Origin of the sequence: Roseicyclus salinarum, assembly GCF_029624655.1 — a bacterium.
Lineage (GTDB): Bacteria > Pseudomonadota > Alphaproteobacteria > Rhodobacterales > Rhodobacteraceae > Roseibacterium > Roseibacterium salinarum.
Genome location: NZ_JARRSA010000005.1, coordinates 113,103 through 167,886 on the forward strand (window position 1 = coordinate 113,103; position 54,784 = coordinate 167,886).

The window sequence follows — 54,784 nt, forward strand, 5'->3', positions numbered from 1 at the left end:
CCGAAATGATCTCGCGGCCGCGCGGATGTCTCATGTCGATGGCGATCGACCGCTTGCCCTTGTTCAGGCCCGCCCAGAAAAGGCTCCGACCGTCCTTCGTGACCGGCCAGCGCCCGGCGTCGAGACCGCCCTCGAGCCGGTCGAAGCGGATCACGTCGGCCCCCATCTGCGCCAGCGTCATGCCCGCCAGCGGGACCGCCACGAAGGCCGAACCCTCCACGACCCTCATGCCCGAGAGAATGCCCATCAGGCCCACTCCGCCGTTGCCGTCATCCCCAGGTAGCCCTCCGGCGCGGCGGTGCCGAGGTCCATCGAAAGCCCGTCCGCCGCGCGGCGTCCCTGCAGGCGCAGGCCATGGTCGTGGAACATCGGATGCACGCCGCGGAAGCGGAAGCGCCGGGGCGGCGCGCCCGCGTGGCGCGTCGCGGCCTCCATCAGCATGATCGCCTGCATCGGCCCGTGCGTGACGAGGGCGGGGTATTTCTCGACACCCTGCGTGTAGGGCAGGTCGTAGTGGATGCGGTGCGCGTTGTAGGTCGCGGCCGAGAACCGGAAAAGCCGCGCCTCGTTGATCGCAACCGCCTCTTCGAAATCGGGTGCTGGCAGGTCGGGCATGCGTGCGGGGGCCGTGTAGCGGTCGGGGATGTGCAGGTAGACGATGTCCTGTTCCTCCTCGACGAAGGCGCCGGTCTCGCCCTCGATCCGATGCGCGACGGTCACGAAGACCATCTCGCCCGCGCCCCCAGTCTTCGGCGTCACCGCCCGGATCTCGGAGGTCCGCCGCAAGCCCTCGCCGATGCGCAGCCGGCCCTCGAACGACACCCGGCCCGCCGCCCACATCCGCCGCCCGAACCCGAGCGGCGGCAGGAAGCGGCCAAGCCTCGGGTGCCCGTCCTCGCCAAGCTCCGACAGGGGCACGAATTCGGGGAACGCGGCCCAGTGCCAGAGCTGCGGAAGACACGCGCCCGCGCCCGTATCGCGCTCGGCCGCGAGAGGGTGCGAGACGGCGGCGCCCAGCATTCCCGCAAGCTGCGGGGTCAGGCAGCCCGTGGCCACCTCGGTGCGGCCGATCCAGTCGGCGGCACGCGTCGTGTCGATCATTCTGAAATGCTCCGCCCGGCTCATGCCGCTTGCCTCGTGGCGAGGATCCGCGCCACCGTATCGCCCATCGATGACGGGTTCGGCGTAACCGCGATTCCCGCCTCCTGCAGGATCGCGACCTTTTCCTGCGCGCTTTCTCCGAAGGCCGAGATGATGGCCCCCGCGTGCCCCATCCTGCGCCCCTTCGGTGCGGACAGGCCGGCGACGTAGGCGGCCACGGGCTTGGTCATGCGGTCGCGCACATGGGCCGCGGCCTCGGCCTCCTGCGGGCCGCCGATCTCGCCGATCATGATGACGGCGTCGGTGTCGGGGTCGTTTTCGAACAGCTCGAGGATGTCGCGGAAGGACGAGCCGTTGATCGGGTCGCCGCCGATGCCCACCGACGAGGAAACGCCGATCCCCAGCGCCTGCATCTGCGACGCCGCCTCGTAGCCCAGCGTGCCCGAACGGCTTACGATTCCGACGCGGCCCGGCGTGTAGATGTGCGGCGGCATGATCCCCATGAAACCCCTTCCGGGGCTGATGATGCCCGCGCAGTTCGGTCCGATCAGGCGCATCTTCCGTTGTTTCGGGTAGCGGCGCAGGAAGCGTTTGACCTTCATCATGTCCTGCGCGGGCAGGCCGTCGGTCACGCACACGGCCAGCCTGATGCCCGCCTCGGCGGCTTCCATCATCGCGTCGGCGGCCATCGGCGGCGGCACGAACAGAAGCGAGGCGTCCGCGCCCGTGGCCTCCACCGCTTCGCGCACCGTGTCGAAGACCGGGCGCCCAAGGACGAAGCTTCCGCCGCGCCCCGGCGTGACGCCGCCCACGACGCGGGTGCCCGCCTCGATCATCTCCTGCGCGTGGAAGCGTCCGATGCGGCCGGTCATGCCCTGGACGATGACGCGGGTCTCTTCGGTGATCAGGATGGCCATGGAACGGGCTCCTTATTCGGCGGCGACGGGCCGCGAACGGGCGCGCACGGCGGCCTCCGCGGCTTCGGCAAGCGTGTCGGCGGAGATGAGCGGGAGGCCCGAGGCGCGGATGATCTCGCGACCCTCCTCCACGTTGGTGCCCGACAGGCGGACGACAACGGGCACGCCGGGGCCGACCTCGCGGAAGGCCTGCACGACGCCCCTCGCGATCCAGTCGCACCTGTTGATGCCCGCGAAGATGTTCACGAGGATCACTGACACCTCGGGGTCGCCAAGCACGGTGCGGAAGGCGGTCACCACGCGCTCGGGGCTTGCACCGCCGCCGATGTCGAGGAAGTTTGCGGGCTCTCCGCCGGCAAGGTGGATCATGTCCATCGTCGCCATGGCGAGGCCCGCGCCGTTGATGATGCAGCCGATGTCGCCGTCGAGGCCGACATAGGCGAGGCCGTTGTCGGCGGCCATCGCCTCGCGCGGGTCCTCCTGCCCGGGGTCGCGGCAGGCCGCGACCTGCGGGCGGCGGAACAGTGCGTTGGTGTCGAAGGACATCTTCGCGTCGAGCGCGACGAGGTCGCCCGCCCCCGTCACGGCGAGCGGGTTGATTTCCACCATCATCGCGTCGAGGTCGCGATAGGCGCGGTAGCAGGCCCTGAGCGTCGTCGTCATCCGGCCGATCTGTGCGCCCGTCAGCCCGAGCCGCAAGGCAAGGTCGCGCACCTCGAAGTCCAGGAGGCCCGCGGCAGGGTCAATCACCATGCGCAGCAGGCTGTCGGGATCCTCGCGTGCGAGATCCTCGATCTCCATGCCGCCTCTGGGCGAGGCCACGATCATGATGCGCTCGGATTTCCGGTCGAGGACGAAGCCGAGGTAAGTCTCCCGCGCGATGTCCGTGGCCTCCTCGACCCAGAGGCGCTCGACGAGCTTGCCCGCGGCCCCGGTCTGCCCGGTGACGAGGGTCCGGCCAAGAAGCCGCGCCGCGGTCTCGCGGACCTCGGCTTCGGTGCGGCAGAGCTTCACGCCGCCCGCCTCGCCGCGGCCGCCGGAATGGATCTGCGCCTTGACCACGCAGGGCAGGCCCAGCTCGCGCGCGCGGCTGGCCGCCTGTTCGGGCGAGAAGGCCAGGCCGCCCTTCGGAACCGGCACGCCGAAGCCCGCGAGGATTTCCTTGGCCTGATGTTCGTGGATGTCCATGTCGGGCTCCTCCTTCCCGGTGGCCGGCGTCGCGCCGGTCGCAGTCTTCGCCCGGGCCCTCCCCGGCCGGGACGCCGGTGCTTCAGGCCCGCGCCGCTATGGCGCCGGCCATGTCGATCACGTTGCGCGCCATCTTCTCCGAGGCCGCGTCGATCATCCTGCCGTCGAGACTGGCCGCGCCCCGTCCGTCGGCCTCGGCCTTCCTCAACTCCTCGATGATGCGCTCGGCGCGCGACACCTCGGCCTCGGGAGGGCTGAACACCGCGTTGGCCAGCGCGATCTGGCTGGGATGGATCGCCCATTTGCCCTCGCATCCGAGGGCGGCGGCGCGGCGCGCGGCGGCCTTGTAGCCTTCGGGGTCCGAAAAGTCGCCGAAGGGCCCGTCCACGGCGCGCAGGCCGTAGGCGCGGCAGGCGATGACCAAGCGCGTGATCGCGGCGTGCCACTGATCGCCCGGATAGTCCGGGTTGAGGCCGCCGATGTTGACCGTGCGCGCCCGCATCGAGGCCGCGTAGTCCGCCACGCCGAAATGCAGGCACTCCAGCCTGCCGCCGAACCGCGCGATCGCCTCGACGTTGGCCATGCCCAGCGCCGTCTCGATCAGCGCCTCGATGCCCACGCGGGTCCGCACGCCGGTGCCGTGTTCGATCTGGTTGACGAGGGCCTCGACCATGTAGAGATCTGCGGGCACGCCGACCTTCGGCACGAGCAGCGTATGCACCCGGTCGCCCGCCTGCTCCATGATGTCGACCACGTCGCGGTACATGTAATGCGTGTCGAGCCCGTTGATCCGGACGGACACGGTCTTGCCCTTCGCGGCCCAGTCGATGTCGTTCAAGGCCTGCACCGCGTTCCTGCGGGCCTGCTCCTTCTCGGGCGGGGCGACGGCGTCCTCGAGGTCGAGGAACACGACGTCTGCGGCGCTGTCGGCGGCCTTGTCGATCATGGCGGGGTTCAAGGCGGGAACGGCCAGTTCGGAACGATGGAGCCGCTGCCGCCGAAGCGGGTGAAGCGTGTGGGACATTGCGCGGGATCTCCTCGTGATGTGCGGGAGGTTATTCGGCGGCGACCCGCAGCGCGGGGTTCGCCACGGCGGAGCCGGTGAAATGCCGTTGGGCGGCCGCGACGCCCGCGCCGAACTGGATCCGGGCGCCCGCCCGCACCAGAGCCATCTCGGCGACGGAGAGCGCGGTCAGCGCCATCCCCTCGTTGAAGTCGCCGATGTGCCCGATGCGGAACACGCGGCCCTGAAGCCGCGCCAGCCCCGAACCGAAGCTCGTGTTCATCTCCTCGTAGGCGATGCGCAGGACGTCGCGGGCATCGACCTGCGCCGGCGTGCGGATCGCCGACACGGTGTCGGACCAGAGCGAGGGATGCTCGGCCACAAGGTCCAGCCCCCAGGCATGGACGCCGCGGCGGATGCCTTCGGCCAGCCGCGCGTGACGGGCCACGACCTCGTCCAGCCCCTCGCGGAAGATCCTGTCGAGCGCGGCCCGCAGTCCGCGCAGAAGCGGCGTGGGCGGCGTGTAGGGGAAGTAGCCGTCGGCGTTCATCTTCGCCATGTCCGCGAACTCGAAATAGGCGCGGCGCATGGTCGAGGCCTTCGCGGCCTCCAGCGCCTTCGGGCTTACGCCGAGAATGCCAAGGCCCGCGGGGCACATCAGGCCCTTCTGGCTGCCGGTGACCGCCAGATCGACGCCCCACTCGTCCATGCGGAAGTCGATCGAGGCGATGGAACTGACGCCGTCCACGAACAGGAGCGCGTCGTGGAAACATGCGTCGAGCGCGCGGCGCACGGCGGCGATGTCCGAGGTCACGCCGGTCGCGGTCTCGTTGTGGGTGACGAAGACGGCCTTGATCTCGTCGGCCTTGTCCGCGCCGAGGCGACGCTCGAACTCGGCCACGGGCACGCCCGCGCCCCAGGCCACGTCGATCACCTCGACGTCGAGGCCGAGACGCTCGGCCATCTCGACCCAGAGCGTCGAGAACTGGCCGAAACGGGCCATCAGGACCTTGTCGCCGGGGTTGAGCGTGTTGGTGATCGCGGCCTCCCACGCGGCGGTGCCCGAGCCGGGAAAGATGAAGACCTCGCCCGCGCGGGTGCGCATCACGCGCTTGAGGTCAGCAAAGAGGCCCAGCGCCAGCTCGCCGAAATCGGGCGCGCGCATATCCTCCAGGGGCACGTTCATGGCGCGCCGCACTTCGTCGGGGACGTTCGTCGGGCCTGGAATGAACAGGTGCGTATGGCCGGTCTTCATGGTCGCGTCTCCCTTCCTCGTCTCGGGGTCGCCCCAACCATGCGCAGGCGCGCCGGATTCGAGAAACGCTTCCGGGTCCTGCTGTGAATGCGAGAATTTACATGCTATAGAATCCGTGAATTTGTAAATTTTTCTGGATACAACCGTATGCTGAAAACGTTCATCGGACCCCGGCTGCGCCGCCTCAGGCTGGAACAGGGACAGACGCAGGCGCAGATGGGTCGCGCGCTCGGCATCTCCACCTCCTACGTCAACCTGCTCGAGAAGAACGAGCGCAGCGTCTCGGTGCCGGTGCTCCTGAAGCTGTTCGAGGTCTACGGCGTCGACTGGCGCGACATCGCCGAGGACGACGACACCGCGGTGCTCGCCGACCTGCGCGCGGCGCTTCAGGACGACCTTTTCGACGGCCATCGCCCCGACCTGCCACAGCTCCGCGCGGCCCAGATCCACAGCCCCGACCTCGTGGCCGCTTTCCTCAAGCTGCAGCGGGCGTGGCTGGCGGCGACGGACCAGCTGATGACGCTGGCTTCCAGCGGCGAGGGCGACGGCACCTTCCTGACCACCTCGCCCGAGGCGGCGGTGCACAACTTCTTCCGCCGCCACCACAACCATTTCGACGTGCTGGAGGCGGCGGCCGAGGCCTTCTGGGAGGGCCGCAGCGTCGCCCCCGACGACGTCTACGCCGAGGCCAAGGGGGTGCTTCGCGACCGGCTCGGCCTGCGCGTCAGGCTGGCTCAGGTGGACGAGATGGCCGGCACGCTGCGCGAGTACGACGAAGCGCGGCGCGAAGTGCTGCTTTCAGAGGCGCTCGATCATCCCAACCGCGTGTTCCAGCTGGTCCACGTCGCGGGCCTCGTGGAGCTGAGCGGCCTTCTCGACGAGCTTCTGGCGCAGTCGGGGATCACCGACGCACACGGCCTCGCCCGCTGCCGGGTGGAGCTTGCCAACTACTTCGCGGCTGCCGTGCTGATGCCCTACGGCCCCTACCTCGCCGAGGCGCTGGCCTCGAGATACGATTTCGACCACCTCGCCACCCGCTTCGGGGTCAGCTTCGAACAGGCCTGCCACCGCGCGACGACGCTGCAGCGCTCGGGCGCGCAGGGGGTGCCGTTCTTCTTCCTGCGCATCGACAAGGCCGGAAACGTCACCAAGCGTTTCAATGCGACCGACTTCCACCTCGCCGAATATGGCGGCGCCTGCCCGCGGCTGGACGTGCACACCTCGTTCCGGATGCCGGGGCGCATCGTGCCGCAATTCGTGGAAATGCCCGATGCCAGCCAGTTCTTCGTCTTTGCGCGCACGGTGGACCGCCCCAGCGTCACGCGCCACGCGCAGGACGTGCGGCTGGCGGTCGCCATGGGCTGTTCGGTCGAGCAGATCGGCCGCATCGCCTACGCGGGCGATCTCGGCGCGAGCCCCGCCCACCCCACGCCCATCGGCATCAACTGCCGCATCTGCCCGCGCGCCAACTGCGAGCAGCGCGCGCACAACGCGCTGGTGCTGTCGGAACCTCTGGACGAACGCCGCAGGGGCGCAACACGCTACGCGAGTTGACGCCCGCGGACGTCACGTCGCGGGGAAACGGCTTTTCTCGCCGGTCCTTTCGGCATACACCCCCGCCAAACCGAGACACCAGGGCCGGCGACGCCGGCCGTGCAGGCGATGGCGGCGATGACCAGCGGACAGACCGAACAGCGAGATGACGCGGCCCCGTCCGAGGCCGCCCCGCGTTTCGCGATCGTGATCCCCATGCTGAACGAGGGCGAGACGGCCGCCGAGCTTCTCGAGGCCTGCCGCAGCGCCGCCGCGCCGCTGGGGCCGTTCGAGATCTGCGTGACCGACGACGGTTCGACCGACAACACCGCCGCGGCGTTGCGCGGCTTCGCGGCCGCCCACCCCGACCTGCCGATGACGATCGTCACCCATGCCCGCCCCGCGGGACAGTCCGCCGCGGTTCACGACGCCGTCCGCGCGGCGCGCGCGCCGCTCGTCTGCACGCTGGACGGCGACGGCCAGAACCCTCCCGAGGACGTGCCGAACGTGCTTGCGCCGCTTCTGGCGCCCGGCAGCTCGGGGCGGCTGGGCCTCGTGGCGGGCCAGCGCAAGCGGCGCAACGACCCCGCCGCCAAGCGCATCGCCTCGCGCGCGGCCAACAAGCTTCGCGGCTGGATGCTGAACGACGGCACCCGCGACACCGGATGCGGGCTCAAGGCGTTCCGGCGCGACGCCTATCTCGCGCTTCCCTACTTCAACCACATGCACCGGTTCCTGCCCGCGCTGTTCCAGCGCGACGGCTGGGAGGTGGCCCATGTGGACGTCTCGCACCGCCCGCGCACGGCGGGCCAATCGAAATACACCAATCTCGGCCGGGCCATCGTGGGCTTCAGCGACCTTCTGGGGGTCGCCTGGCTGATCCGCCGGCGGCGCGCGCTCGGCCCCGGCGACATCACGATCGACGCCAGCGGCGGCGCGGAAAGGCAGCCATGACCGAAGCAATCTTCGCCTTCCTCCGGATCGAGAGCTGGGTCGAGTTCTGGTGGGTCGTCCTCGGGCTGACCGCGCAAGTGGCCTTCTCGATGCGCTTCATCATCCAGTGGATCGCCTCGGAACGCGCGGGCCGCTCCTATGTGCCGGTGGCGTTCTGGTATCTCTCCATCCTGGGCGGCGGAATGCTTCTGTCCTATGCGATCTACCGCGAGGACGTGGTCTTCATCCTCGGACAGTCGATGGGCCTGATCGTCTACACGCGCAATCTCGTGCTGATCCGCAAGTCCAGACATGCCGACCGCCTCGCCGCCGAGGCGGAGGCCGCGGAAGCCGACGCCGTGCACCGTCCGGGCCCCGCCGCGGAATAGCCGCCCCATGACCGAGGCCCCCTCCGCGTCCGGCCCCAAGCGGCGGAGCCTGGCCTCGCGCCTCGCGCCGCTCTGGGTCCTCGTGCTGGCGCTGGTCAGCTTCTCCGTCGGCCTGTCCGAGCTTCCTGTGCAGGACCGCGACGAGGCGCGTTACGCGCAGGCAAGCCGCCAGATGGCCGAGACGGGCGACTGGGTCGACATCCGCTTTCAGGATGCCGCCCGCCATGTGAAGCCAGTGGGCGTCTACTGGATGCAGGCGGCGGTGCTGGAGCTGACCGGCACGACGGGCACCGACCGGATCTGGGTGCACCGCCTGCCCTCCTACCTCATGGGCGCGCTGACAGCGCTTGCCCTGGTCTGGGCCGGAACGCCGCTCGTGGGGCGGCGCGCGGCCGTTCTGGCGGGCGTGATGCTGGCCACGGTCTACATGCTGTCGGCCGAGGCGCGCACGGCCAAGACGGACGCGACCCTGCTGCTGGCGATCGTGCTGGCGATGGGCGTGATGGCGCGCGCGTGGCTCGGACAGGTGAAGGGGCCGGGCGTTCCGGCGATCTTCTGGTCCGCACTCGCCGCGGGGCTTCTGGTGAAGGGGCCGGTCATCCTGCTGCCCGTCCTCACCGCCGCGGCGTGGGTTTCGATCAAGGCGCGGGGCGTGGGCTGGGCGGCGCGTCTGCGGCCCCTGCCCGGCCTCGCGTGGATGCTCTTGCTGACGCTGCCTTGGTTCGTTGCCATCATGCTGCGAACGGACGGCGCGTTCCTTACCGCCTCGATCGGCGGCGACATGGCCGAGAAGCTCGCCGCCACGGGCGAGCACAGCGGGATGCCCCCCGGCCTCTACCTCGCCTTCGTCTGGGTGACGTTCTGGCCCTGGACGCTCCTGCTTCCGCTTGCCGTCGTGACGGGCTGGCGCCTGCGCCGCAGCGACGAGGGGGCGTTCCTTCTGGGCTGGATCGTGCCCACGTGGATCGTGTTCGAGGCGGTGTGGACCAAGCTCATCCACTACACCCTTCCGGTCTATCCCGCGCTTCTGCTGCTGGCCGCCATCCCGCTGGCCGCGATGCTCGACGGAACGGCGCGGTTCCGCGGCTGGGCGGCGCATGTCGGCGCGGCGGGCTTCGCGCTGGGGACGGTCGCCTTCGCCGTCGTCGCCATCGGCGCGCCGATCGCCTTCGGCGACGGCCTTGCCGTCTGGCCGACGCTCGGCGGCGTCGCGCTGGCGGCGCTGGCGCTATACGGAACGGTGGCCTTCTACCGCGACGAGGCAGCGCGCGGCACTGCGGCGCTGGCCCTGGCGGGGATCGTCATGGCGTGGACCCTGACCGCCGCGAGCCTTCCCGCCGCGCGGGAATTCTGGGTGACGCCGCGCCTCGCGCAGGCGATGGAGCGGCTCTCGTGCCTGAGCCCGCCGCCCGCCATCGCAGGGTTCAGCGAACCGAGCCTCGTGTTCCGCTTCGGCACCGACACCCTGCTCACGACCGGCGCGGGCGCGCTGGCTTGGCTTGCCGAAGCGCCCGGCCGCGCGGCCTGGATCGCGCCCGGCGAGCTGCCCGAGGGCATGAGCGCGCCGGAGGGCGTGCCGGACCTGACCGAGATCAGCGGCACCAACTACACCAATGGCCGGTCCCTGACCCTGCGCCTTTTCGTGTCGCCGGGCGTCCCGGCCGCGGACACGCCCTGCGGCTGACGCCTCCCCCAATGAGGAACGGCCCGAGGTCACCCCCGCGCCGTCCGTCTTGCGGGTCCGGCCACCGCCGTGGAGCGGTCGGCCGGACGTCGTTTTGCATGACGCTCAGAACAGGTCGTTCTCCATGACCTTCGTCCAGGCCGACACGAAGTCCTTCACGAACTTCTCCGGCGCGTCGTCCTGGGCGTAGACCTCGGCGTAGGCACGCAGGATGGAGTTCGAGCCGAACACCAGGTCCACGCGGGTCGCCGTCCACTTGGTCTCGCCGGTCTTGCGGTCGACGATCTCGTAGAGGTTCGACGCCTTCGGCAGCCACTTGTAGGACATGTCCGTGAGGTTCACGAAGAAGTCCGTCGTCAGCGCGCCCTCGCGGTCGGTGAAGACGCCGTGCCGCGCCTCGCCGTAGTTGGCGCCCATCGCCCGCATCCCGCCAAGGAGCACGGTCATCTCGGGCGCCGTCAGGCCCAGAAGCTGCGCCCGGTCGAGCATCAGTTCCTCCGCGGCGACGGCGTAGTCCTTCTTCATCCAGTTGCGGAACCCGTCCGAGATCGGCTCGAGCGGCTCGAAGCTTTCGGCGTCCGTCTGCTCCTGCGTGGCGTCGCCACGGCCCGGCGTGAAGGGCACCTCGACCGCGAAGCCCGCAGCCTTCGCCGCCTGTTCGACACCGACATTGCCGGCCAGCACGATCACGTCGGCGACCGACGCGCCGTGTTTCGCGGCGATGGGTTCCAGCGCCGCCAGCACCCTGGCGAGGCGTTCGGGCTCGTTGCCCTCCCACTCGCGCTGCGGCAGGAGGCGGATGCGCGCCCCGTTGGCGCCGCCGCGCAGGTCGGACTGGCGGTAGGTCCGCGCCGCGTCCCACGCCGTCGAGACCATGTCCGAGACCGAAAGCCCGGCCCCCGCGATGTCCGCCTTGACCGCCGCCACGTCGTAGTCGGTCGAGCCTTCGGGGATCGGGTCCTGCCAGATCAGGTCCTCGGCAGGTGCGTCCGGACCGATGTAACGGGTCCGGGGCCCGAGGTCGCGGTGCGTGAGCTTGAACCATGCGCGGCCGAACGTGTCCGCGAAGTAGTCGGGATCGGCCATGAACTTCTCGCAGATTTTGCGGTAGCTCGGGTCCATCTTCATCGCCATGTCGGCGTCGGTCATCATCGGCATCACGCGCTTGGAGGGATCGACCGGATCGACCGGCATGTCCTCTTCCCGGATGTCGATCGGCCGCCACTGGTTGGCGCCCGCGGGTGATTTCGTCAGCTCCCACTCGTAGCCGAACAGAAGGTCGAAATAGCCCATGTCCCACTGGGTCGGGTTGGTCGTCCACGCGCCCTCGAGGCCCGAGGTCACGGCCTTCGAGGCGTCGCCCTGCATGTGCGGGTTCATCCAGCCGAAGCCCTGGTTCTCGATTTCCGAGGCCTCGGGCTCGGCGCCGAGCGCGGCCGCGTCGCCGTTGCCGTGCGCCTTGCCGACGGTGTGGCCGCCAGCCGTGAGCGCCGCGGTCTCCTCGTCGTTCATCGCCATCCGCGCGAAGGTCTCGCGCACCTGCGCGGCCGTCTTGATCGGATCGGGCTGGCCGTTCACGCCCTCGGGGTTGACGTAGATCAGGCCCATGTGGACCGCCGCCAGCGGGTTCTCCAGCGTGGAGGGGTCGGCCAGATCCTCGTAGCGGTTCTCGGACGGGGCGAGCCATTCCGTCTCGGCGCCCCAGTAGGTGTCCTTTTCGGGGGCCCAGATATCCTCGCGGCCGAAGGAGAAGCCGTAGGTCTTCAGGCCCATCGATTCATACGCCATGTTGCCCGCAAGCAGGATGAGGTCGGCCCAGGACAGCTTGTTGCCGTACTTCTTCTTGACCGGCCACAGCAGGCGGCGGGCCTTGTCGAGGTTGCCGTTGTCGGGCCAGGAGTTCAGGGGCGCGAAGCGGATGTTGCCATGCCCGCCGCCGCCACGGCCATCGGCCAGACGGTAGGAGCCGGCCGAGTGCCATGCTAGGCGGATCATCAGGCCGCCATAGTGGCCGTAATCCGCGGGCCACCAGTCCTGGCTTTCGGTCATCAGCGCCTTCACGTCGGCCTTCACCGCCTCGAAGTCGAGCTTCTTGACCTCCTCGCGGTAGTCGAACGCTTCGCCCAGCGGGTTAACCTTGGTGTCGTGCTGGTGCAGGATGTCGAGGTTCAGCGTCTTCGGCCACCACTCCGTCACGCTGTGTCCGGTCTCGGTGATCGCGCCGTGCAGCACCGGGCATTTGCCGCCGCTCGGCCTGTCGTCTCCGTCCATCATCTCGTCTCTCCGATTTTCGCTGGCTGTGAACTTGCGTTCGCCGGGGCTAGACGCGGGCCGGATGGCCGCCGACACGTCGATTCCCCGCTTCCTGCTTGATGGTTACCATTCCCAACCAATCAGTAAAAGTTGATTTATCTAATTGTCATGATAAGTATTCCTTATGCTGAACGTCACCCTCAAACAGATGCGCTATTTCGATGCGCTCGCCCGCCAGGGGCACTTCGGGCGCGCGGCGGATGCCTGCGCCATAACGCAGCCCGCGCTGTCCATGCAGATCCGCGACATGGAACGCGAGCTGGGAACGCCCCTGTTCGAGCGCGGCTCGCGCACCGTGACGCTGACGGGTTTCGGCGAGGAGGTTCTTCACCGCGTGCGCGACGTGCTGCGGACGGTGAACGAGGTCGAGGACATGGCGCGGGCCGCCCGCGACAGGCTTGCCGGGCGCATCCGCATCGGCGTGATCCCGACCGTCGCCCCCTACCTGCTGCCGCGCATCGTGGGTGAGCTGACCGCGCGGCATCCCGGCCTCGACCTGCAGCTGCGCGAGACGGTGACGCCGCGCCTTCTGTCCGAACTGGCCGACGGCAACCTCGACACCGCGATCGTCGCCCTGCCTGTCTCGGAGACCGCGTTCGAGGAGGTTGCGCTGTTCACCGAGGCGTTCGTGCTGGTCCGCCCCGGCGCGGACGCCGACCGGCCCGTGCCCGGGCCTGCGCGCCTGCGCGAGATGCGGCTTCTCCTGCTGGAAGAGGGGCATTGCTTCCGCGACCAGGCGCTGTCGTTCTGCAACATGACGGCCTCGGCCCCGCGCGAGATGATGGACGGCTCGTCGCTGTCCACGCTGGTGCAGATGGTGGGCGCGGGCCTTGGCGTGACGCTGATCCCCGAGATGGCGGTCGGCGTCGAGACCCGATCGGCCGACGTGTCCATCGCGCGCTTCGACGCGCCGGGGCCGCAGCGGACGATTGGGATGATCTGGCGGCGCTCCACGCCGCTGGGCGAGCAGCTTCGCGATATCAGCGGGATCGTGAAGGACGCGGCGGCGAGGACGGCGGGCCCCTTGCCGGTCAGCTGAGCGGCGCGCGCCTGAGGTCAGCTTGCGGCGAGGAAGCCGTCCACCTCGGCCTCGGCGACCCTGCGCCACGCCGACAGCGTAGCGGCCGTGTCCGGCCCCGACACGAGCGCGAGAAGGAATTGCCCCCTCAGACCCGCAAGCAGGATGTGGCAGCCGTTCTGCTGCGGCGCGAACGTCACGGCGCCCTTCGTCTCCAGCTCGGGGGCAAGGGGGAAGCCATCCGCGAGGAAGACGTCGAGCATTTCAACGGCCCAGTCCGCCAGCGCCTCGGCCTCGTCCTTGGAGCCGGCGACGACATGCGCCTCGTCCACGTCGATCAGGACGGCGGACCGCACGTCGACCTTCGCGTGATCGACCATCGCCTCGAGCCAGGGCGTCACGCCCGGTTGCGGGCGCGGCGTGGCGGGAACGCCGGCCGCGCGCCTGAGCGAGGACAGCGACACGCCGCCCCCCGCGAGGTCGGCGTCGTCGGCCGCCTTGCAGGCGATGCGCACCGACCCGGCCCGGCGGCACATGGCGGTGAGAAGACCGGCGAGCGCCTCGGCATCGCCGGTCTTCAGCGGGCCCGGGGAGAGAGACGGGCCGCCATCGCGCGCAACGGCAGGCAGCTCCACGTCGCAGAGCGTCAGGATCTGGCGTTCCGCCACTTCGAGCACGACGCGCGCGCCGCCGTCGAAGAGAAGTTCGAAGCGCCTTGGAAGGACGCAATCCTCCAGCTGGCGCAGGATCACGGACATGCCCTGCGTCGCCGAGGCGAAGGCCCGCGTCGCGGTCAGCGACGCGCCTTCCGCGCCGGCGCGGTAGAGGATGTCGCGCACAACGTTGCGGTCGGTGTTCCGGTTGCTCATTTCGACACCACTTCGCGGAAGTCGATGACGTTGGTGGACAGGTCCGGCGCCGCCTCGGCCAGCGCGCCGCGCATCTCGTGCATGACGTGGGCGAGGTCGGTCTTGGGGCCGCAGACGGCCGCGAGCGCCTCGTTGTCGTCGCTGTGGGCGCGCATGAAGACCCGCGTCGCCGTCGGTGTCTGGAAAACGGCCTCGTTCGTCAGGTCGTGCGAGGCGAGCCGTGGCGCCGACAGGAAGGCCTTGGCGCAGGTGCAGATCGTGTCGAGGTTTTCCTGCGGGTAGATCAGCCGCGAATCGGACGCCAGAACCGTGCCGGACGTTATGTCCGCGTAGAGAATCAGCTCACAATCGGCGAGCCGTTTACGCAGATGTCGTAGGGTTTCCGGAGTCATCTTGGCAGCTGATCCATCAAGTCACCCGTCGAACGGTAAGAACGAACTGTGGCGTTCATAAGGCAGAGCCGCCGCTTCCGGTCGTGCGGCGCGGGCGCCGTCCGGCGGTGATCCTGCGCGGGATGATCGACGACTTCGGGCGCAGGCCCGTGGGCGCGTGATCCTCCAGCCGCAGGACGGTCGCCGCCTCGCCCGCATTCTCGGACGGGGCCGCGTCGCCGGCCGCGTCGCCCTGCGCCGCCGCGCTCGCCTCCAGCAGGGCTGCGCGCACCGCCCGCATCCCCGAAGCCTCCGCGGTGTAGTCCTCGTCCTTGGCCGAGAGCAGGTCGACCGCAAGGACGTCTCGGAACAAGCCGCCCGTTTCGCGGCGCACGCGCTTCATCAGGCGCTCGCGGTCGCGCTCGGACAGGACCTTGTCGATGCGCGTCACCAGAAGGATGCTCCGCGCGCGCACGTCGGGATCGACGCCGTCCCAGATCGCGGCCTCCGTCTGGCGCCAGGCCTGTGTCGCGGGCGTGCACCAGATCACGGCGTCGGCCTGCGGCAGGAGCGTGTTCCAGATGTCGGCCGACATGTTGGGATCGGAACTGCCGGGCATGTCCAGCAGGTCGAAGCGCCGCAGGATCTCGGCCGGAAGCGGAACGCGGATGTATTCGGTGCCCGCGACCGGGACGGACGCGATCTCGTCGGGGTCGATCTCGGTCCGGCTGCCGTCAACGCCGACCACGATCGGGTCGGCGTCGCCTTCGCAATACCAGATCGGGGGCATCTGCGTCGCGGTCACGCGCACCGGCGAGGTGACGTGTCCCAGCAGGACGTTGACGAGGGTGCTTTTTCCCGAAGAGAACTCGCCGAGGACGGCGATCCTGGGTCTGCGGCGGGCGTCGTCGTCGGAGCGCATCGTGTCAGGCGTCATGGCGCTGGCGGTCCTTCTGCTCGTGTTGGCCCATCCCCGACAGGAGGTGCTGGGCGTGTGTCAGGCTCTTTTCCCGGGTCGCGGCATCCTTCGACATCCGGCCCCGCAGCTCTTCAAGCCGTTCCTCGGTCTGTCCCGCCATCGCCAGAAGCGACGTCCTCTGCGCCGCGAGGAAGCTGCGGAGTTCCTTGGCGGCGGCGGCCTTGAACACGTCTGCATGGTCGGTGCGCAGGGCCTCGATCATCGGCGCGATCTCGGCGTCGATCATCCCCGAGAACTCGTCGGCGAAGGCCTCGTAGCTGCGGCGGCGGCGCCACCAGCGGGTCCACCAGTTGCCCTTGATGTCGAGCGCGATGGTCTGGCCGAGCGTCACCGGCGGCGGCGCGTCGGGAACCGGAGGCGGCTCGAGCGCGAAGGCGTGGGCCGGCAGGTCGAATGTGCCCCGGAACAGTCCTTCGAGGGCGGTGGCCGCGTTCTGGTAGACCGAGCCGCTGACCTTGCCCGCCTTCGCGGTGAACACCTGGTAGCCCGAGCGCAGCAGCACCCGCAGGCCGGTGGGGTCGTAGGTCCAGACCTGCTGCTCGCCGCGCGCCTCGAGGTGGTTGATGAGCGAGCCGGTGGCGCGCTGCAGGAAGGTGCGGCGCGCGCCGTCGAGGCGGGCGTCCAGCGCCGCCAGAAGGTTGTCGAGCTCGCGGTCCAGCTCGGCCTCGGCATCGCGGGCGATGGCGTCGATCTCTTCGGCGAGGGCCTCCTTCGCGACGGTGCGGGTCTCGGCCCCGGTCACGCGTTCGGCCGCGAGGCTGCGCGAGGCCGCAAGGCCGCCCGCGATGTTGCGCGCGGCCCGTGCGAGGTGCTCGACCATGTCGCGCCCCTCGCCCTCGATGATCCGCTCGGAGATGGCGCGTCCCAGTGCGGGAAGGCCCGAGAGGGTCCAGATCGTCTCCTCGGCGCTTGCCTCCTTCAGGCCGCGCCGGACCTCGTGTTCGGCGAGGTTCAAAAGTGCCTCGGCGCTTCCCTTGCCCAGCTCGTGCAGCTCGCCCGCCAGCGCGTTGGTCGCCCAGAACGCGCTGCCGAACAGGATCTTGGCGTCGACCGGTCCGTTCTGCGCCTTCAGGGTGGCACGGATGCTTTCGCGGATCTCGGGGATCTCGCGGGCGGGGTCCGCCAGCTCGTCCACGCGGTTCACGAAGATAATGACGTCGCGCGACCGGATGTTGGCGATCATGCGGATCAGGGCCATGTCCACAGTCGACAGCGCCTGATGCGCCGACAGGACCACGACGCAGACCCGGCTCGAGCGGATGGCGTTCACGGTGATCTGCTCGCGAACGAGGAAGGTGTCGTTGACGCCGGGCGTGTCGCGCACGCAGAGCGGCCAGACCAGCCCGCGCTGGCTGAGATAGAGCTCGGCCGCCTTGGTGATGTCGGCGAAACGGCCCTGCCCGTGGTCGGGCTCGGTGCCGGGATCGACCTCGTCGCCGAGGCAGACGTAGCGCTCGACCAGTTCGGGATCGACGTAGCCGTAGTCGTGTTCCTGCCCCAGCAGCAGCTCGAAGCTGCGGCCCAGACGCTGGCGCGACTTCTCGCGCATCGCCTCGAGCTGGGCGCGCACCGTCTCCAGTTCGCTTTCGGCGCCCGCGCGCCGGGCGAGTTCCCCGATCCGGCCGCCGCGGCTGAGGAGGTTCTGCCATTCCTCGTCGCTGAAGAAGCGGAACTTGGCGTGTTGCGCGCTTTCGCGGATGCGCGGCGAGACGTGCAGCGAGGTGATCACCGAGGTCCACGGGTTGATGTCGGCCGGAAGCAGGTTCGGCCGCCCTACCATCGCGTTCACGAGAGAGGTCTTGCCCGCCTTGACCTGTCCGATCATCGTCACGCTGGGTTCGAAGGCCCGCAGCTGGCGGCGCAGGTCGCGGATCGCGGGCTCGGCCTCGGCGTCGCCCACCTTCAGAAGGTTCTCCAGGGCCTCGTCCACGATGCGAAGGTCGTGCACCAGGGGCGAAAGCCCGCGGTAGGCCGTGGCCATGAGCCGCTCGTTCGACGGCGGCGCGACGACCGCGGCGGCAAGGGTCCTGTCCTGTTTCATGTTCTTGTCCTCGATCTGGCTGGTCGCGATGTTCATGCAGCCATCGCCTGCTCGAAATCCGTTCTCAGTTGATACAGCACGCGCGCGGCGTCCTCGGCCTGGTCGGGGCCGGATTCCACCTGCAGAAGCACGACGGTGTCGCACGCGCGGTCGATCGCGTCGCGCAGGTGCGCGGCCAGCGGATCGTCGTCGGGCCATGCCGCGACGAGGTCGCGCAGCGCCTCGGCCGTCTCGCAGCAATGCGCGAGCACCTCGGCCGACCATTCCTCACCCTCCTCGCGCCATTCGAGGATCTCGGCCAGCGCGCGGGTCCGCCGCTTGAGATGGAGGATCGGGCCCGACACCAGCGCGCGCGCAGTGTCGAGGCTCGAGGGCGACCGCAGGGGCGTCTGGGCCTCGGCGGCGGCGGCCGGCGCCTCGGCGCGGGTCTCGGGCAGGGGATCGCGGCGCGGGGGCGGCGCGGGCTCGACGTCCCAGGCGGCGGGTTCCATGACGGGCCGCGACAGGGGCCGCGACAGGGGGCGTGATTGGGGGCTCGACAGGGGCCGCGACAGGGGCCGCGACACCGGGGGCATGGTGACGGGATCGCGCGCCTCGGGACCGGCTGCGTCCTCGGCGGGCGCGGCCTCGCCGGTCTTGCGGCGGAAGCGGTGCAGGAACAGCTCGGCCGCATCCACGTCCTCGCGCCGCGCGGCCGAGATGTCGGCGGCGAGGCGATGCGACAGCGCACCCAGCGGCGACGTCGCCTCGGAGGGTGCCGGGACATGGATGATCGCATCGAAGAGACCGCGCGCCCGCGCGGAGGCCGTGCCATGATCCTCGCGGCGGCCGGTGACGACGAGATAGCAATGGTTCTTCAGCCGGTCGGGCGCCGAGGACCAGATCGCGGCCTCGGCGTCCGAGAAGTCGTGGGCGCAGAAGATCGCGATCTCCGTCCGCTTGGCGGCCCATGACAGCGCGGGCGCCCAGGTGCCGGCGTCGGCGCCCAGTTCCACGGCGAGGAACGACATCGTCTCGAGCGCGGGGATCGGGGCCTCGATCTGCAGGAACAGGGGGCCGTAGCGCACGAGGTCGGGCGCGGGATAACCGTCCTGGCTGAGCGAGGATCCGTCCTCGAACGTCGCGCTGTGGCTGGGCTGGTCGCCGAGGTGGATCTCGATGGCCGGCCCGCCGGGGACGACCTGCGCGACGTCCTCGCCAAGAAGCGAGCGCAGGATGCCGGTCACGTCCGGCGCCGACTGCCCGAGGATGGCGACGCGCGCGGGACGGCGCAGCGCCTCGGCGAGGCCGGCGCAATTCGCCGCCTCCGCCTGCGTGAGGACGCCAGAGGCCCGCAGCGCATCGAGCCGCCGGAGGGTCGCGTTGGTGTCGAAGGGTGCATCGCGCATCGCCATCAACCTCTTGATTTCGCCGATGCTTCGGCGGGCATCGGGGGACGTCGAAAGGCCATGGCAAGGGCCGACCACGCCGATTGTTTCGCATCCTCGACGGGCTGCGCCCCTGGCGCGGGCGCGGCGTCGGGCGCTTCGACCTTGAGCACGACGACCGAGGTGTTGTCCTGCTCGGGCTGGCCGCAGGCGGTGACCGCGTCGATCAGCGCCACGGCGATCGCGCGGCTCTCGTCGCGGGCCCTTTCGCCGACGATCTCGGCGATGCGCGCGTCACTCAGGGTCTGCAGACCGTCGCTCGCGATCAGGAGGATGTCGCCGTCGCGCAGGTCGAACCGGCCGACCGGGCAATCCACCTCGGGGATGTCCTGCCCGGTCAGCGCCGAGGTCAGGAAGTTCCGCTGCGGATGGGTGCGGGCGGCCTCGGCGTCGATCATGCCGCGCGCGGCCATCAGGTCGATCTCGGGGGCCATCGAGTGGTCGTCGTTCAGCCGCTCGATCCGGCCCTCGCGCAGGAGGTAAAGCACCGAGTCGCCCACCGACACCCATTGCAACCCGCCATCGACCAGCGCGGTGGCGACAACGGTGCCGCCCATCCCGGCCTGCTCGGGGCAGGCGTCGATCTGCGCGCGGAGGCTGGCGTTGGCGGTGTGGACCGCGTCGTTCAGAAGCGCGGACAGTTCGGCCGCCTCGCCAAGGGGGCCGCGTCCGCGGAGGATCAGCTCCGCGAAGATCTCGGCCACGATGATGCGGCTCGCGAGGTCCCCGGCCGCGTGTCCGCCCATCCCGTCCGAGACCACGGCGAACCCGAAATCGGCGCCGTCGGGGCATGATACGGCCAGCGCGTCCTCCTGCCGCTCGCGGTCGCCCCGGCACTGCGCGGAGGCGACGTCGTAGCGGAGCGCGGCGGACGCCTGGACCGGAGGTGTGCGCAGCAGTTCAGTCATGCGCGTCCCCGTCCTCGCCCATGAGCGCGTCCATGTCCTCGCCCCAGGTGAAGTCGTCGCCGCACAGCGCCACGAAGCGCAGGCTGGTCTTGCCGATGCGGATCACGTCGCCGTGGTCGAGCTCTTCGGTGGCGAGCACCGGCTGGCCGTTGCGCCGCACGATGTTCGACTTGTTGCCGTGACCGAGGAAGAAGCGGTTCTGCTCGGCGTCGTAGGCGATGGCGGCATGGTTGTGCCGCGAAATGCTCGCGTCGCCGAAGTTCAGACTGATGGACTGGTCGGCGCCGCGGCCGATGGACGACACGCTCATCGTCACGGCGAAGTAGGCGCCGCGGCCCGGACCGTCCACGACGACGAGCCAGCCGGTCGGAAACCGGACCTGACCGGCGCTCTTGTGGGCCACGGCCGAGATCGGGTCCATCTCGACGTCGGGGGCATGGAAGCCGAGGACGCGGGTCTTGCCGCCGTCCTGCGCCTCCGCCGGCTCGTGGCGGCGCGAGATGCCGCGTTCGGCCATCCGGCGCTCGCCCGCCGCAAGCGCGCGGCGCGCGCGGCTGGCCATGTCCTCGGCCTCGGGGGCGGTGGAGCGGGGCGGGGCGTCATCGTGCGGGGCGTCGTGCGTGGCGCGCGCCGGGGCGTCGCGCATCGGCCGCGCGGGGACAGATCCGTCGTCGCCGTCCTCGAGGTCCCAGATCTGGCGCCGCGGCGTGGAGACGGGGGCCGACGGGCGTTCACCGGCGACAGGGCGCCTTGCGTGGGGGCGGTCCGCGTCGTGCCCGGCCCGGTCCTGCCCGAGATCCCGCGACGCGGGCGCGAAGGGCGCGCGCGCGGGCATCGAGCCTTCGCCGTGCGGATCGTCGGGACCACCGGCGCCGCCACCGGCGGACGAACCGGACGACATGGGGCGCATCCGGACGGCGACATCGCGAAGACGTTTCATGGCTTGGATCCTTTTACATCTGCGGCAAGCGCCCGCCGTCCTCCGAAGAGGGCGCGGCGCACGAAGCTGTAGCGTTCGGTCGGCGTCTGGCCGCCATTCGCGGCTTGCGGCGGGGTTTTGGCCGGGGCCTTGGATTTGGCCTTTGTCTGGGATGCGGCGCGCGGCGCAGACGCCGTATCGGCGGGCTGCGCACCGCCCGGCGTCGCATCGGGCGCGGCAGCCTGCACGCGGCGCGGAAGGACGGTCGGCATCGGCCCGCCCCCTGCCCCTGCCCCGGTCTCGGGGGCGGCATCGTCGGCGCCGGCGGTTTCGGCGGTGGATTTCGCGGCACGTTTCGCGATCACCTCCTGGAAACGGCGCGCTTCGGCTGCGTCCTCGGCGGCGCGGCGGGCGGCGCGCGCGGCGCGCTCGGCGGCGATGGCGGCCTGCACTTCTTCGGCCTCGCGCTGCGCGGCGGCGGCGGCCTCGGCGCGGGCGCGTTCCTCGGCCTCGGCCTGGGCGCGGGCCTCGGCCTCCGCGCGGGCGCGCTCTTCGTCCGTCATCTCCTGGACGGCCTCGCGCGCCTCGCGGGCCTTGCGCTCGCGCTCTTCCCACTCGCGCTCGAATTCGCGGACCAGTTCGGACACGCGCCGCTCGAGATCCTCGTCGCCCTCGGCCTCTTCCATCAGGCGCTTCTGGCGCCGCGCGTCGTCGATCAGGTCGCGCCACGCGGTCGCGCTTTGCAGGCGGTCCTTCGGGAACACGCTGAGGCAGCGGTTGATCGCCTCGATGAAATACTCGTCGTAGCCCTCGACCTCGCCCAGCGGCTCCAGCGGATCGCGGCGCTCGCGGGCGGTCGCGGCCAGGCGGGAATGGCTGGAGGGCGGCGCGGTGCGGCTCACGACATGGTAGAAGGTGGCCGCCAGCGCGTAGAGGTCGCTGGAATAGGCCTGGTCGGAGCCTGCGAGATAGAATTCCTGCGGCGAGTAGCCGTCCTTGACGGTCAGCACCTTCGACAGGACGCGGCTGACGCGCGTGGCGCTTTCGCGGGCCGCGCCGAAGTCGATCAGCACCGGAAGGTTGTCGGCATCGATCAGGATGTTGTCGGGCGAGATGTCGCGATGCAGGATGTCGTGGCCGTGCGTGTAGATCAGCGCCTCGAGGATGCGCATCAGCAGCGTCTTGACCTCGGCGGGCGACAGGCGATCCGGGTCGTTCTCGATGATGTCGAGAAGCGTCCGGCCGTCCACGAAATCCATCGCCATGTAGGCGGTGCCGTTGTCGCGGAAGAACTGGTGGACGCCCACGATGTAGGGATGCTGGAGCGCGGCGAGCGCGCGCGCCTCCTTCTCGAAGAGCTCGAGGATGGCGGCGAATTCCTCATCGTTGCTGCGCGAGCGCGGCTGAACGTTGTTGTCGATGCGGCAGCACATCGCCGAGGGGAAGCATTCCTTGATCACCACGCTCCGCCCGAGGCTGTCGCGCGCCATGTAGGTGACGCCGAACCCGCCCGAGTTCAGGTAGCTTTCGACCGTATACTGCCCGCTGCACAGCCGTGAGCCGGGGGGCAGTTCGTCGCCGTATGAACCTGTACTTTGCATGACCAAGGCGTGACTCGGATCCCACAGGAGACACGCGCCTCAAGCGCGCCAAAGCGATTTCTAAGCCATTGAATGGTCCATTTTCGCGCTCAGAACGTGACCAAAGCGTGGCGTCATCAAAGGGTCCGAAACGTGCCCCGGAAGGACCCTCGAACCGCCCGCCGGCGCAAGCGGACGGCAAACATGGGGTCTTTCGACGGCGCGAGCGCGACGGGGCGCGTCCAATTGCGCCACAATCCTTGGAAACAGTCCCCACGGCTGCCGTCTTGGCGCAACATTTGCGTCGCAATTGCACCTCTCGGCAGGCAAGCTGCGGCGCCGGGGATGGACAGGCGAGACCCGCCGCGCGAGACCGGAACACCACCGGCGGCGCGGCGGCTCGCCTCCGCCCGCCCTGCGAAAGGAGACGGTCCATGAACCCGAGCATGTCCGGCGGTCTGGCGGCGTTCGTCTGCGCGGGAACCTATCTCGTGGGCTTCGCGCTTCTGGTGACGATACTGGCGCCCACGGGCTACGGCACCGCCGACGTCGATGCGGCGGCGGTCGTGGCGCTCGCCGCCGGGCGTCCCGGCGTCCTGATCGCGTGGAACACGACGATCTACATCGTCAACGCGCTCGCGCTCGTGGTGCTCGTGGTCGCGCTTCACGCGCGGCTGGCCCGCTCTGCGCCGGGCTGGGCGGAGGCAGGGCGCGCCTTCGGGCTGGTCTGGGCGGCGCTGGTCCTCGGCGCGGGCATGGTTGCGAACGTCGCGGTGGAGCGCGCGACCCATCTGGCCGCGACCGACGCCGCCGCAGCCGCCGAGGCATGGTCGCTCCTGCACGCGGTCGAGCTGGGGCTGGGCGGCGGCAACGAAATCGCGGGCGGCGTCTGGATCCTGTGCGTCAGCGCGGGCGGCCTCGCGGGGGGTGCGCTCGGCCGGGGCCTCTGCGCCCTCGGCGCGGTGACGGGGCTTGCGGGGCTTGCGACGCTGATCCCCGCCCTCGGCGAGGGCGCGGGCGCCGTTTTCGGGCTGGGCGCGATCGCGTGGTTCCTCGGCGTCGGGGCGACGCTCGTGGCCGCGTCGCGGCGCGCGGCGCGGGCCTAGCAGTCCAGCGTCGTCTGCCGCTCCCACTCGGTCAGGTGGCGGGTGTAGTCGGTCCACTCGGCCTGCTTGTATTTCGCGAAGGCCGCCGTCGCGCTCGCCCCCACCGCCTCGCACAGCGCGGTGTCCGCCCGCAGCGCGCGCACCGCGTCGAGCAGGTTCAGCGGCAGCTTGGGCGCGTCGACGGTATGGCCGTCGACATACATGTCGATGTCGAGCCTCTTGCCCGGATCGGCCTTCGTGGCGATGCCGTCGAGACCGGCCGCGAGGATCGCCGCCGGCATCAGGTAGGGATTGGCCGCGCCGTCCGCCAGCCGCACCTCCAGCCGCCCGGCATCCGGGATGCGCACCATGTGCGTGCGGTTGTTGCCGCCGTAGCTGATGGTGTTGGGCGACCAGGTCGCGCCCGAGGTCGTCACGGGCGCGTTCAGCCGCTTGTAGGAATTCACGGTCGGGTTCAGGATCGCGGCCAGCGCGGGCGCGTGGCCGATCAGGCCGCCGAGGAAGGCATAGGCCGTATCCGACAGGCCAAGCTCGCCGTCGCCCTCGAACAGGTTGTCGCCCGCGCCATTCCACATCGAGACATGCGCATGGCAGCCGTTGCCGGTGAGGTGCGCGAAGGGCTTGGGCATGAAGGTGGCGCGCAGGCCGTGCTTCTCGGCGACGGCGCGGGCCATGAACTTGAAGAAGGCGTGGCGATCGGCGGTGACGAGGGCGTCGTCGAAGCCCCAGTTCATCTCGAACTGGCCGTTCGCGTCCTCGTGGTCGTTCTGGTAGGCGCCCCAGCCGAGGTCGACCATGTAGCCGCAGATTTCGGCGATCACGTCGAAGCGGCGCATCAGCGCGTCCTGATCGTAGCAGGGCTTGGTCTGGATGTCGGCGGCGTCCGAGATCGCCGTGCCGTCGGGCGTCGTGAGGAAGAACTCGCATTCGACCCCGTGCTTCAGGTGCATGTCCTGCGCCGCGGCGCGTTCGGCCACCTGCTTCAGCACGACGCGCGGCGCGTTGGCGAAGGGCTTGCCCTTGAAGTGGACGTCGGCGGCGAGCCAGCCGACCTCGGGGCGCCACGGCAGCTGGATCAGGCTGTCGGGGTCGGGGATGGCGAGGATGTCGGCGTCGGCGGGCGACATGTCGAGCCACGCGGCGAAGCCTGCGAAGCCCGCGCCGTTCCGGGCCATGTCGGCAATGGCCTGCGCGGGCGCGAGCTTGGCCCGCTGGACGCCCAGAAGGTCGGTAAAGGAGATCAGGAAGAACTTGATGCCCTTCTCTTTCGCGATGGCGGCCAGGTCGGTCATTTCGGTGTCCCCCGTTCTGTCGGTTCTCTGGCCCCGCCGCTCCGGCCGGGGCCGTTCTGTCAGCGCCCCGGTATCCAGTCCGTGCCGGCAAGCGGCACCCCCGCCATCGCCGCCGCCTCGACGCTCAGCGCCACGAGGTCCTCCGGCTCGAGGTTGAGGACGTGGCTCTTGCCGCAGGCGCGCGCGATGGTCTGCGCCTCCAGCGTCATCACGTTGAGGTAGTTGGCCAGACGCCGGCCCGCCGCGACCGGGTCGAGCCGGGCTGCAAGCGCGGGATCCTGCGTGGTGATGCCGGCGGGGTCGTTGCCCTCGTGCCAGTCGTCGTAGGCGCCCGCGGTGGTTCCGAGGCGCTGATACTCCTCCTCGAGGGCGGGGTCGTTGTCGCCCAGCGCCACCAGGGCCGCCGTCCCGATCGAGACCGCATCCGCGCCCAGCGCCAGCGCCTTGGCCACGTCCGCGCCGTTGCGGATGCCGCCCGACACGATCAGCTGCACCTCGCGGTGCATGTCGAGGTCCTTCAACGCCTGCACAGCCGGACGGATGGCTGCGAGGATCGGGATGCCCACATGCTCGATGAAGACCGCCTGCGTCGCCGCCGTGCCGCCCTGCATCCCGTCGAGGACAACCGCGTCCGCCCCTGCCTTCACGGCAAGCGCAACGTCGTAATAGGGCCGCGAGGCGCCGACCTTGATGTAGATCGGCACGCGCCAGCCGGTGATCTCGCGCAGTTCCTGGATCTTGATCTCGAGGTCGTCGGGCCCGGTCCAGTCGGGGTGGCGGCAGGCCGAGCGCTGGTCGATCCCCTCGGGCAGGGTGCGCATCCGCGCCACGCGCTCGCTGATCTTCTGGCCGAGCAGCATCCCGCCGCCGCCGGGCTTCGCGCCCTGCCCCACGACCACCTCGATGGCGTCCGCCTTTCGCAGGTCGTCGGGGTTCATGCCATAGCGCGACGGCAGAAGCTGGTAGACGAGGAGGTTGGAATGCTCGCGCTCCTCGGGCGTCATGCCGCCGTCGCCCGTCGTCGTTGAGGTGCCGGCCGCGTTCGCACCGCGCCCCAGCGCCTCCTTCGCCTGCGCCGAGAGCGAGCCGAAGGACATCCCCGCGATGGTGATGGGCGTCCTGAGGCGGATCGGGTTCTTCGCGTGGCGCGCGCCGATCACGACGTCGGTGCCGCAGGCCTCGCGGTAGCCCTCGAGCGGGTAGCGCGACATCGACGCGCCGAGGAACAGGAGATCGTCGAAATGCGGCACGGCGCGTTTCGCACCGCCGCCACGGATGTCGTAGAGGCCGGTGGCCGCCGCGCGCCGTATCTCCGACAACGTGTAGTCGTCGAAGGTCGCGGATTTCTGCGGCGTCGTGCGCGGGATGCGCGGGGCGTCGGACTGGTCGTTCATGGGATTTCCCTTGGCGGGCCGCGCTCTCAGTAGGAGGCGGCGTTGTCGACCTTGAAGTTGTAGAGCTTTCGGGCGGAGCCGTAGCGGCGGAACTCGGCGGGGTCGGCCTCCATCCCGGCGCGGCCGAGGATCCCTGCGAGCAAGGCGCGGTGCTCGTCCCGCATCTCCTTCTCGATGCAGTCCGTGCCGAGCCGCGCGACGCGCCCGCGCACGAACAGCCGCGCCTCGTAGATCGAATCGCCGAGATCGGCGCCCGCGTCGCCCAGCACCACGAGGTTTCCCGCCTGCGCCATGAAGGCCGACATGTGGCCGACGTTGCCGCCCACCACGATGTCCACACCCTTCATCGAGATGCCGCAGCGCGCCGAGGCGTTGCCCTCGATCACGACCAGCCCTCCATGGCCCGTGGCCCCCGCGGACTGGCTCGCGTCGCCGGTCACGCGCACGGTGCCGGACATGATGTTCTCGGCCAGTCCCGTCCCCGCGTTGCCGAGGATCGTGACATCGGCCGCCTTGTTCATCCCGGCGCAGTAGTAGCCCGCGTGCCCCTCGATCGTGACCGCGACGGGGTGCTGCAATCCGCACGCAAGCGCATGGCGCCCGCCGGGGTTGCGCAGGGTGAACGCCCCTTCGGTGGCGGACTGAAGCGTCTCGTTCGCCTCGCGCACGGACATGTCCGCAAGGTCAAGGACGCCCGCGTTCGTCATGGTCCCCGCCATCGTCATGCCGCAGCCCTCAGCCCTTCGCCGCCCCAGCTGTAGACGACGCCCGGCTCAGGCTCCCAGATCCGGGCGGCCTCGACGCCGGGAAGCTGCGCGATCGCGCGGAACTCGCTGGCCATGGCGACCCAGCGATCGGTCTCGGCCAGCACGGCAGGCTTGCAGGCGATCGGGTCGCGCAGCACGGCGAAGCCGTCGCGGGTGCCGATCGTCAGGGTGTAGAACCCGTCGAGCCGGGCAAGGGCCGCCTCCAGCGCCTGCTTCAGGCTGTCGCCCTCGCGCATCCGCCAAGCAAGATATGCCGCCGCCACCTCGCTGTCGTTCTCGGTCTGAAGCGTCTCGCCCCGCGCCTCGAGGAAACCGCGCAGCAGATGGTGGTTGGACAGCGATCCGTTGTGCACGAGGCAGGTGTCGGGTCCGGTGGAGAACGGATGCGAGCCCGAGATGGTGACGGCGCTTTCCGTGGCCATCCGGGTATGGGCGATGCCGTGGGTGCCCGACCGCCCCGCCAGCCCGAAGGTGCGCGCGACGGCCATCGGGTCGCCCACGCCCTTGAAGATCTCGATCGCCTCGCCCGAGGCCAGCACGTTGATCGCGGGGAAGGTGTCGATCAGGTGCCGCCGCGCGGCGCGAAGGTCGCCCGATACCCGCAGTAGCGCATGGTCGGCGATGCGCTCGACCTCGACCGAGGCGCCGGTCGCGGCGAGCGAGGCCGACGCCGCGTCCCAGTCGAAGCCTTCGGGCGCGAGACAGCTCAGCGTCGGACGCGCCGGGCCGTCGCGGTAGATGGCGAAGCCGGCGCTGTCGGGGCCGCGCTCGGTCATCTCGGCGAGCATCCGAGCCATCAGCGCGCCAAGCTCGGGCTGCAACGCCTCGTCCTTCAGGAACAGGCCGACGATTCCGCACATGGGCATCCCTCCGCGTGATGCCGGCAACATGCGGCGGCGGCGCGGGACTGTCAACAGGAGTGAAAAGTTTTTCCTAAGAGGAAACTACTCGCGCGGAGGCGTCACGATGATGGACAGGTATCGCGCCGGAAGTTCGGGCATTTCCTCGGGTCCGTGAGGGGCCAGCGCGTCGAAGAACAGCGCGTCGCCGGGACCGAGCGGATAGCGTCGGTCGCCGTGGCGATAGACGACCCTTCCAGACAGCATGTAGATGAACTCATGGCCCGGATGGCGGAACGTCGCATGGGGCTCGCCCCCCTCGTCGATGGTGATGAGGAAGGGCTCGATCCGCGTCGCCGAGCGCAGCGAATGACCCAGAAGCTCGTAGACATGCCCGGCCCTGGTGCCGCGGCGGTCGATGCGAACGCCCTGCCCCGCCGGCACGAAGCTGCAATCGCTGCGCTCCTCGAACTCCTGGAAGAACATCGAGATCGGCACGTTCAGCGCCTGCGCCAGAGCCTTGAGCGTGGTGAGCGAGGGCGAGGTCTGGCCGTTCTCGATCTTCGACAGCATCCCCACCGAAATCTCCGACGACCGTGCAAGATCCGACAAGGTCACGTCGAGGCCCTGCCGAAGCGCGCGCACCTTCCGCCCGATGGCCTGCTCGAGACTTTCCGCCGGCGCGGCGTCGGTCGGGTTCGACGGCTCGGTCGCACCTTGCATCACGGCCTCCTTCCATGCGGCGCCACGGCGCCGGGGTCCGGCCCAGTCTAAGGGCCGAACCGCACCCGATGAAAGAGGCTCCGCGGGCGGGCGCCGCTCAGGCGGCGGGGGCGACCTCGGGACGGGTGATGGTCATCGTGCCGGGCGCCCAGGACCGCACGTCGGTCTCGTGGACCGCCGCCCGCAGGCCCTTCATGCGGCCGCGCCGCTCTTCCTCGGGCATGGCCAGCGCGGCGAGGATCGCGCCGTCCATCGAACGGTTCGAGAACGGATTCGTCGTGACCGCGTCCCCCAGTTCGACCGCCGCGCCGGCGAATTCCGACAGCACGAGCACGCCGTCCCCATCCACGCGCGACGCCGCGAATTCCTTGCACACGAGGTTCATCCCGTCGGCGAGCGGAGTGATCCACGCCACGTCGGCGGCCATGTAGTAGGACACCAGCTCCACGAAGGGGATCGCCCGCGAGATCAGCGAGATCGGCTGCCATGCGAAGGTGCCGAACCGGCCGTTGATGCGGCCTGCGATCTGCTCGATCTCGTTCTGGACCGACTCGTAGGCCGCCATGTTGCGGTTGGCCGACACCGAGACGTGCATCAGGCGCACCTTGCCGAGAAGGTCGGGATTGGCCTCGAGCACGCGCTCGAAGCTTGTCAGCTGCTCGATCCCGCCCTTGGTATAGTCGGTTCGACCGACCGACAGGACGAGCTGCGTGTCGCCGAGATCCTCGCGAATTTCCTTGGCCTTCGCGATGGCGGTCTCCGAGCGCGCCTGCTCCTCGATGTAGGAGACGTCGACGCCCACGGGCGTCACGCTGATCGCCACCTCGCGGCCGTCGTAGCTCAGCCGCGAGGGGACCACCCGCTCGGTCAGGGCCGTGCCCTCGCCCAACCACTTGTCGGGAACCTGCAGCCGATCCACCGTGCCGACGTCGAACAGGCTGCGCGCGACCGAGACGAAGTTCGACGCGTAGCGCGGGATGTGGAAGCCGACATCGTCGCAGGCCAGCAGGCTCTCGACGATCTCCTTTCGCCACGGCAGGACGTTGAACATGTCCGCCGCCGGGAAGGGCGTGTGGTGGAAGAAGGCGATGCGCACGTCGGGGCGCAGCTTGCGCAGGTAGCCGGGCACGAGCCAGAGGTTGTAGTCATGCACCCAGACCAGCGCGCCCTTCGCAGCCTCGGCCGCCGCGGCCTCGGCGAAGGCCCAGTTCACCTCGCGGAAATTCGGCCAGTCCACCGGGTCGTAATTGTAGCGCTCCTTGAAGGAGTGCAGGATCGGCCAGAATGCCTCCTTGGAGGTGATGTGGTAGAATTCGCTCACCTGGCTCGCCGAAAGCGGCAGCCGCGAGACCGAATACTTGCCGTAGGCGTCCTCGATCTCGATCACGCGCTCGAAATCGGGATTCGAGGGATCCTCGGCCAGCTTCCAGGCGACCCATGCGCCGTGATCGACCGAGCCGAAGAAGCTCTTCAGCGTCGGCACGATCCCGTTGGGGCTCTTGTTCTCCTTGAGGACGACCTTCCCATCCTCCACGACTTCCTCGTAGGGCTGGCGGTGATAGACGATGACCAGATCGGACGGCATGGATCCTCCTTTCGGTTCAGGCTGCGCTGCGGCTGAAGACGTCGAGCGCGAGGATCGCCTCGGCGATGCCCGCCGCCCCCTCTCCGGAGGCGAAGTGCACGTGATCGTGCCCCTGAAGCGCCTCGACCAGCGCCGGCTCGGAGTTTCCGACCGCCACGGCGGGCAGGCCGAGCGACAGCATCGAGAGGTCGTTGAGCGTGTCGCCCGCAACCAGCGTGCGCTCGTTCTCGACGCCCAGATGCGCCAGCAGACGCAAGAGCGAGGGACCCTTCGACACGTCCTTGGGCAGTACGTCGAAAAAGCGGTTCGCGGACATCAGCGCGTCGAGGCCCAGCTCGGCCACGATATCGAGCGCGCGGTCGTCGAAGGTCTCGGGGTCCATGTCGTAGCTCACACGATACCGGAAGCCGCTCGACTGCAGCTTGAGCCCCGACACCGAATGCAGCGCCGCCTGCACGCGCCCGTTGGCCTCGTTCCAGGCGTCGGCGATCTCGGCCTCGAGTTCGGCGATGGGCGACAGCATGTGATCGACCCCCACCGAGGCGATGGTCGTGCCGACGTCGCCCACGACGTAGTCGGGACGCGGTACGCCCTCCTTGCGGGTCAGGTTGCGGATGAACCCCGGATCGCGCCCGGTGACGAAGATCAGGCCGACCTGCTCGCGGTTGTTCTCGATCCAGGAATAGAGCCGCTGCCGAGAGGCCTCGGACCCCCCAAGGAACGTTCCGTCAAGATCGGTGGCAAGGACCATCGCCTTGCCGGACATGTCGTTGCTGGTTTGAGCCTGATCGATCGTGGTCATGCGAACCTTTCTGCAAATTGTTGAACCGCGGCGTCGGACGCCGGGTGGTTGAAGGAAATGTCCATCGCCCGCGGCTCGGCCTCGATCGGCCGGGCCCAGAGCTGGGCGAAGGTGGCGCCAAGTTCGGCGCCGTCGTGAAGGATGGCGCGGACCGTCTCGCAGATCGGCATCGAGACGCCGAGACGGCGCGCGAGGTCGGTCACCGATTTCGCGTTCACCTCGCCTTCGACGACGACGGGCTGCCCGTCGAAGCACTCGGCGCGCGGAACGCGGCTGCCGAGCTGCATCCCCAGCGACATGTTGCGCGAGGTCGGGCTGGAACAGGTGAGCGTGAGGTCGCCGATGCCGGACAGGCCGGTGACGGTCTCGCGCCGCCCGCCAAGCGCCTCGGCCAGCGCCTTCATCTCGTCGAGGCCGCGGGTGATGATCGCGGCCCGCGTATTCTCGGCGAAGCCCGCGCCCGTCATCATTCCGCAGGCGATGGCGATCACGTTCTTGACCGCGCCGCCGATCTCCACGCCCACAAGGTCGTCCGAGACATAGGCCCGGAAGCTTTCGGTGGACAACGAGACGGCCATGCGCACGGCCGGGCTGTCGTGAGGCTTGAGCCGGTCGGCGTAGCTGAAGGGAAACGCGACCGTCGCGGCGGAGGGATGGCCAAGTGCCGTTTCCTTCGCGAAGGTCGGCCCCGAGATGCAGCCGATGGGACGCCCCGCCAGCTCCTCCTCGGCGACCTGCGTCATCAGAAGGCCGGTCTCGGCCTCGATGCCCTTCGCGCAGACCGCGACGGGCACGCCATCGGCGACATGCTCGGCCACCTGCCGCGACACCGAGCGCACGCTGCGCGAGGGCACGACGATCAGCACGGCGTCCGCGCCGTCGAGCGCCGCGCGCATTTCGTGGACGGCGAAAAGATTTTCCGGCAGCGGAACCCCCGGCAGATGGCGCGGGTTTTCCGAACGAGAATTGATCGCCTTGCACACATGCGGATCCCGACCCCACAGACGAGTGGACACGCCGGACCGGGCGAGCGTCGCGGCGAGCGCCGTGCCCCATGAGCCCGCACCGATGACGGCGACACGGGAAAACGGGCGGGCATGAAACGGACGTTGACCGTCCTTGGGGACGTCGTGGTGCATGATCGCTCTCTGCTGTTTGTCTCGCGCAGTGTGGCGGCGCTTGGGCCAACACTGCGCCGCGGCGGGCTGGGTGGTGAACGAGTATGGTCGCTTACAGGCCAGTCATGTCGCAAATGATGCATCTTGGGGTCGAAACGTCAATGCTGCACACGCAAGAAATTCCCCCGACTGCTGAAAAATCGGGTGATTTCGACCCAAACCGGCACACAACATGCCAGCTTTCTGGCCAATACAGCCGCATAATCTGGCACTTTGAAAACAAAAGCGACATTCAAGTGTCGTTTTTTGACTATTCCGCCCCAAGTCTGTAACCACGCTGCACGGCAGCAATCCTTAAGGAGGACATTTCGCATGACCGCATCGGTTCGCACCGCCATCTTTCCCGTGGCAGGCCTTGGCACCCGGTTCCTGCCGGCGACGAAGGCCACCCCGAAGGAGCTGCTGCCGGTCATCGACACGCCGTTGATCCAGTATGCCGTGGACGAGGCGCGCCACGCCGGGATCGAACGCATGGTCTTCGTCAGCCACCCCACCAAGTCCGCCATCGAGCGTCACGTCATGGACGACGAGGACCTCCGCGCCGAGCTACGCGCCCGCGGCAAGGCGGCGCTCGCCGACGAACTCGCCGAGACATCGCTCTGCCCGGTGGAGGACGACGTGATCTTCACCATGCAGGACCAGCCGCTCGGCCTCGGCCACGCCGTGCTTTGCGCGCGCGACCACGTCCTGCCGGGCCCGGTGGCCGTGGTGCTTCCCGACGACCTGATCCTCGGCGAGCCGGGCGCGCTGTCCGAGATGATCGCCGCCTACGCCGCAGGCCATGTCGGGCACCTCGTGGCGACCATGACGGTGCCGCGGAGCGAGACCGGCAAATACGGCATCCTGTCCGTGACGGGACGCGACGGGCAGCTTTTGCTGGCGGACGGCATGGTCGAGAAACCGGCGCCGGCCGATGCGCCCTCGACCGAGGCCGTGGTCGGACGCTACATCCTCGACGCCTCCATCTTCGATGCGCTCGAGACACAGGAACCCGGAGCCGGCGGCGAGATCCAGCTGACCGACGCCATCGCGCGCAGCGCGCGCGGCATCGGCATGGCGGGCTTCCGCTTCTCGGGCCAGCGCTTCGACTGCGGCTCGAAGCCGGGCATGCTGGCCGCGACCCTCCATCTCGCCGCCAAGGACCCCGAATACGCCGAGGTGCTGGCCCAGCACGGCGTGCAGGTGCCGCAGGTCCGCGCCGCCTGAACTTGCGGCCCCGGCCAGCGCAAGGGCGGCCGCGGGCCGCCCCGACATCATCAGCCGCAATGGCGTCGAACGTCACGCCCCCGATCGCGGCCGCGCGGGCCCCGGTCCACTGCGCCTCCCTCGCCTCCGCGACGTCGCCTCGGGGCCGGGGGGGATTGCCGGCGCCCCCCTCGCGTTTACCTTTTCGGCCAGGGCCGCTTTCCGCCGGCGCGGAGCATAGATCGAGGGCATGACAGAGTTTTCCTGTGTCAGCTGGAACATCCACCGCGGGCGCGGGAACGATGGTGTCGTCGATCCCGACCGCACACGAAAGGTGCTGGTCTCGGAGGTCCTCGGACCTGGCACCGACGCCCTGATCCTGCAGGAGGCCGACGAGGAGACGCCGCCGCACGGCGGCATCCTCGACATCTCCCGGATCGAGCGCGAGACGGGCCTGTGTTGCGTCCACACCGAGCCCACGCATCGCTGGGGCGAGGCGAGCCACGGCTTTCTCGGGGTCATCGTCTTCCTGCATCCCGCCCTCGAGGTCGAGGACGTGGCGCTGCTCGACCTGCCGGGCCAGTGCCACCGTGGCGCGGTCGTGGTCGACGCCGCGAAGGGCGGTCGGAAGCTGCGCCTGATCGCCACGCACCTGTCGCTGTCGCAGGCGCTGCGCGTGGCGCAGATGCGCACCATCGGCCAGCACGTCTTCCGGCGCGGCGCGCGTCCGGCGATCCTCTGCGGCGATCTCAACGAGTGGCGGCCATGGGGCGGCCTCGCCCTGTCGCCGCGCGTTCTGGGCGCTCACTTTCGGGGGCCCGCGCCCGCGACCTTCCCCATCCGCCGTCCGTTCCTGCCCCTCGACCGGGTGCTGGCGACGCCGCCCTTTCGCGTGACGGAGGCGCGGGTGCTGGACGGGCGCGGCATCCGCATGGCGTCCGACCATCGCCCCCTCGCGGCGCGCATCGCCATCACGGGAGGCTAGACGCCCCCCTCAGACGCCCCACTCAGACGCCCTTGTCAGACACCTCCGTCGCGGGCGCGGGTCCAGCGGTGAAGCCAGACCGAGGACGCCCCTCCGTCCCGGCGCAGCGAAAGGCGCAGGTCCGCGGCCGCGACGTCGCCTGGCGTCAGCAGGAACGTCACCCGCGCGCCGCGCGCGCCGGGCAGGTCGAAGACGCTCAACCCCGAGGTCGCGGCCCCGCCGCCCGACGAAACCACGGCCGCAAGCCCCGCCGCAGGGCCCGAGACATCGATGACGTAGCGCCGCGTGCCCGGCCGGTCGTGCTCGCGTCCGCTGCGGGTCTGCAGGACGCGCGGCGCGCGGCCCGCCTCGGGCGGCGACAGCGTCCATGTCAGCCGGTAGTCGAAGCGATGCTCGCTGCCCGCGCCAAGCGGCGTCTCGGGGCGCCAGAAGGCCACGATGTTGTCCATGAACTCGTCGCCCGTCGGGATCTCGACCAGAACAACCGCCCCGCGCCCCCAGCCGCCCTCCGGGCGCACCACGGCGTTCGGGCGCTCGTGGTAGCGCGCCTCGGTGTCCTCGTAGTCCTCGAAGCTCCGGGCGGTCTGGTGCAGGCCGAACGCGACGGGGCTCTCGTCCACGAAGGCGGAGGTCTGGAGCCGGGCGGGGTTCGAGATCGGCCGCCAAAGCCGCTCGCCCGCCCCGTTCTCGATGAACAGAAGATCGCTGTCGTGGACGCGAGGACGGAAGTCGTCGGAGACGGACGCGCGCAGCGGCCCCTTGAGATACATCGACGTCAGCGGCGCGATGCCGATGTCCGCGATCTCGCGTCTCGGCAGGATCGTGGCGGCGATCCGCATGACGGTCTCGGCGCCCGGCGCAAGCTCCATCTCGATGTGGCCGGCAAGCGAGGGGCCGTCGATCACCCCCTCGAGGCGGACGCGCCCGTCGCGGGGCTGGTGCAGGCGCAGCTGCGTGAAACGGGGAAACTCCTCGGGGGACGGGCCGCCGGTTCCAAGCGCCACGGCCCGCGCGGACAGACCGTAGACCATCGACCGGCCGATGGCGCGGAAGTAGCTCGCCCCCTGCGCCACCAGGACCTCGTCCATGGCGTCGGGCGCGTTGAGGGGATGGCGCAGGCGCAGCCCCGAGAACCCCGCGCCGGGGGCTTGGGGCGGCACCTCGCCGAAATAGCGGGGGTCGAAGCTGAAGAGGCCGGGCGAGAACGGAACCTCGCGCAGGCCCTCCGCGCCGGACAGCTCGATCCGCACCGGATCGGGAAAGAACAGGCCCGGCGGCAGGAGATCGACCGCGTAGTCCGGCCCGTGCGGAAGCAGCGCGGCGCGCCCGGGAAGCGGCCTGATGCCGCGATAGGCATCGTAGTCGAGACCCGCGAAAGGCGGCGGAAGCGGCGTCGAGGGAGCGCGGTAGGGTTGCGCGGCCAGCGCGCGCGCGGCCTCCAGCAGGGACAAGGGTCCCGTCTGCGCAGCCGCGCGGAAGGCGGGCGCGGCCAGAAGCGCCCCCGCCGAGCCGAGGAAGTGCCGGCGCCTCATGCGGCGCCGTGGTCGAGCGCCCGGACGATCGCCGGGGCCGCGACGAGCGGCAGGAGCACGGGGGCAAGCCAGAGCGGCGCGCCACCGCCCGCCGTCAGCGCGAGAGCGGCAAGGCCCAGCCCTGCCGCCATCTCGCCCGCCCCGCGCGGCAGCGACAGGCGCGACGGGCGGCCCGACTTCCAGCCGCAATCGCGACCCATGCAGACCGACAGGACCGATGCCGTCTGCCGCACCATGACGAGCGGTGCGATGATGGCCGAAACGCCAAGCTCGCCCAGCCACGCCCTGAGGGTCACGCCCCGCCTGCCGCGCGTCCGCGCCCGGCGCCACAGGACGGCCAGCGCGCAGAGCTTCGGCAAGGCGAGGACAAGCGCGACCGTGGCGAAGGGAAGCACCCCCGACACGGACACGGCGCCCGACGCCACGAGGCCCAGAAGCGCCAGCCAGATCGGGGCGGCGAGGTAGCTTATAACCCCCGCGACGAGGTGAAAGCGGCTGATCGGGTCCAGCCCCGGTTCCGCCAGAAGCCGCAGGTGCTGCAGGTTGCCCTGGCACCAGCGCCGGTCGCGGCGGTGGAAGTCCTCGACCGTCTGCGGCGCGCCCTCGGCACTGCCGGCCATCGCGGGGTCGAGTTGCACGGCCCATCCGGCGCGGCGGATCCACGCCGCCTCGATGAAGTCGTGGCTCAGAAGCGGGCCGCCGAAGGGCGCGGGGCCCGAGAGGCGCGGCAGGTCGGCCGCCGCGCGGAACGCCGCGACGCGCATGACCGCGTTGTGGCCCCAGTAGTTTCCGCTGTCTCCCGTCCATGCCGCGAAGCCGCGCCCGAAGTTGGGCGAAAGAAGCCGCGCCGACACGCGCTGATGGCGTCCGAAGCGGCTGTCGCCCGGCACCAGCGCGATGCCCGACTGCAGAAGGCCGAGGCGCGGGCGCGTCTCGATGCGGTGGATCATCGACCGGACGCGGCCGGGGCTGAGGCGGCTGTCGGCGTCGAGGACCATCATGTAGGCAAATGCCTCACCATGTTGGGCGAGCCAGTCGGCGACGTTGCCGGGCTTCTTGCCGGTGTTCTCGCGGCGGCGGCGGTAGGTCACGCGGCCCGAGGCCACGAGGTCGCGCAATGCGCTCTCCTCGGCCGCGATCGAGGCCGCGCCCGAGGTGTCGGACAGCACGAAAATGCGTGTCGATGCGCAAAGCCCGACCCGCCGCAGGCCGCGGTCAAGCTCGGCCAGGTGGCGCGCCAGCGGGGCCGCATCCTCGCCGCAGAGCATCACGAGGATCGCCGTCTGCCCCTCGGGCATCCATGCCGCCGGCACTTCCGCGACGCGTCCCGCGGGCGTGGCGAGACCCACGATAGCGGTCGCCGCGCCCCCCGCGATCCAGAGCCCGGAGATCGCCACCAGTGCCAGCGCGAGGAACGCGAGCCCGTCCCATGCCTCGACGGACAGGGCGAAGGCGGCGACCGTGCAGGCCGCCAGTGCCGTGCAGAGGCAGAAGAAGGCCGCGCGAGCGCCCGGACGCGCGGCCAGGAGGCGCTGCGACGGGCGAGCGGAGCGGACGACGCTTTCGACGAGTGACATTACGGATCCGGCCCCTTGCGGGCTCCTTCAGGCGCCCGGCGCGGGCAAACGATGCCGCAGACCTATCGCCGCCGCGTCGTTGGGCAAGTCCCTCAGCGCCGGTGCGGCGCAACTGGCGGCCACATGCGCGAAAAGACGCCGTCCCGGCGAAGAATGGCGTGTTGCAGGGCCGCGCCCACATGCAGCGCCACCACCGCGGCGAGGGCGAGCGCCCCGTAGAAATGCACGGCCTTGGCCGCCGCCGCCAGCGCGTCCGAACGCGGCACGAGCGAAGGCAGGCCGATGGCGTCCAGCGTCTCGATCGGGAAGCCGCCGGCCTTGACGCGGACATATCCCGCGACCGGCATCACGAAGAGCAGGCCGTAAAGCGCGCCATGCGTCGCGCCCGCCACGCGGACCTGCCAGCCCGGCATCCCGGCCGGAAGGGGCGGCGCGGGGCGCCTCAGGCGATGGACCCCGCGCGCCACGATCAGAATGAGCAGCAGGACGCCGACGTTCTTGTGGAAAATGAAGAGCGCGTTCTGAAGCGAGCGGTCGAGCCCCTCCTGCACCATCAAGAAGCCCGCGGGTATGGTCGCGAGCACCAGAACCGCCATCGACCAGTGGAAAAGCCGTGCCGTGGTCCCGTAGCCGACGGGTGTCGTGGTCATGCGCGCCTCCCGGATCTGACCTTGCTTGAGCTAAATTGCGCTCAGGGGCCTTCAAGTGCTGCCCGTGGACCTTGACTGAAGCATTGCCGTGCTAATGTCACGCAAATGACATTGACCAATTTCGACCGGACCCGCGCGGCGCATCGCCGCTTGCCGCTGCTGCCCGCGCAGGGACCGGCGGGCGACTTCGCGCGCGCCGCGCTTGCGGGCGCGGTCGCTACGCTCGTCCTGGCGGCGGCGCTGACCGGCTGGGACGGCGCGTTCGGGGCGGGCCTTGCGGCGGGCATGGCGGTCTACGCGGCGGCGGCCTTCGCGGCCGCGCTGGAAATGCATCGCCGCTATCCGCACCCGGTCGTGGGCCTGTGCAACCTCGTGACGCTGCTGCGCCTCGTGCTGGCGGCCTCGCTCGTGCCCGCGCTGGTAGCCGGGACCGGGCCGGGCTGGGGCCTCTTCGCGGTGGCCGTTGTCGCGCTGTCGCTCGACGGGGCGGACGGCTGGCTCGCGCGGCGGCAGGGGCTCGTCTCGCACTTCGGCGCGCGGTTCGACATGGAGGTGGATTCGCTTCTCGGGCTGATCCTCGCGACGATGGCATGGACCAGCGGAAACGCCCCCGCCGCCGTGATCCTGCTGGGCCTTCCGCGCTATGTCTTCGGGGCGGCCGGCCTTGTGCTGCCGTGGCTTCGGCGCGACCTGCCGGAACGCTTCAGCCGCAAGGCGGTTTGCGTCGTGCAGCTTGCGACGCTGATCGTGCTGCAGCTTCCGATCGTGCCGCAGGGCCTGTCCGCAGGCCTCGTGACCCTTGCGGCAGGCGCGCTGGCGTGGTCCTTCGCGCGCGACGTCATCTGGCTTCGGCAGGCGCGGGCGTGACGGCGGCAAAGGCCGGCGGGACGCCGCCGAACCGGGCGGGACAGATCCTGCGCCTGATCCTCGCCGCCGCCGTGCTTCACCTGGTGCTGGTGCAGCCGAACCACCCCGCCGCGATGACCTGGGGCGCACTTTTCGTGTTTCCGCTCGAGCTTCCGGTGATCCTTGCGGCGCTGGTCGCCTTCGGGCCGGGGTGGCCCGCTCGCGCGCTGCGCGTGGCGCTTGTCGCGGCGCTCGTGCTCATCGCGGTCCTGAAGGTCGCGGACTTCGCGATGTTCACCGCGCTGGGGCGCGGCTTCAACCCGGTGGCCGACCTGCCCCTCGTCGAGGCGGGCCTGCGCCTGCTTCACGGATCGGCGGGCGCGGCGCTGACGGTCTCGGCCGTCGCCGGGGCGCTCGCCGCCACGGGGGCCGCCGCGTGGCTTCTGTGGTGGGCGACGGGGGTCTGGGCGGGCATCGGCCGCGGGCGCGGCGTGGCCCGCTCCTCGGCCGTCGCGGCGTTCGTCTTCGCCGGGGTCGCCACCGCCGAGGTCGGAGAGGCGATGGGCCGCTGGTCGCTTCCCGTCACGCCGCCGGGCGCGGCCTTCACCGCGCGCGTCGGCGTCGAACGGATCGGGATGGCGCAGGCCACGCTCGACCGGCTCCGCGCGTTTTCGGTGGCGGCCGCGCGCGACCCCTTCGCCGGGGCCGAGGGTCTTCTGGACGTCATCGACCGCGATGTGCTGATCGTCTTCGTCGAAAGCTACGGGCGCACCAGCATCGACACGCCGCTGTTCGCCGCGACCCACCGCGAGACGCTGACGCGGGCCGAGGCGCGGCTCGGGGAACTGGGCGTTTCGATGCGCTCGGGCTTCCTGCGGGCGCCGACGCGCGGCGGGCAGAGCTGGCTGTCGCACGGCACCTTCGCCAACGGCCTCTGGATCGACAACCAGACGAGCTATGGCGCGGCCCTCGCCTCGGGGCGCGAGACGCTGTTCCACGTCGCGGCGCGGTCGGGCTTTCACACCGCAGCAGTGATGCCGCAGATCACGCTCGACTGGCCCGAGGCCGCCTTCATGGGCTTCGACACCGTGCTCGCCGCCGCGGATCTCGGATACGAGGGCCTGCCGTTCAACTGGGTGACGATGCCCGACCAGTTCACGCTCTCGGCGCTGGACCGGCTGCTGCGCGACCGGCCGCGCGACGAACCGCTCTTCGTGCAGATCGCGCTGGGATCGTCGCACGCGCCGTGGGTGCCGGTGCCCGACCTCATCGACTGGGACGAGGTCGGAGACGGCACGGCGTTCAATGAAATGGCCCTGTCGGGCGACCCGCCGGACGTGGTATGGCGCGACCGTGACAGAGTGCGCGACCAGTATCGTCAGGCGGTGGATTATGCGCTCAGGACCGTATTCGACTATGCCGCGCGTCACGCGGACGACCCGCCGCTGATGATCGTGGTCGGCGATCACCAGGCCGCGGGCTTCGTCGCGCTCGACGAGCGGCCGGACGTGCCGGTGCATGTCATCGGGCCCGAACGCCTCGTGGCGCCAGCCGCGGAGTTCGGGTGGCGGCGCGGCCTCGTCCCCGCGGCGGACGGAGAGGTGCGCGGCATGGACCGGATGCGCGACATGATCCTCGAGGCATGGACCAGCGGCGCGCCACGAAGGAGCGGCAGTTGACGCTGTTCGGTATGCAGATCCCCCGATGGGCGCTGCGCGTGGCGCAGCTTGCCATGGCCGCGGCGCTGCTGGCCTTCCTGTGGCGTGCGGCGGACGGGCCCGCGGCGGCGCGCAGCCTCGCCTCGGCCGAATGGCCGTGGCTTGCGGCCGCATTCCTCGCCCTGACGCTGCAGACCCTGCTTTCCGCGCTCCGCTGGCGCCTGACTGCGGCGCAGCTGGGCATCTCGCTGGGGCGGGGCCACGCGGTGCGGGAATACTACCTCGCGCAGGTCGTGAACCAGTCGCTTCCGGGCGGCATGATCGGCGACGCGGGGCGGGCCTTGCGCGCGCGCGGTCAGGCGGGCCTTCTCGCCTCGGGCCTCGCCGTCGCGTTCGAGAGGCTGGCGGGCCAGGTCGCCATGTTCCTCGCCATGACCGCGGCCTTCATCGCCACGATCGCCATGCCCGGCGGGCTCGAATGGCCGCGCTGGCTGGCGGTGCCGGTCGCGCTTCTGATCTTGGGCGGCGCGGCCTCCCCGATCGTGCTTCTCGGCGCCGCGCGCCTGCCCGGCGCCGTCGGCCGAAGCGCCGCGAGCTTCTGGCGCAAGCTTCACCTCGCGCTTGCCGCGCGCGGGGTCCTGTCGCGGCAGGTCGCCCTCAGCGTCGGGACGACCGTCTGCATTTTGGGGGCCTTCGCCTTCTGCGCCGAGGCGGTGGGCGTCCGTCTGGAGCTGTCGGAGGTGCTGGGGCTGGTGCCGATCATCCTGTTCACCATGCTGATCCCGCTGACCGTCAGCGGCTGGGGCCTGCGCGAGGGGGCGGCGGCGGCGCTGTTCCCGCTGGCGGGCGCAAGCGCGAGCGCAGGCCTCGCGGCCAGTGTCGCCTTCGGCCTCGTCTTCATCGTGACCGTTCTTCCCGGCCTGCTCTTCCTATCGCGAAAACCGGTGGCCGACGTGGTGAAACCGTGGTGAAACCGCAGGCATGACGCCACGCCGACCCCGGCAGGCCGGTTTGCCGCGCTTCAGGACTTGCCTTGGCGGCAGGGATCGGCGTCGCCCTCGCTGCCGCATCGTCATGCCGCGACGGGCGCTCCGCCCCGCTTAGGTCCGGAATCCGACACGGAATTCCCATGATCCGGTGTTTTTCATCGGAGCATCGGCAAATCGGTTGAGCGTATGGCAGACGACGAACGATTGCGCGAAGCCCTTCTCGAACTGCAGGTCCTGCGAGACAGGGAAGCGCGCATTCACGACGATACCCGGACGCTTCTGGAGTGTCTGGAAGCCTATTCGACGGCAGCGAGCCCGGGTGCGGCGCTCGCCACGCTGTTCGCCTGCCTGCGGGCCAGAACCGGCGCCGACCTCTGCCTGGTGGCCGCACCCGGCGCGGACGGCGCCTGCGAGGTCGCGGCCTCCAACCGCCCCGACAGGATCGGCAGGTCCTTCCACCCGCCCGGCGACCTTCTGGCGAAGGCGCGCAACGTGGCCGAGCCCGCGCTGACCGGACCATGGACAGAGGCGCTCGGCGTCGCGGACCCGGGCGGCCTGATCGTGGCGCCGGCGAAGGACGGTCACGTCCTTATGATCCTCCGCGAGGCCCCCGGCCGTTTCGCGGAGACCGCCTTCGACCTCGCGCTTCGCCTCGCCGACATCGCCGCGCAGGCCCTCCGGAACAGCCGGATGGCCGCCGAGATGGATCTTCTGGCCGCCACCGTCTCGGGGTCGTCCTCGGCGGTGGCGATCGCGGACGCCACGCGGGACGACGCCCCGCTGATCTACGTGAACCGCGCCTTCGAGGCCCTGTCGGGCTACCGCTCGGCCGAGATCCTCGGGCGCAACTGCCGGTTCCTCAACGCCGAGGAGCACGACGCGCCCGAGCGCGCTCGGCTGCGCGCTGCGGTCGCCTCGCGCAGCGGGGGCACCTTCCTTCTGCGCAACCGGCGCAAGACGGGCGAGGTGTTCTGGAACGAGCTGACGCTATTCCCGGTGCACGACGCCGCGGGGCGTTTGCGCAACCTCGTGTCCACATGCGTCGACGTGACCGAGCGCGTCGAGGCCGCCAACGACCGCGACCGGTTGCGCGCCCGGATGGAACACGCGCTCGCCGTGACCGAGGATGCCTTTCTCATCGTGGAGGCGGACGGGCGCGTGGCCTTCGCCAATGCCGCGGTTCCGCGCATCTTCCCGGCCCCGGCCACCGGCTGGACCCCGGGCACGACCTTCGCCGAGAACTGGGAGGGCTACTTGTCGCGCGCGACGGACATGCCTGGGCGCGTGACGCGCCTTCTGCGCGAGGCGGACCTCGCCGAGCTGGCGGCCCTGCCCGGTGGCGGGCGCGAGGTCGATCTGCCGGACGCGCGCACGGTCCTGCTGCGCGCCGGCCGGCTCGGGGACGGGGGCCTCGTCGTCTCGGCCACGGACGTGACGGCGATGAAGACGGCGGAGCGGCTTCTGTCGCAGCGGCTGGCGGCGATCGAGGCGGCCAGCGACGGCATCGCCGTGACCGACGACGAAGGGCGGCTGACCTACCGCAATGCCGCCGCAGCAAGCCTTCTGGGCTTCGGGGGGTCGGACGGCGGCTTCGGCAGAACCTGGCACGAGGCCTACCCGGACGCGGGGCGCACACGCGCAGACGACCCCTTCCATGCCATTCTGGAGCGCCACGAGGACGGCAGACGCCTCACGCACGAGGTCACGCGCTCCCCGCTGGAGTCGGGCGGGTCCGTCATCGTGATCCGGGACCTGACCGAGGCGCTCGCCCGAAAGGAGCGCGAACAGGAGATGGTGCGCGAACTGATCCGCCTGCAGCGGCAGGAAGCGGTCGCGCAGCTGACGGCGGGCGTGGCGCATGATTTCAACAACCTTCTGTCCGCGATCAACGGCTCGGCCACGCTCATCTCCATGGCGGGCGGACTGCCCGAGGTCGCGCGGCCGCATCTCGATCGCATCGCGGCGGCCGGCGCGCAGGCCGCGCGGCTGACCAACCGCCTGCTCGACATCGGAACCGCCTCCGAGACGGAGGGCGCCTTCGACCTCGGCTCGACGCTGTCGGACCTGCCCGCGCTCGTGCGGCCCAGCCTGCCGCGCCGGATCGACCTCGATCTCAGGACGCCCGCGCGGCCGATGACGCTGCGCGGACATCCAGGGATGCTGAGCCAGATCGTCGTGAACCTCGTGCTGAACGCGCGCGACGCCATCGGCGCGCAGGAGGGGCGGATCGCGATCCGCTTCGCCCGCCGGCGCGGCGCGCAGGTGTCGGGCGTCGTGTCCGGACCCCTCGACCCCGAGGCGATCTATGCCTGCATCGAGGTCAGCGATACCGGCGCGGGCATGGACGCCGAAACCAGCGCCCGCGCCTTCGAGCCCTACTTCACCACGCGGGGCCGGGCGGGCAGCGGCCTGGGGCTTGCCACGGTCGCGGTTCAGCTGGGCAGCCTCGGCGGAGCCGTCGCGCTTCGCTCCGCGCCCGGAGACGGCTCCACCGTGTCGGTCTTCTGGCCGATGGCGCCGCTGGCCCCCGCCCCGGCCGCGCCCGAGGCCGAACCGCCCGCCGATCTTGCCGGCACGACGCTGATCATCGTCGACGACGACGAGGACGTGAGCGCGGTGATGGCCAGCTACCTCGAAGCCTGCGGCGCCGAGGTCGCGATCTGCGGCACCCCCGAGGATGCCATCGAAGCAGTCACCGAGGACCCGGACGCCTGGTCCGCGGTGATCACGGATTACGACATGCCGGTGATGAACGGCGGCGCGCTTGCGGAACGGCTGCATCGGGCCTCGCCCGATCTTCCGGTCCTTGTCGTCACGGCGCTGGCGCGGCGGCTGACCGACCCGCGCCTCGTGCACGGGCAGGTCGCGGCGATCCTTTCCAAACCCGTGGATCTGGAGCAGTTTGGCCGGGCCGTCGCCAAGGCGGCCCTCAAGGGACGGAGAGCGATCGATGCGACTGCTGCTGGCTGACGACCATGCGCTCGTGCGGGAGACACTCGGCGCCTTCCTGACGGCGCAGGGCGATTTCGAGGTGGATACCTGCGCCTCGCTGGACGACGCGTGCAGCCTGATCGAGACCGGCGGCGGCTACGACCTCGTCTTGCTCGACTACTCGATGCCGGGAATGAACGGCCTCGACGGTCTGGGCCGGGCGATCGCGCTGTCGGGCGGCGGCCCGGTCGCCATCATGTCGGGCACGGCGCCGCGCAACGTGGCGCAGGCCGCCATCGACGCGGGCGCGGTCGGTTTCCTGCCCAAGACCATGCCCGCCCGTTCGCTGGCCAACGCCGTGAAGTTCATGGCGATGGGCGAGACCTACGTTCCGCACGACTTCCTCAACGCCGACGAGACCGAGGCCGCGACGCCGCTGGCCCGGGTCCTGTCGCAGCGCGAGATGCAGGTCCTCGAAGGTCTGTGCCGGGGCCTCTCCAACAAGGAGATCGCCCGCGAGCTTGACCTGCAGGAGGTCACGATCAAGCTTCACGCGAAGACGCTGTGCCGCAAGCTCGACGCCAAGAACCGCACCCATGCCGCCATCATCGGCAAGGAGGCCGGGATCTGCTGACGCCGGCGCCGGTCAAGGCGCCCGTTCCAGCACCCGTTCTATCGGTCGTCGCGAAGTTCCCACAGAAGGCGCAGGTGCGTCACCGTCTCGCGCGGAAAGCCGAGGTATTCCGCGATCTCGGCATCGTTCAGCCCGTATGCCACCAGCGCGGCGAGCGAGTCGCGCGGGCTTGGGCCGAGGCTGTCCGAAACCTGGGCTGACAGCGAAAAATAGAGATTCTTCGCGCCGGTCGCGCGCTCCACACGGATGTGTCCCATGGCATTCCCCCCCCTTGGTGACGAGTCGGCAGCGTGACTGCGCCAAGCGTCTCACCGTCCCGGAACAGCGGCCTTAACCGGTGTTAAATATTGCATGTGAAAGGAACGGTGCGCGCAAGTTCGCGCAACAGTGCGAACGGAGAGCCGGGCACGACCGCCCACCGCAAGAACGGGCGTTCGCCCAGAGCCGCCGAAACCGCGAAGGCGCGCGCCCGTCAGGCGAGGAGTGTCAGGCGATGATCTCGGCGCGGAGGGCCTCGATGTCCACCTCGGCGATCGCCGCGAATTCGTCGACGTCGTGGATGATGATGTCCATGTGGTCGCTGATCGTCACGAGATCGTGCTGCTTGAAGCGGCAGAAGGTGCGGCTGACATGGACCGACGACAGGCCGACGTAGTCGCCCAGCGCCTGTTGCGTCAGCGGAAGGTGGAACTTCTGCCCGTTGAGCGGCCCCGTGTCGTGCGCGCGCAGGCACAGCTCGCAGATCGCGTAGGCGATGCGGGTCTCGGCATTGGCCTTGCCGAGGCGCAACATCCGCTCGGCCATGCCCGAGCAGCGCGCCGCGACGTGGCGGTTCACGAGGGTCTGGAACTCGGGGCTCCGCTCCAGAAGCCGGGACCAGTCGCGACGACGCATGATCGCAAGCTCGGCCCGCGTATGCGCGCAGATGTCCGTCGCGGTCTGCGTGATCCGCGCCGAGCCGGGATCGCAGAACTGGCCGGGCAGGATGAAGTCCACGATGTGCCGCTGCCCGTCCGACGTCGACTTGGAACTGACGAGCCAGCCCGAAATGACGAAGTAGACATAGGCCGTAGGTTCGCCGGCGACCTCCAGAACCTTGCCCGCGGAAACGTTCTGGATCGACGCGTCGGTCAACCTGACCAGCGCCTCGGCCGCGCTTGCGCCCCTGAGGTTCCAGAAGGGCAACGGCAGAGTGCTACGTTCGGTTGAAACTGTCCGATCCACGACGACCTCCAATCCCGCTGGCGAAAACCATTGCAGCCGCAAAGGCCTCGGGGTTCTCGTGAAGCAACCGATCAGTTCACGAGATGGTTCCACGAGAACTTCGCGCATGGATTGAAAACGATCCGCGGACCTTCAGCCTTGACGAAGATCAATGTGCCGCCCGAAGCGCGCTTTTGCAGTGGCGAAGGCCGCGTATCCGGCCGGAACGTCCTCGGCCGCGCCCCGCGGTCCGGGGCGTCGTCCCGCCTTGCGCGCCATGTCGCGGACCACCGGGCCGGCGCTTCCGGCGCGGGCGCGGCGGGGTGGCCGTGACGCGCCGGGCGACGACGCGGAACTCCGTGCTGTCGCGCCTGACGGTGAAGGCCACCATCGTCGGCGCCGCTGCCATCCGCGCCTCGAATTCCTCGGGCGAGGAGATCGACTGCTTGTTGATGTGCGTGATGACGTCGCCAAGCTGGAGATCGCCCAGCGCCAGCTCGCAATCCGGCAGCAGCGACATGATGACGACGCCCTCGAGATCGCCGTGACCCTCGCCCAGCGGCCCGACCGCGATCTGCGCGCCGCCCGCACGGGCGAGAAGCCCAAGCGCCAGCACGGCGAACGCAAGACACTTGAAGACCCTCATCGTCGCCGCCTCCTGCTCAGGCGCCAGAGGCCGTCCCGCGTTGCGGTCCAGGCCCCTGCGCGCGTCCCTGGCCGCCCTTCGGTCCCGCGCCCTTTGCGGCCCTGCCCGGCCCGACCGGATTCGGGGACGCCAGACACCTGCTTCGGGGCGCGAAAGGCCCCGCGCATTAGCGCAGGTTAAGACGGAAAGGCCCTCGCAGGCCCCTGCGCGGCTTGCCGCCGAACGCCGGCAAGGACCGCCCGACCCCGGCGCGGCATGATCACGGTCAAGGCCGGGCGTCGCCCTGCGCGTCATAAGGGGCTGGCGAACGTGTGCCGGAACCCGGCCCGTGCGCCCGGGGTTGACCCTTCGGGCGCGGGCGCCGTCCGGCAGCTTTCAAGGGCGCAGGGGGCGCCGAAAGGGAGGGGGCACATGCTTACGAAACGGTTCGAGCTCTTCACGTTGCTTGGCTTCCGGGTCAGCCTCGACCTGTCGTGGTTCATCATCGCCGTGCTCGTGACGTGGTCGCTTGCAACGGGATATTTCCCCGAAATCGTCGCGGGGCTCGAGCCCGCGACGGCATGGTGGCTTGGCACGGCCGGCGCGCTGGGGCTTTTCGCCTCGATCATCCTGCACGAATTCGCCCACGCCATCGTCGCGCGCCGCTTCGACATCCCGATGCGGGGCATCACGCTGTTCATCTTCGGCGGCGTGGCCGAAATGGAGAACGAACCGCCGAGCGCGAGATCCGAGTTCTTCATGGCCATCGCGGGCCCGATCATGAGCTTCGCGCTCTCGGGCGTGTTCTACGCGGTGTCGCTGCTTTCGCCCGGACAGCTGTCCGAGGCGCTTTTCGGGTATCTCGCGCTGATCAACCTGATCCTCGCGGTGTTCAACCTCGTGCCGGCCTTTCCCCTGGACGGCGGGCGCGTCTTTCGGGCGGCGGTCTGGGGCTGGACCGGGGACTACGCGAAGGCCACGCGGATCGGGGCGGGCCTCGGCCGGTTCTTCGGGGTCCTGCTGATCATGCTCGGCGTGGCGAACCTGATCGGCGGAAGTTCGGTCGCCGGGATCTGGCAGGCGCTGATCGGCTTGTTCATCATCAGCGCGGCAGGATCGTCCGAGGCGCAAATGACGCTTCGCACCGGGCTCGAGAACCGCACCGTGGGCCAGCTCATGGTGCGCGATCCGATCAGCATCGACGCCGGCACGCCGCTCACCTCGGTGATCGAGGATTACTTCTACCGCCACCACCACACGATGTTCCCCGTCACGCGCAACGGCAGGCTGGCGGGCTGCCTGCGGATCGAGGACGTCGGCGGAATTCCGGCGGCGGACCGCGCGGAACTGAGGGCGGGCGACATCCTGCCCGAGGGCGGCGGGCGCGTGCCCGTGGTCGCGCCCGGCATGGCGGCGGAGGATGCGCTGGGTGTCATGCAGTCCAACCGCACAAGCCGCCTTCTGGTCGCCGAGAACGGCGTGCTGGCAGGCATCCTGACGCTGCGCGACGTCATGGCATTTCTCACGATCCGCCAGGAGCTTGCCCGGCGGGAGGCCGCGCCCCGCGCCCGCAGCGAACGCGCGGCCTGAGAGCGGCGGACATTCGCCTCACGTCCCGAAGGGATACGCCTCACGTCCCGAAGGGATAGGTGTCGGGCATCCCCGCAAGGCGCCCCGTCTCGATCGGACGGACCGCCTCCGTCTGGTCGATCCAGATGTATTCGTTGAACTGGCGGGGCAGCTCGGCCTCGAAATAGTGGCTCTGAAGCTCCGTATCGGGGCGGTAGATCACGCCGATGGCGCGCTCCAGCCGGGGGTGGGACAGCGCAGTCGCCACGTCCAGTTCGCTGCCCGCACGCATCGGCAGGATCAGGCCCGGCAGCCCCGCGAGGTGGAACTGCCGCTCGTAGCTGTTCTCGTGCGCCGGGCGGACATGCATGACCTCCATCGGAGTGTCCCAGTCGGTCGCCGCGGCCACGGTGCCGCGGTCGGTGCCGAAGCCTATGCGATAGCTGTCCCGCCCGAAGCCGCGCGCGCAAAGCTCGCCGATGTTGCGTTCGCCGCGGCGGCCCATCTCGGTCGCGCGCGCGTCTCCGACATGCGAATTGTGCGCCCAGACCACCGCCCGCGCAGCCGGACCGTGGTGTGCGAGGATCGTCTCCAGCGTCTCGAACATGTGGTCGTCGCGCAGGTTCCACGACGCCCGCGAGCCGTAATACATGACCTTGTAGTAGCGCTCGGCGTTGGCCACGAGCGCGGCGTTCCGCGCGGCGTCGAAGAAGCGCGCGCCGTCCCGCGCGACGTAGTCCGAGCGCCGCCGCATCAGGTCTGCCAGCATCGCCACCACCTCGTTCCGGCAGTCCCTGTAGCTGCCCGTCAGCGCCGCGCGCCCGTAGGCCGCCGGGTCGGTCGCCCATGGCGTCAGGCAGCCGTAGCGGTCCCGCGCCACGCGGGCGAGGTCGGGATCGACGTCGGCAAGGTAGTCGATGGTCGCCTGCGCGGAGGTGAACAGGCTGTAGAGGTCGAGACCGTAGAACCCCGTCCGCGCCTCCTCGGGCCGTTTGGCGTTCCAGTCGTGCAGCCAGTCCGCGAAGGCGCGCACCTCCTCGTTGCGCCACATCCATGTGGGGAAGCGCGCAAAAGCCTCCCAGTCCGAGGGGGGCGCCTCGCGATGGCGAACGTAATGGTCGATGCGCGCGGCGTCGGGCCAGTCGGCTTCGGCGGCGACGATGTCAAAGCCCTTCTGCTCGATCAGGCGGCGGGTGATGCGTGCGCGAAGCGCGTAGAACTCGCGCGTGCCGTGGCTCGCCTCCCCGATGAGGACGACGCGCGCATCGCGGATGCGCTCGATCAGTCCGTCGAGGGGAGCATCCTCGATCGTGTCGAACGGTTCGCCATGGGCGCGGATCAGCGCGGGCAGATCGCGCTCCGCGCGGGGCCGGTGCGCCGGCGCCTCGCGCGGGGGCGGCTCGCCTTCGATGTGCTGGTCCCCCAGCGGCGGGACGAAGCGCACGTCGGCGATGTCCTCCTGCACGAAGCGGCCGTTGGAGTGGCGCGTCACGCGCACCAGTTCCTGCGAGCGCGCGTCGGGCCCCACGGCGGCGACCATACGGCCGCCGGGCGCAAGCCTCGACTTCAGCGTTTCGGGAACCTCGGGCACGGCCCCCGAGACAAGGATCGCGTCGAACGGCGCCTCTTCGTCCCAGCCATGCGTTCCCTCGTCGTGGAGGACGCGCACGTTTGAGCAGCCCGCATCCTGCAGCGCGGCGGCCGCCTTGGCGGCAAGCTCGCCATGGCGTTCGATGAGGAAGACCTCGGCCGCCAGGTGCGACAGGAGCGCCGCCGGATATCCGGTGCCCGCGCCGATCTCCAGCACCTTCTCCCCGCCGCGAAGATCCAGCGCCTCGATCATCTCGGCCACGACGCCCGGCGGCGGCGCGACATGGCCCATCGCGATCTCGAGGGGGGCGTCGGACGAGGCGGCGTGGGCGAGGTGGGCGGGCAGGAATGTCTCGCGCGGGACCGCCTCCACGGCGGCGATCAGGGCCTCGCCGCGCACGCCTCGCGCCTCGAGGTGTCGGCGCAGCATCCCGCCGTTGCGCGTGCCGAGGTCGGTCATGCCGCGTCCCCCCCCCCGCCGGTGCGCCACCCGCTTCCGCCCGGAAGACCTTGCGGCATCCCTCCCGCGTGGGGACCAGTCCTGTCGCTCATCGCCTGACATCCTTCCGTCCGGGACCGGGCGTCCCCGCGTTCTGCACGCGGCCAGCGGGGGGGCGCGGCCGCCGGGACCCCGGGTAGCAAGACCACGCCGCATCCGCATTGACGCGGGTTATCGATGCATGGGACGCCGGCCACAGTCCCGGCGGACGGGCAAAAAAAGGGCGGGGTATCCGAAGATGCCCCGCCCCTGTCGTTTCCATGTGGCTCCGCCGTCACGCGGCGAGGTCCAGCCTGAACACGTCATGCGTCCCCACGCCGGGGTCGGCATCGCCCTCGGTCATGGCGCTGCGCATCAGTTTCAGCCCCACGATGACCGGGTTGTTGCGCGACGCCCAGACCGACGCCTCGCGCGGGGTGAAGCGGACCAGCCGCACCGAAGGGTCCTCGCGGCCCTTCTCGAACCACGCGGCGGCCGCGAAACTCCAAAGCTCGTCGAGCTTTTTTTCGTCCTGCGACGGGTCGAGGCGCCCCGACAGGCTTGCGATATAGCCGTTGCCGTCGGCCTGCAGCGTCAGCTCCGCCTCCGCGCCCGGCCCGATGGCCCGGAACAGGTCGGTGTCGGCGGAGGTGATGAACCAGACGGTCCCGCCATCGGCATCCGCGAAGACCGTCATCGGCTGCGGATGCTGGTCGCTTCCCTTGACGCGCAGCATGGCCACCCGCTCATCGGAAAGGTGCTTCCACAGCGCCTCGCGGGCGGCCTTGCCGTCTTGCGGTGAATGATCCTTCATCGTTCACACCTTCGACAGGATGTCGTCCACGGCGCTGCGCGCCTCGTCCTTCGTCTTGCCCAGCTTCTGCTGCATCAGGCCTTCGAGCTGCTCGCGGTCACCCTTGGCGGCCTCGACCTCGTCGTCCGTCAGCTCGCCATAGCTCTCCCGCAGGCGACCCTTGATTTCGGTCCATTTGCCTTCGATCAAGTCGCGGTCCATGTGTCTTCTCCTTGTTGGTCATGATGCGCCCGGCCACGCCGGACGCCTTGTGCAGATCCATTCAATCGCCCGCTGTCGGCCCGCCCGTGGCGGCCCGCGAAACGGGCATCGATGAAGGAACGGTCAGGACGCCCTAGGGCGAGCGTCCGCGCACCGCGCGCGCGACCAGTGCGATCACGAACAGTGCGATGAAGATGAAGAACAGGATCTGGGCGATCCCGGCCGATGCCGTCGCGATGCCGCCAAATCCGAACAGCGCCGCGATCAGCGCGATGATGAGGAATGCGATTGCCCATCCAAGCATGGTGTTTGCTCCTTTCAGTCGGTTCCGGGGTGACAACGGGAGCCGGGCGATCGGGGTTCCTGCCAATCGAAGACGCGTGCGGTTTTAACGTTCCTCAGGACGCCCTGGGCCCGAACAGAAGCCAGACAAGAAAACCGATCAGCGGCAGGACGACCACCAGCAGGCACCACAGCACCTTTGCCCCGGTGCCCGCCTTCGAGCCGAGGATCGACACGATCGCCCAGAGGTCGAGCACCAGCAGGATGAGGCCGCCAAGCCCGCCGATTTCCAGCATTTTCCACCACTCCAGTTCCGTTGGGTCACGCGCATGGCCGCATGGGACGGCGCAAGGCACGCCGCGGCGCGATCATTGCGTGGTGGTGTCCGTCCCGGTGGCTCCGTCCTGCGCCGCCCCGGTTCCGGGCTCGATCGTCTCGGTTGGCGCGCCGTCGGGCGCGGCCTGCTCCTCCAGGGGGAAACCGCCCCAAAGGATGGCCGCTATCGCGATCAGCGCCACAAGCACGAGCCCCACGGTGATCCCCATGATGGGGCCGCGGTGCCACTTGGCCTGCGTCTCGATATTGGTCTTCGGTGACGACATGAATGCTCTCCTCGGTTCGGGTGATGGAAACGCGCGCGGCGGGGGGCGGGTTCCGGCGTCAGGCGCCGTCCTCCACCTCGGCGCGCACCTGTCCCCACGCCAGAAGCGCGAAGACGGCCGTGCCCCCGGCGACGTTGCCGGCCAGCACGGGAAGGAAGAATTTCAGGACGGCGGGTCCCGGCGCCAGCCCGCCGGTGAACAGCAGGAACCACATCTCGACGCTGCCCGCGATGATGTGCGTGAAATCGCCCGCCCCGATCAGCCATGTGAACAGCAAGATCACGAGCACCTCGTTGCCCTGCTGGGCCGGCATCATCCAGACGATGGCCGCCACGAGGATGCCCGCGGGGATCGCCTTGAGGAACGCAGTGCCGGGCGGGAAGCCCGTCGCATGTATCGACAGCTCGCCGATCGTGTGCAGGATCGCCTCGGAGAAGGCGCCGGACCACGCGAAGAAGGCCGCCGCCGCGGCCGCCCCGATCACGTTGGCCGCCAGCACCAGGAGCCACAGCCGCAGCACCAGCATGAGGCATTCGCGGTCGCGCCGCGCGACGAGCGGCAGGACCGTCGTGATCGTGTTCTCGGTGAACAACTGCATCCGGCCCAGGATCACCAGCAGGAATCCGAAGCTGTAGCCGAGGTTCTCGATCAGGTAGCGCCAGCTCGTCTCGGGCATGTGGCTGCGCAGGATCGCCTCGCCGAGGACCGAGAACGAGATCAGGACGCCCGCGGCCGTTCCCGACCAGATCAGCGAGGCGTTCGGCCGGTGCAGTTCTTCCTCGCCGTCGCGGCGGATGACCTCGTAGATCATCCTCGAGGACAGCCTGCCGGCGTCCCGGATCGCGTCTTCTTCGCTTTTCACGGAATTCTCCCCGGGCTCCACGGCCCCGAACGACGAAGGACGCGGCCGGAAGCTCCGGCCGCGGATCCGAATGAATGCAAGGCGCGGCCTCAGCCGGCCTGCAGAAGGCCCTCGGTCGAGGCGAAGAACATCGCCTGGCTCACGGCGGCGCGCACCTGCTCCTCGGAATAGGGCTTGGTGATCAGGAACGCGGGCTCGGGGCGTTCGCCGGTCAGAAGCCGCTCGGGGAAGGCGGTGATGAAGATCACCGGCACGTCGCCGAGCGTCCGCAACAGGTCGTTCACGGCGTCGATCCCCGAGGATTTGTCGGCCAGCTGGATGTCGGCGAGGATCAGGTCGGGCCGCGTCGCCTCACCGAGACGCACGGCGCCGTCACGGGTGCGCGCGATGTCGGTGACGTTGTGGCCCATGCTCTCGACGATGGCGTGGAGGTCCATCGCGATGATCGCCTCGTCCTCGATGATCAGCACGTCGCCCTTGACCATGCGACCCATCTCCTCGCGGGCCCGGTCGATCAGCTCCTCCGCCTCGGAATTCGAGATCGACAAGATCTGCGCCACCCCCGGCACCGCGAAGCCCTCGATCGCGTTGAGCAACAGCGCCTCGCGGGAATTGGCGCTCAGGCCGGCGAGGCGCCACTGCGCGCGCTGCTCCAGAAGCCTTTCGGAGAACTCCGGGTCCTCCACGAGCGCGCCCGAGCTGGTCCAGATCTCGTGGAAGCAGCGGAACAGCTCGATCTTGGTGGACCGCCCCCTGTCCACGATCTTCGGGTCTGCCACGATCGCCTCGAGCGTGGCGGCCGCGTAGCGGTCCCCACCCTCCTGCGATCCGGTCAAAGCGCGCGCATAGCGTCGCAGATAAGGAATTTCGGTGGCCAGAGCATCGCTCAGGCCAGCATTTCCTGTTGATTTGTCCATGCCGTCACTCCACGCAATTTTTTATGGAACCAATCGGCGCGCCGAAGGTTCCAGTGTGGATTGCATTTTTTCCGATCGGACCGACGACCTGACGTAATGGCAAAAGACCAGAGCAAGTCCCCCGTGAACCAGCAGATCGATGAAAACCTGCGCCGCGTCTACAACGAGGCGCTGAACGACAAGGTGCCGGACAGGTTCGCCGACCTGATCCGCCAACTGAAGGAATCGGAAGCGCAGCCCGCAGTAGAAGCGCAGCCCGCAGTAAAGGATCAGGATGGCCAGTGATCCCAGAGAGGAAATCGTCGATCACCTGCCCGCCCTCCGCGCTTTCGCAATGTCCCTTTCGCGCAACAGCGCGACGGCCGACGACATTGTGCAGGACACGATCGTCAAGGCGTGGTCGAACATCGACAAGTTCCAGCCCGGCACCAACCTGAGGGCGTGGCTGTTCACGATCCTGCGCAACACCTACTACTCGCTGCACCGCAAGCGTGGCCGCGAGGTCGCCGATGGCGATGGCGAATACGCCGCGCAGCTCTC

53 protein-coding genes (2 of these 53 only partly in view) are annotated in these 54,784 nt (G+C 69.9%); 16 read left to right on the plus strand and 37 right to left on the minus strand.

Translation table 11 applies throughout. The features are described from left to right. From P6F26_RS04805 to P6F26_RS04830, 6 genes are all read right to left on the minus strand, one after another. On the minus strand, nt 1-247 hold the 5' portion of the coding sequence (locus tag P6F26_RS04805) for a CoA transferase (protein WP_430736718.1). The gene continues 992 nt to the left of window position 1, outside the view; 247 of the gene's 1,239 nt are visible here — the first part of the coding sequence; its start codon is at nt 245-247; the stop codon falls past the left edge of the window. Further along, nucleotides 247-1,101, minus strand: a complete 855-nt coding sequence (locus P6F26_RS04810) for an HTD2 family dehydratase (protein WP_278027513.1) — start codon at nt 1,099-1,101, stop codon at nt 247-249. Before P6F26_RS04810 ends, P6F26_RS04805 begins: the two co-directional genes overlap by 1 nt. Before the next feature lie 20 nt (nt 1,102-1,121). Further along, a complete protein-coding gene (sucD, locus tag P6F26_RS04815) occupies nt 1,122-2,018 on the minus strand; it encodes a succinate--CoA ligase subunit alpha (protein WP_278027514.1) in 897 nt (298 codons plus the stop codon). Nucleotides 2,019-2,030: 12 nt separating this feature from the next. Further along, on the minus strand, nt 2,031-3,206 hold the full coding sequence (locus P6F26_RS04820) for a malate--CoA ligase subunit beta (RefSeq protein ID WP_278027515.1): 1,176 nt from the start codon (nt 3,204-3,206) through the stop codon (nt 2,031-2,033). Between the two features lie 82 nt (nt 3,207-3,288). Beyond that, nucleotides 3,289-4,230, minus strand: coding sequence for an HpcH/HpaI aldolase/citrate lyase family protein (locus P6F26_RS04825; RefSeq protein ID WP_278027516.1), 942 nt, complete (start codon nt 4,228-4,230; stop codon nt 3,289-3,291). A gap of 31 nt (nt 4,231-4,261) precedes the next feature. After that, nucleotides 4,262-5,464, minus strand: a complete 1,203-nt coding sequence (locus P6F26_RS04830; protein ID WP_278027517.1) for a pyridoxal-phosphate-dependent aminotransferase family protein — start codon at nt 5,462-5,464, stop codon at nt 4,262-4,264. Nucleotides 5,465-5,611: 147 nt separating this feature from the next. Between P6F26_RS04830 and P6F26_RS04835 the strand changes: the two genes are divergently transcribed. The 4 genes from P6F26_RS04835 (at nt 5,612) to P6F26_RS04850 (ending at nt 10,003) form a co-directional block, all read left to right on the plus strand. Then, a complete protein-coding gene (locus P6F26_RS04835; RefSeq protein ID WP_278027518.1) occupies nt 5,612-7,018 on the plus strand; it encodes a helix-turn-helix domain-containing protein in 1,407 nt (468 codons plus the stop codon). Nucleotides 7,019-7,135: 117 nt separating this feature from the next. Continuing rightward, nucleotides 7,136-7,951, plus strand: coding sequence for a glycosyltransferase family 2 protein (locus P6F26_RS04840; RefSeq protein WP_278027519.1), 816 nt, complete (start codon nt 7,136-7,138; stop codon nt 7,949-7,951). After that, the gene (locus P6F26_RS04845; RefSeq protein ID WP_278027520.1) at nt 7,948-8,319 is read left to right on the plus strand and encodes a lipid-A-disaccharide synthase N-terminal domain-containing protein; all 372 of its coding nucleotides are present in this window, start codon (nt 7,948-7,950) and stop codon (nt 8,317-8,319) included. The genes P6F26_RS04840 and P6F26_RS04845 overlap by 4 nt, the downstream gene beginning before the upstream one ends. A 7-nt stretch (nt 8,320-8,326) precedes the next feature. Then, nucleotides 8,327-10,003, plus strand: coding sequence for an ArnT family glycosyltransferase (locus P6F26_RS04850; protein ID WP_278027521.1), 1,677 nt, complete (start codon nt 8,327-8,329; stop codon nt 10,001-10,003). A 105-nt stretch (nt 10,004-10,108) separates the two neighbouring features. Here the strand turns inward: P6F26_RS04850 and katG are convergent, their stop codons facing one another. Beyond that, the gene (gene katG, locus P6F26_RS04855; RefSeq protein WP_278027578.1) at nt 10,109-12,274 is read right to left on the minus strand and encodes a catalase/peroxidase HPI; all 2,166 of its coding nucleotides are present in this window, start codon (nt 12,272-12,274) and stop codon (nt 10,109-10,111) included. Nucleotides 12,275-12,440: 166 nt separating this feature from the next. On the opposite strand from katG, the gene P6F26_RS04860 reads away from it, so the two are divergent. Then, a complete protein-coding gene (locus tag P6F26_RS04860; protein ID WP_278027522.1) occupies nt 12,441-13,355 on the plus strand; it encodes a hydrogen peroxide-inducible genes activator in 915 nt (304 codons plus the stop codon). A gap of 17 nt (nt 13,356-13,372) precedes the next feature. Here the strand turns inward: P6F26_RS04860 and P6F26_RS04865 are convergent, their stop codons facing one another. From P6F26_RS04865 to P6F26_RS04900, 8 genes are read right to left on the minus strand one after another with little or no spacing between them, the layout of a single operon-like run. After that, nucleotides 13,373-14,203 (minus strand): hypothetical protein, encoded by an 831-nt coding sequence (locus P6F26_RS04865; RefSeq protein WP_278027523.1) that lies wholly within the window; start codon nt 14,201-14,203, stop codon nt 13,373-13,375. After that, nucleotides 14,200-14,595, minus strand: a complete 396-nt coding sequence (locus tag P6F26_RS04870; RefSeq protein ID WP_278027524.1) for a hypothetical protein — start codon at nt 14,593-14,595, stop codon at nt 14,200-14,202. Before P6F26_RS04870 ends, P6F26_RS04865 begins: the two co-directional genes overlap by 4 nt. Nucleotides 14,596-14,650: 55 nt before the next feature. Then, the gene (locus P6F26_RS04875) at nt 14,651-15,511 is read right to left on the minus strand and encodes a P-loop NTPase family protein (RefSeq protein ID WP_278027525.1); all 861 of its coding nucleotides are present in this window, start codon (nt 15,509-15,511) and stop codon (nt 14,651-14,653) included. After that, nucleotides 15,501-17,630, minus strand: coding sequence for a dynamin family protein (locus tag P6F26_RS04880; protein WP_278027526.1), 2,130 nt, complete (start codon nt 17,628-17,630; stop codon nt 15,501-15,503). Before P6F26_RS04880 ends, P6F26_RS04875 begins: the two co-directional genes overlap by 11 nt. Beyond that, nucleotides 17,627-18,982, minus strand: a complete 1,356-nt coding sequence (locus P6F26_RS04885) for a hypothetical protein (protein ID WP_278027527.1) — start codon at nt 18,980-18,982, stop codon at nt 17,627-17,629. The genes P6F26_RS04880 and P6F26_RS04885 overlap by 4 nt, the downstream gene beginning before the upstream one ends. A gap of 5 nt (nt 18,983-18,987) precedes the next feature. Beyond that, nucleotides 18,988-19,929 carry a PP2C family protein-serine/threonine phosphatase gene (locus tag P6F26_RS04890; protein ID WP_278027528.1) on the minus strand — a complete coding sequence of 314 codons (942 nt, stop codon included), beginning with the start codon at nt 19,927-19,929 and terminating at the stop codon, nt 18,988-18,990. Continuing rightward, nucleotides 19,922-20,869, minus strand: coding sequence for an FHA domain-containing protein (locus tag P6F26_RS04895; RefSeq protein ID WP_278027529.1), 948 nt, complete (start codon nt 20,867-20,869; stop codon nt 19,922-19,924). Before P6F26_RS04895 ends, P6F26_RS04890 begins: the two co-directional genes overlap by 8 nt. Continuing rightward, the gene (locus P6F26_RS04900) at nt 20,866-22,449 is read right to left on the minus strand and encodes a serine/threonine protein kinase (RefSeq protein ID WP_278027530.1); all 1,584 of its coding nucleotides are present in this window, start codon (nt 22,447-22,449) and stop codon (nt 20,866-20,868) included. The genes P6F26_RS04895 and P6F26_RS04900 overlap by 4 nt, the downstream gene beginning before the upstream one ends. Before the next feature lie 413 nt (nt 22,450-22,862). Between P6F26_RS04900 and P6F26_RS04905 the strand changes: the two genes are divergently transcribed. After that, the gene (locus P6F26_RS04905; RefSeq protein WP_278027531.1) at nt 22,863-23,534 is read left to right on the plus strand and encodes a hypothetical protein; all 672 of its coding nucleotides are present in this window, start codon (nt 22,863-22,865) and stop codon (nt 23,532-23,534) included. On the opposite strand, the gene glnT is transcribed toward P6F26_RS04905, so the two are convergent. The 8 genes from glnT to P6F26_RS04945 form a co-directional block, all read right to left on the minus strand. Further along, nucleotides 23,531-24,826, minus strand: coding sequence for a type III glutamate--ammonia ligase (gene glnT / locus P6F26_RS04910; protein WP_278027532.1), 1,296 nt, complete (start codon nt 24,824-24,826; stop codon nt 23,531-23,533). The genes P6F26_RS04905 and glnT overlap by 4 nt on opposite strands. A gap of 59 nt (nt 24,827-24,885) precedes the next feature. Beyond that, nucleotides 24,886-26,220 (minus strand): FMN-binding glutamate synthase family protein, encoded by a 1,335-nt coding sequence (locus tag P6F26_RS04915; protein WP_278027533.1) that lies wholly within the window; start codon nt 26,218-26,220, stop codon nt 24,886-24,888. Between the two features lie 26 nt (nt 26,221-26,246). Next, nucleotides 26,247-26,945, minus strand: a complete 699-nt coding sequence (locus tag P6F26_RS04920) for a GltB/FmdC/FwdC-like GXGXG domain-containing protein (RefSeq protein ID WP_430736719.1) — start codon at nt 26,943-26,945, stop codon at nt 26,247-26,249. Further along, complete coding sequence (locus tag P6F26_RS04925; protein ID WP_278027534.1) at nt 26,942-27,847, minus strand: class II glutamine amidotransferase; 906 nt, start codon at nt 27,845-27,847, stop codon at nt 26,942-26,944. The genes P6F26_RS04920 and P6F26_RS04925 overlap by 4 nt, the downstream gene beginning before the upstream one ends. 84 nt (nt 27,848-27,931) lie before the next feature. Further along, nucleotides 27,932-28,549, minus strand: coding sequence for a helix-turn-helix domain-containing protein (locus tag P6F26_RS04930; RefSeq protein ID WP_278027535.1), 618 nt, complete (start codon nt 28,547-28,549; stop codon nt 27,932-27,934). A 97-nt stretch (nt 28,550-28,646) separates the two neighbouring features. Beyond that, complete coding sequence (ggpS, locus tag P6F26_RS04935) at nt 28,647-30,134, minus strand: glucosylglycerol-phosphate synthase (RefSeq protein WP_278027536.1); 1,488 nt, start codon at nt 30,132-30,134, stop codon at nt 28,647-28,649. Nucleotides 30,135-30,150: 16 nt separating this feature from the next. Then, complete coding sequence (locus P6F26_RS04940) at nt 30,151-30,936, minus strand: HAD-IIB family hydrolase (RefSeq protein ID WP_278027537.1); 786 nt, start codon at nt 30,934-30,936, stop codon at nt 30,151-30,153. Further along, nucleotides 30,933-32,075 carry an NAD(P)H-dependent glycerol-3-phosphate dehydrogenase gene (locus P6F26_RS04945; protein ID WP_278027538.1) on the minus strand — a complete coding sequence of 381 codons (1,143 nt, stop codon included), beginning with the start codon at nt 32,073-32,075 and terminating at the stop codon, nt 30,933-30,935. The genes P6F26_RS04940 and P6F26_RS04945 overlap by 4 nt, the downstream gene beginning before the upstream one ends. 351 nt (nt 32,076-32,426) lie before the next feature. On the opposite strand from P6F26_RS04945, the gene P6F26_RS04950 reads away from it, so the two are divergent. Further along, the gene (locus tag P6F26_RS04950) at nt 32,427-33,320 is read left to right on the plus strand and encodes a UTP--glucose-1-phosphate uridylyltransferase (protein ID WP_278027539.1); all 894 of its coding nucleotides are present in this window, start codon (nt 32,427-32,429) and stop codon (nt 33,318-33,320) included. Nucleotides 33,321-33,549: 229 nt separating this feature from the next. After that, nucleotides 33,550-34,284 (plus strand): endonuclease/exonuclease/phosphatase family protein, encoded by a 735-nt coding sequence (locus P6F26_RS04955; protein ID WP_278027540.1) that lies wholly within the window; start codon nt 33,550-33,552, stop codon nt 34,282-34,284. Nucleotides 34,285-34,319: 35 nt separating this feature from the next. Here the strand turns inward: P6F26_RS04955 and P6F26_RS04960 are convergent, their stop codons facing one another. From P6F26_RS04960 to P6F26_RS04970, 3 genes are all read right to left on the minus strand, one after another. Next, nucleotides 34,320-35,816: an OpgD/OpgG family glucan biosynthesis protein gene (locus P6F26_RS04960; protein ID WP_278027541.1), complete on the minus strand. Its 1,497-nt coding sequence runs from the start codon at nt 35,814-35,816 to the stop codon at nt 34,320-34,322. Beyond that, on the minus strand, nt 35,813-37,393 hold the full coding sequence (gene mdoH / locus P6F26_RS04965) for a glucans biosynthesis glucosyltransferase MdoH (RefSeq protein WP_278027542.1): 1,581 nt from the start codon (nt 37,391-37,393) through the stop codon (nt 35,813-35,815). The genes P6F26_RS04960 and mdoH overlap by 4 nt, the downstream gene beginning before the upstream one ends. A 92-nt stretch (nt 37,394-37,485) precedes the next feature. Further along, entirely contained in the window at nt 37,486-38,043 is a 558-nt protein-coding gene (locus P6F26_RS04970) for a cytochrome b (protein ID WP_278027543.1), read from the minus strand. A gap of 105 nt (nt 38,044-38,148) precedes the next feature. Between P6F26_RS04970 and P6F26_RS04975 the strand changes: the two genes are divergently transcribed. The 5 genes from P6F26_RS04975 (at nt 38,149) to P6F26_RS04995 (ending at nt 45,101) form a co-directional block, all read left to right on the plus strand. Then, a complete protein-coding gene (locus tag P6F26_RS04975) occupies nt 38,149-38,910 on the plus strand; it encodes a CDP-alcohol phosphatidyltransferase family protein (RefSeq protein WP_278027544.1) in 762 nt (253 codons plus the stop codon). Next, on the plus strand, nt 38,907-40,568 hold the full coding sequence (locus P6F26_RS04980; RefSeq protein ID WP_278027545.1) for a sulfatase-like hydrolase/transferase: 1,662 nt from the start codon (nt 38,907-38,909) through the stop codon (nt 40,566-40,568). Before P6F26_RS04975 ends, P6F26_RS04980 begins: the two co-directional genes overlap by 4 nt. Then, the gene (locus P6F26_RS04985) at nt 40,532-41,518 is read left to right on the plus strand and encodes a lysylphosphatidylglycerol synthase transmembrane domain-containing protein (protein ID WP_278027546.1); all 987 of its coding nucleotides are present in this window, start codon (nt 40,532-40,534) and stop codon (nt 41,516-41,518) included. The genes P6F26_RS04980 and P6F26_RS04985 overlap by 37 nt, the downstream gene beginning before the upstream one ends. A 204-nt stretch (nt 41,519-41,722) precedes the next feature. Next, nucleotides 41,723-44,506 (plus strand): PAS domain-containing hybrid sensor histidine kinase/response regulator, encoded by a 2,784-nt coding sequence (locus tag P6F26_RS04990; RefSeq protein WP_278027547.1) that lies wholly within the window; start codon nt 41,723-41,725, stop codon nt 44,504-44,506. Next, nucleotides 44,487-45,101 carry a response regulator transcription factor gene (locus P6F26_RS04995; RefSeq protein ID WP_278027548.1) on the plus strand — a complete coding sequence of 205 codons (615 nt, stop codon included), beginning with the start codon at nt 44,487-44,489 and terminating at the stop codon, nt 45,099-45,101. Before P6F26_RS04990 ends, P6F26_RS04995 begins: the two co-directional genes overlap by 20 nt. A gap of 38 nt (nt 45,102-45,139) precedes the next feature. On the opposite strand, the gene P6F26_RS05000 is transcribed toward P6F26_RS04995, so the two are convergent. The 3 genes from P6F26_RS05000 to P6F26_RS05010 form a co-directional block, all read right to left on the minus strand. Beyond that, nucleotides 45,140-45,358 carry a hypothetical protein gene (locus P6F26_RS05000; protein WP_278027549.1) on the minus strand — a complete coding sequence of 73 codons (219 nt, stop codon included), beginning with the start codon at nt 45,356-45,358 and terminating at the stop codon, nt 45,140-45,142. Nucleotides 45,359-45,587: 229 nt separating this feature from the next. Beyond that, nucleotides 45,588-46,286 (minus strand): Crp/Fnr family transcriptional regulator, encoded by a 699-nt coding sequence (locus P6F26_RS05005; protein ID WP_278027550.1) that lies wholly within the window; start codon nt 46,284-46,286, stop codon nt 45,588-45,590. Between the two features lie 187 nt (nt 46,287-46,473). After that, complete coding sequence (locus P6F26_RS05010) at nt 46,474-46,950, minus strand: PDZ domain-containing protein (protein WP_278027551.1); 477 nt, start codon at nt 46,948-46,950, stop codon at nt 46,474-46,476. A gap of 411 nt (nt 46,951-47,361) precedes the next feature. Between P6F26_RS05010 and P6F26_RS05015 the strand changes: the two genes are divergently transcribed. Continuing rightward, complete coding sequence (locus P6F26_RS05015; RefSeq protein WP_278027552.1) at nt 47,362-48,519, plus strand: site-2 protease family protein; 1,158 nt, start codon at nt 47,362-47,364, stop codon at nt 48,517-48,519. A 40-nt stretch (nt 48,520-48,559) separates the two neighbouring features. On the opposite strand, the gene pcm is transcribed toward P6F26_RS05015, so the two are convergent. From pcm to P6F26_RS05055, 8 genes are all read right to left on the minus strand, one after another. After that, complete coding sequence (gene pcm, locus P6F26_RS05020) at nt 48,560-50,548, minus strand: protein-L-isoaspartate O-methyltransferase (RefSeq protein WP_278027553.1); 1,989 nt, start codon at nt 50,546-50,548, stop codon at nt 48,560-48,562. A 313-nt stretch (nt 50,549-50,861) separates the two neighbouring features. Beyond that, the gene (locus tag P6F26_RS05025; protein ID WP_278027554.1) at nt 50,862-51,380 is read right to left on the minus strand and encodes a pyridoxamine 5'-phosphate oxidase family protein; all 519 of its coding nucleotides are present in this window, start codon (nt 51,378-51,380) and stop codon (nt 50,862-50,864) included. 3 nt (nt 51,381-51,383) lie between these two features. Continuing rightward, entirely contained in the window at nt 51,384-51,581 is a 198-nt protein-coding gene (locus P6F26_RS05030; RefSeq protein ID WP_278027555.1) for a CsbD family protein, read from the minus strand. 133 nt (nt 51,582-51,714) lie between these two features. Further along, nucleotides 51,715-51,885 carry a DUF1328 domain-containing protein gene (locus P6F26_RS05035; protein ID WP_278027556.1) on the minus strand — a complete coding sequence of 57 codons (171 nt, stop codon included), beginning with the start codon at nt 51,883-51,885 and terminating at the stop codon, nt 51,715-51,717. A 94-nt stretch (nt 51,886-51,979) separates the two neighbouring features. Beyond that, nucleotides 51,980-52,159, minus strand: coding sequence for a PLDc N-terminal domain-containing protein (locus P6F26_RS05040; RefSeq protein WP_278027557.1), 180 nt, complete (start codon nt 52,157-52,159; stop codon nt 51,980-51,982). A 72-nt stretch (nt 52,160-52,231) separates the two neighbouring features. Continuing rightward, a complete protein-coding gene (locus P6F26_RS05045; RefSeq protein WP_278027558.1) occupies nt 52,232-52,465 on the minus strand; it encodes a hypothetical protein in 234 nt (77 codons plus the stop codon). Nucleotides 52,466-52,523: 58 nt separating this feature from the next. Then, on the minus strand, nt 52,524-53,276 hold the full coding sequence (locus P6F26_RS05050) for a formate/nitrite transporter family protein (protein WP_430736721.1): 753 nt from the start codon (nt 53,274-53,276) through the stop codon (nt 52,524-52,526). 140 nt (nt 53,277-53,416) lie between these two features. After that, on the minus strand, nt 53,417-54,244 hold the full coding sequence (locus P6F26_RS05055; RefSeq protein WP_278027560.1) for a response regulator: 828 nt from the start codon (nt 54,242-54,244) through the stop codon (nt 53,417-53,419). 96 nt (nt 54,245-54,340) lie between these two features. Between P6F26_RS05055 and P6F26_RS05060 the strand changes: the two genes are divergently transcribed. Both P6F26_RS05060 and P6F26_RS05065 read left to right on the plus strand, forming a co-directional pair. Further along, the gene (locus P6F26_RS05060) at nt 54,341-54,529 is read left to right on the plus strand and encodes a NepR family anti-sigma factor (RefSeq protein ID WP_430736720.1); all 189 of its coding nucleotides are present in this window, start codon (nt 54,341-54,343) and stop codon (nt 54,527-54,529) included. Beyond that, nucleotides 54,519-54,784 carry the 5' end (the start) of an RNA polymerase sigma factor gene (locus P6F26_RS05065; RefSeq protein ID WP_278027562.1) on the plus strand. 283 nt of this gene lie beyond the right edge of the window, so 266 of the gene's 549 nt are visible here — the first part of the coding sequence; the start codon lies at nt 54,519-54,521; its stop codon lies off the right edge, out of view. The genes P6F26_RS05060 and P6F26_RS05065 overlap by 11 nt, the downstream gene beginning before the upstream one ends.

What these genes read in the sequence shown, in the direction of transcription:
- P6F26_RS04810 (WP_278027513.1), bottom strand. Translation starts at nt 1,101, where the DNA reads ATGATCGACACGACGCGTGCCGCCGACTGGATCGGCCGCACCGAGGTG.
- sucD (WP_278027514.1), bottom strand. Translation starts at nt 2,018, where the DNA reads ATGGCCATCCTGATCACCGAAGAGACCCGCGTCATCGTCCAGGGCATG.
- P6F26_RS04820 (WP_278027515.1), bottom strand. Translation starts at nt 3,206, where the DNA reads ATGGACATCCACGAACATCAGGCCAAGGAAATCCTCGCGGGCTTCGGC.
- P6F26_RS04825 (WP_278027516.1), bottom strand. Translation starts at nt 4,230, where the DNA reads ATGTCCCACACGCTTCACCCGCTTCGGCGGCAGCGGCTCCATCGTTCC.
- P6F26_RS04830 (WP_278027517.1), bottom strand. Translation starts at nt 5,464, where the DNA reads ATGAAGACCGGCCATACGCACCTGTTCATTCCAGGCCCGACGAACGTC.
- P6F26_RS04835 (WP_278027518.1), top strand. Translation starts at nt 5,612, where the DNA reads ATGCTGAAAACGTTCATCGGACCCCGGCTGCGCCGCCTCAGGCTGGAA.
- P6F26_RS04840 (WP_278027519.1), top strand. Translation starts at nt 7,136, where the DNA reads ATGACCAGCGGACAGACCGAACAGCGAGATGACGCGGCCCCGTCCGAG.
- P6F26_RS04845 (WP_278027520.1), top strand. Translation starts at nt 7,948, where the DNA reads ATGACCGAAGCAATCTTCGCCTTCCTCCGGATCGAGAGCTGGGTCGAG.
- P6F26_RS04850 (WP_278027521.1), top strand. Translation starts at nt 8,327, where the DNA reads ATGACCGAGGCCCCCTCCGCGTCCGGCCCCAAGCGGCGGAGCCTGGCC.
- katG (WP_278027578.1), bottom strand. Translation starts at nt 12,274, where the DNA reads ATGGACGGAGACGACAGGCCGAGCGGCGGCAAATGCCCGGTGCTGCAC.
- P6F26_RS04860 (WP_278027522.1), top strand. Translation starts at nt 12,441, where the DNA reads ATGCTGAACGTCACCCTCAAACAGATGCGCTATTTCGATGCGCTCGCC.
- P6F26_RS04865 (WP_278027523.1), bottom strand. Translation starts at nt 14,203, where the DNA reads ATGAGCAACCGGAACACCGACCGCAACGTTGTGCGCGACATCCTCTAC.
- P6F26_RS04870 (WP_278027524.1), bottom strand. Translation starts at nt 14,595, where the DNA reads ATGACTCCGGAAACCCTACGACATCTGCGTAAACGGCTCGCCGATTGT.
- P6F26_RS04875 (WP_278027525.1), bottom strand. Translation starts at nt 15,511, where the DNA reads ATGACGCCTGACACGATGCGCTCCGACGACGACGCCCGCCGCAGACCC.
- P6F26_RS04880 (WP_278027526.1), bottom strand. Translation starts at nt 17,630, where the DNA reads ATGAACATCGCGACCAGCCAGATCGAGGACAAGAACATGAAACAGGAC.
- P6F26_RS04885 (WP_278027527.1), bottom strand. Translation starts at nt 18,982, where the DNA reads ATGCGCGATGCACCCTTCGACACCAACGCGACCCTCCGGCGGCTCGAT.
- P6F26_RS04890 (WP_278027528.1), bottom strand. Translation starts at nt 19,929, where the DNA reads ATGACTGAACTGCTGCGCACACCTCCGGTCCAGGCGTCCGCCGCGCTC.
- P6F26_RS04895 (WP_278027529.1), bottom strand. Translation starts at nt 20,869, where the DNA reads ATGAAACGTCTTCGCGATGTCGCCGTCCGGATGCGCCCCATGTCGTCC.
- P6F26_RS04900 (WP_278027530.1), bottom strand. Translation starts at nt 22,449, where the DNA reads ATGCAAAGTACAGGTTCATACGGCGACGAACTGCCCCCCGGCTCACGG.
- P6F26_RS04905 (WP_278027531.1), top strand. Translation starts at nt 22,863, where the DNA reads ATGAACCCGAGCATGTCCGGCGGTCTGGCGGCGTTCGTCTGCGCGGGA.
- glnT (WP_278027532.1), bottom strand. Translation starts at nt 24,826, where the DNA reads ATGACCGACCTGGCCGCCATCGCGAAAGAGAAGGGCATCAAGTTCTTC.
- P6F26_RS04915 (WP_278027533.1), bottom strand. Translation starts at nt 26,220, where the DNA reads ATGAACGACCAGTCCGACGCCCCGCGCATCCCGCGCACGACGCCGCAG.
- P6F26_RS04920 (WP_430736719.1), bottom strand. Translation starts at nt 26,945, where the DNA reads ATGACGATGGCGGGGACCATGACGAACGCGGGCGTCCTTGACCTTGCG.
- P6F26_RS04925 (WP_278027534.1), bottom strand. Translation starts at nt 27,847, where the DNA reads ATGTGCGGAATCGTCGGCCTGTTCCTGAAGGACGAGGCGTTGCAGCCC.
- P6F26_RS04930 (WP_278027535.1), bottom strand. Translation starts at nt 28,549, where the DNA reads ATGCAAGGTGCGACCGAGCCGTCGAACCCGACCGACGCCGCGCCGGCG.
- ggpS (WP_278027536.1), bottom strand. Translation starts at nt 30,134, where the DNA reads ATGCCGTCCGATCTGGTCATCGTCTATCACCGCCAGCCCTACGAGGAA.
- P6F26_RS04940 (WP_278027537.1), bottom strand. Translation starts at nt 30,936, where the DNA reads ATGACCACGATCGATCAGGCTCAAACCAGCAACGACATGTCCGGCAAG.
- P6F26_RS04945 (WP_278027538.1), bottom strand. Translation starts at nt 32,075, where the DNA reads ATGCACCACGACGTCCCCAAGGACGGTCAACGTCCGTTTCATGCCCGC.
- P6F26_RS04950 (WP_278027539.1), top strand. Translation starts at nt 32,427, where the DNA reads ATGACCGCATCGGTTCGCACCGCCATCTTTCCCGTGGCAGGCCTTGGC.
- P6F26_RS04955 (WP_278027540.1), top strand. Translation starts at nt 33,550, where the DNA reads ATGACAGAGTTTTCCTGTGTCAGCTGGAACATCCACCGCGGGCGCGGG.
- P6F26_RS04960 (WP_278027541.1), bottom strand. Translation starts at nt 35,816, where the DNA reads ATGAGGCGCCGGCACTTCCTCGGCTCGGCGGGGGCGCTTCTGGCCGCG.
- mdoH (WP_278027542.1), bottom strand. Translation starts at nt 37,393, where the DNA reads ATGTCACTCGTCGAAAGCGTCGTCCGCTCCGCTCGCCCGTCGCAGCGC.
- P6F26_RS04970 (WP_278027543.1), bottom strand. Translation starts at nt 38,043, where the DNA reads ATGACCACGACACCCGTCGGCTACGGGACCACGGCACGGCTTTTCCAC.
- P6F26_RS04975 (WP_278027544.1), top strand. Translation starts at nt 38,149, where the DNA reads ATGACATTGACCAATTTCGACCGGACCCGCGCGGCGCATCGCCGCTTG.
- P6F26_RS04985 (WP_278027546.1), top strand. Translation starts at nt 40,532, where the DNA reads ATGGACCAGCGGCGCGCCACGAAGGAGCGGCAGTTGACGCTGTTCGGT.
- P6F26_RS04990 (WP_278027547.1), top strand. Translation starts at nt 41,723, where the DNA reads ATGGCAGACGACGAACGATTGCGCGAAGCCCTTCTCGAACTGCAGGTC.
- P6F26_RS04995 (WP_278027548.1), top strand. Translation starts at nt 44,487, where the DNA reads ATGCGACTGCTGCTGGCTGACGACCATGCGCTCGTGCGGGAGACACTC.
- P6F26_RS05000 (WP_278027549.1), bottom strand. Translation starts at nt 45,358, where the DNA reads ATGGGACACATCCGTGTGGAGCGCGCGACCGGCGCGAAGAATCTCTAT.
- P6F26_RS05010 (WP_278027551.1), bottom strand. Translation starts at nt 46,950, where the DNA reads ATGAGGGTCTTCAAGTGTCTTGCGTTCGCCGTGCTGGCGCTTGGGCTT.
- P6F26_RS05015 (WP_278027552.1), top strand. Translation starts at nt 47,362, where the DNA reads ATGCTTACGAAACGGTTCGAGCTCTTCACGTTGCTTGGCTTCCGGGTC.
- pcm (WP_278027553.1), bottom strand. Translation starts at nt 50,548, where the DNA reads ATGACCGACCTCGGCACGCGCAACGGCGGGATGCTGCGCCGACACCTC.
- P6F26_RS05025 (WP_278027554.1), bottom strand. Translation starts at nt 51,380, where the DNA reads ATGAAGGATCATTCACCGCAAGACGGCAAGGCCGCCCGCGAGGCGCTG.
- P6F26_RS05030 (WP_278027555.1), bottom strand. Translation starts at nt 51,581, where the DNA reads ATGGACCGCGACTTGATCGAAGGCAAATGGACCGAAATCAAGGGTCGC.
- P6F26_RS05035 (WP_278027556.1), bottom strand. Translation starts at nt 51,885, where the DNA reads ATGCTTGGATGGGCAATCGCATTCCTCATCATCGCGCTGATCGCGGCG.
- P6F26_RS05040 (WP_278027557.1), bottom strand. Translation starts at nt 52,159, where the DNA reads ATGCTGGAAATCGGCGGGCTTGGCGGCCTCATCCTGCTGGTGCTCGAC.
- P6F26_RS05045 (WP_278027558.1), bottom strand. Translation starts at nt 52,465, where the DNA reads ATGTCGTCACCGAAGACCAATATCGAGACGCAGGCCAAGTGGCACCGC.
- P6F26_RS05050 (WP_430736721.1), bottom strand. Translation starts at nt 53,276, where the DNA reads ATGATCTACGAGGTCATCCGCCGCGACGGCGAGGAAGAACTGCACCGG.
- P6F26_RS05055 (WP_278027560.1), bottom strand. Translation starts at nt 54,244, where the DNA reads ATGGACAAATCAACAGGAAATGCTGGCCTGAGCGATGCTCTGGCCACC.
- P6F26_RS05060 (WP_430736720.1), top strand. Translation starts at nt 54,341, where the DNA reads ATGGCAAAAGACCAGAGCAAGTCCCCCGTGAACCAGCAGATCGATGAA.